The sequence below is a fragment of the Streptomyces katrae genome (assembly GCF_000717655.1).
Taxonomy (GTDB): Bacteria; Actinomycetota; Actinomycetes; order Streptomycetales; family Streptomycetaceae; genus Streptomyces; species Streptomyces katrae_B.
In genome coordinates, this window is the sequence record NZ_JNZY01000013.1 from 115,344 (window position 1) to 167,818 (window position 52,475).

At 72.1% G+C, this 52,475-nt stretch carries 43 protein-coding genes, 1 tRNA gene and 2 pseudogenes (1 of these 46 only partly in view); 17 read left to right on the forward strand and 29 right to left on the reverse strand.

The features are described from left to right. Together IF09_RS0118400 and IF09_RS0118405 are read left to right on the forward strand one after the other, a co-directional pair. On the forward strand, positions 1–495 hold the 3' portion of the coding sequence (locus IF09_RS0118400) for a YwqJ-related putative deaminase (protein WP_030297006.1). The gene continues 78 nt to the left of window position 1, outside the view; 495 of the gene's 573 nt are visible here — the last part of the coding sequence; its start codon lies beyond the left edge, outside the window; the stop codon is at positions 493–495. An 11-nt stretch (positions 496–506) separates the two neighbouring features. Further along, on the forward strand, positions 507–1,019 hold the full coding sequence (locus IF09_RS0118405; protein WP_030297009.1) for an SUKH-3 domain-containing protein: 513 nt from the start codon (positions 507–509) through the stop codon (positions 1,017–1,019). Between the two features lie 280 nt (positions 1,020–1,299). Here IF09_RS0118405 and IF09_RS0118410 read toward each other — a convergent pair whose 3' ends face one another. After that, positions 1,300–2,589, reverse strand: a complete 1,290-nt coding sequence (locus tag IF09_RS0118410) for a sensor histidine kinase (protein ID WP_030297016.1) — start codon at positions 2,587–2,589, stop codon at positions 1,300–1,302. A 131-nt stretch (positions 2,590–2,720) separates the two neighbouring features. On the opposite strand from IF09_RS0118410, the pseudogene IF09_RS40355 reads away from it, so the two are divergent. From IF09_RS40355 to pth, 6 genes and pseudogenes are all read left to right on the forward strand, one after another. After that, positions 2,721–3,390, forward strand: a pseudogene (locus tag IF09_RS40355) (hypothetical protein). A gap of 11 nt (positions 3,391–3,401) precedes the next feature. Further along, positions 3,402–3,472, forward strand: a tRNA-Gln gene (locus tag IF09_RS0118420). A gap of 109 nt (positions 3,473–3,581) precedes the next feature. Next, entirely contained in the window at positions 3,582–5,027 is a 1,446-nt protein-coding gene (gene glmU, locus IF09_RS0118425) for a bifunctional UDP-N-acetylglucosamine diphosphorylase/glucosamine-1-phosphate N-acetyltransferase GlmU (RefSeq protein WP_030297023.1), read from the forward strand. A gap of 145 nt (positions 5,028–5,172) precedes the next feature. Beyond that, positions 5,173–6,150: a ribose-phosphate diphosphokinase gene (locus tag IF09_RS0118430; protein WP_030297029.1), complete on the forward strand. Its 978-nt coding sequence runs from the start codon at positions 5,173–5,175 to the stop codon at positions 6,148–6,150. Positions 6,151–6,326: 176 nt separating this feature from the next. Beyond that, positions 6,327–6,914, forward strand: a complete 588-nt coding sequence (locus IF09_RS0118435; RefSeq protein ID WP_030297031.1) for a 50S ribosomal protein L25/general stress protein Ctc — start codon at positions 6,327–6,329, stop codon at positions 6,912–6,914. A gap of 90 nt (positions 6,915–7,004) precedes the next feature. After that, a complete protein-coding gene (gene pth / locus IF09_RS0118440) occupies positions 7,005–7,595 on the forward strand; it encodes an aminoacyl-tRNA hydrolase (RefSeq protein WP_030297032.1) in 591 nt (196 codons plus the stop codon). A 6-nt stretch (positions 7,596–7,601) separates the two neighbouring features. Here the strand turns inward: pth and IF09_RS0118445 are convergent, their stop codons facing one another. Together IF09_RS0118445 and ppc are read right to left on the reverse strand one after the other, a co-directional pair. Beyond that, positions 7,602–8,189 carry a Uma2 family endonuclease gene (locus IF09_RS0118445; protein WP_030297034.1) on the reverse strand — a complete coding sequence of 196 codons (588 nt, stop codon included), beginning with the start codon at positions 8,187–8,189 and terminating at the stop codon, positions 7,602–7,604. A 105-nt stretch (positions 8,190–8,294) separates the two neighbouring features. Continuing rightward, positions 8,295–11,060 carry a phosphoenolpyruvate carboxylase gene (gene ppc, locus IF09_RS0118450; protein WP_030297036.1) on the reverse strand — a complete coding sequence of 922 codons (2,766 nt, stop codon included), beginning with the start codon at positions 11,058–11,060 and terminating at the stop codon, positions 8,295–8,297. Positions 11,061–11,457: 397 nt separating this feature from the next. Here ppc and IF09_RS0118455 point away from each other — a divergent pair, with 397 nt between their 5' ends. Beyond that, positions 11,458–12,444 carry an acyl-CoA desaturase gene (locus IF09_RS0118455; protein WP_030297037.1) on the forward strand — a complete coding sequence of 329 codons (987 nt, stop codon included), beginning with the start codon at positions 11,458–11,460 and terminating at the stop codon, positions 12,442–12,444. Next, positions 12,441–13,115: a TetR/AcrR family transcriptional regulator gene (locus IF09_RS0118460; protein WP_030297040.1), complete on the forward strand. Its 675-nt coding sequence runs from the start codon at positions 12,441–12,443 to the stop codon at positions 13,113–13,115. The genes IF09_RS0118455 and IF09_RS0118460 overlap by 4 nt, the downstream gene beginning before the upstream one ends. A 94-nt stretch (positions 13,116–13,209) precedes the next feature. Here IF09_RS0118460 and IF09_RS0118465 read toward each other — a convergent pair whose 3' ends face one another. Together IF09_RS0118465 and IF09_RS0118470 are read right to left on the reverse strand one after the other, a co-directional pair. Further along, positions 13,210–13,587 (reverse strand): VOC family protein, encoded by a 378-nt coding sequence (locus IF09_RS0118465; protein WP_030297042.1) that lies wholly within the window; start codon positions 13,585–13,587, stop codon positions 13,210–13,212. Positions 13,588–13,589: 2 nt separating this feature from the next. Next, positions 13,590–14,447, reverse strand: coding sequence for a trans-aconitate 2-methyltransferase (locus IF09_RS0118470; RefSeq protein WP_030297043.1), 858 nt, complete (start codon positions 14,445–14,447; stop codon positions 13,590–13,592). Between the two features lie 175 nt (positions 14,448–14,622). On the opposite strand from IF09_RS0118470, the gene IF09_RS0118475 reads away from it, so the two are divergent. After that, on the forward strand, positions 14,623–15,120 hold the full coding sequence (locus IF09_RS0118475; RefSeq protein WP_030297045.1) for a MarR family winged helix-turn-helix transcriptional regulator: 498 nt from the start codon (positions 14,623–14,625) through the stop codon (positions 15,118–15,120). On the opposite strand, the gene IF09_RS0118480 is transcribed toward IF09_RS0118475, so the two are convergent. The 13 genes from IF09_RS0118480 to rsmI form a co-directional block, all read right to left on the reverse strand. After that, positions 15,079–15,843 carry a LuxR C-terminal-related transcriptional regulator gene (locus tag IF09_RS0118480; protein ID WP_030297047.1) on the reverse strand — a complete coding sequence of 255 codons (765 nt, stop codon included), beginning with the start codon at positions 15,841–15,843 and terminating at the stop codon, positions 15,079–15,081. The two genes, IF09_RS0118475 and IF09_RS0118480, sit on opposite strands and share 42 nt — an antisense overlap. Positions 15,844–16,337: 494 nt before the next feature. Continuing rightward, positions 16,338–17,285 carry a UDP-glucose 4-epimerase GalE gene (gene galE / locus IF09_RS0118485; protein WP_030297049.1) on the reverse strand — a complete coding sequence of 316 codons (948 nt, stop codon included), beginning with the start codon at positions 17,283–17,285 and terminating at the stop codon, positions 16,338–16,340. Between the two features lie 95 nt (positions 17,286–17,380). Beyond that, positions 17,381–18,079 carry a response regulator transcription factor gene (locus IF09_RS0118490; protein WP_037635305.1) on the reverse strand — a complete coding sequence of 233 codons (699 nt, stop codon included), beginning with the start codon at positions 18,077–18,079 and terminating at the stop codon, positions 17,381–17,383. 144 nt (positions 18,080–18,223) lie between these two features. Further along, positions 18,224–20,005, reverse strand: coding sequence for a PQQ-binding-like beta-propeller repeat protein (locus IF09_RS0118495; protein WP_030297052.1), 1,782 nt, complete (start codon positions 20,003–20,005; stop codon positions 18,224–18,226). 41 nt (positions 20,006–20,046) lie between these two features. Beyond that, the gene (locus tag IF09_RS0118500) at positions 20,047–21,702 is read right to left on the reverse strand and encodes a PQQ-binding-like beta-propeller repeat protein (RefSeq protein ID WP_030297053.1); all 1,656 of its coding nucleotides are present in this window, start codon (positions 21,700–21,702) and stop codon (positions 20,047–20,049) included. A 154-nt stretch (positions 21,703–21,856) separates the two neighbouring features. Then, complete coding sequence (locus IF09_RS0118505) at positions 21,857–23,653, reverse strand: ABC-F family ATP-binding cassette domain-containing protein (RefSeq protein ID WP_030297054.1); 1,797 nt, start codon at positions 23,651–23,653, stop codon at positions 21,857–21,859. 54 nt (positions 23,654–23,707) lie between these two features. Further along, positions 23,708–25,030 (reverse strand): acyltransferase family protein, encoded by a 1,323-nt coding sequence (locus IF09_RS0118510; protein ID WP_030297055.1) that lies wholly within the window; start codon positions 25,028–25,030, stop codon positions 23,708–23,710. A gap of 98 nt (positions 25,031–25,128) precedes the next feature. Continuing rightward, positions 25,129–26,037 (reverse strand): 4-(cytidine 5'-diphospho)-2-C-methyl-D-erythritol kinase, encoded by a 909-nt coding sequence (locus IF09_RS0118515; protein WP_030297057.1) that lies wholly within the window; start codon positions 26,035–26,037, stop codon positions 25,129–25,131. Beyond that, complete coding sequence (gene rsmA / locus IF09_RS0118520; protein ID WP_030297059.1) at positions 26,034–26,945, reverse strand: 16S rRNA (adenine(1518)-N(6)/adenine(1519)-N(6))-dimethyltransferase RsmA; 912 nt, start codon at positions 26,943–26,945, stop codon at positions 26,034–26,036. The genes IF09_RS0118515 and rsmA overlap by 4 nt, the downstream gene beginning before the upstream one ends. Positions 26,946–27,223: 278 nt before the next feature. Further along, entirely contained in the window at positions 27,224–28,684 is a 1,461-nt protein-coding gene (locus IF09_RS0118525) for a ubiquitin-like domain-containing protein (protein WP_324606854.1), read from the reverse strand. Between the two features lie 107 nt (positions 28,685–28,791). Further along, positions 28,792–29,679, reverse strand: a complete 888-nt coding sequence (locus tag IF09_RS0118530) for a TatD family hydrolase (RefSeq protein ID WP_030297062.1) — start codon at positions 29,677–29,679, stop codon at positions 28,792–28,794. A gap of 62 nt (positions 29,680–29,741) precedes the next feature. After that, positions 29,742–30,236: a hypothetical protein gene (locus tag IF09_RS0118535; RefSeq protein WP_030297064.1), complete on the reverse strand. Its 495-nt coding sequence runs from the start codon at positions 30,234–30,236 to the stop codon at positions 29,742–29,744. 161 nt (positions 30,237–30,397) lie between these two features. After that, positions 30,398–31,306, reverse strand: a complete 909-nt coding sequence (gene rsmI / locus IF09_RS0118540; protein ID WP_418953057.1) for a 16S rRNA (cytidine(1402)-2'-O)-methyltransferase — start codon at positions 31,304–31,306, stop codon at positions 30,398–30,400. 183 nt (positions 31,307–31,489) lie between these two features. On the opposite strand from rsmI, the gene IF09_RS0118545 reads away from it, so the two are divergent. Together IF09_RS0118545 and IF09_RS0118550 are read left to right on the forward strand one after the other, a co-directional pair. Beyond that, positions 31,490–33,259 carry a phospholipid carrier-dependent glycosyltransferase gene (locus tag IF09_RS0118545; protein ID WP_030297068.1) on the forward strand — a complete coding sequence of 590 codons (1,770 nt, stop codon included), beginning with the start codon at positions 31,490–31,492 and terminating at the stop codon, positions 33,257–33,259. Between the two features lie 137 nt (positions 33,260–33,396). After that, positions 33,397–35,040 carry a penicillin-binding transpeptidase domain-containing protein gene (locus IF09_RS0118550; protein ID WP_030297070.1) on the forward strand — a complete coding sequence of 548 codons (1,644 nt, stop codon included), beginning with the start codon at positions 33,397–33,399 and terminating at the stop codon, positions 35,038–35,040. Between the two features lie 47 nt (positions 35,041–35,087). Here the strand turns inward: IF09_RS0118550 and IF09_RS0118555 are convergent, their stop codons facing one another. The 4 genes from IF09_RS0118555 to IF09_RS0118570 all read right to left on the reverse strand — a co-directional run bounded on the left by IF09_RS0118555 (position 35,088) and on the right by IF09_RS0118570 (position 39,025). After that, positions 35,088–36,263 carry a serine hydrolase domain-containing protein gene (locus tag IF09_RS0118555; RefSeq protein ID WP_030297072.1) on the reverse strand — a complete coding sequence of 392 codons (1,176 nt, stop codon included), beginning with the start codon at positions 36,261–36,263 and terminating at the stop codon, positions 35,088–35,090. Positions 36,264–36,430: 167 nt separating this feature from the next. Continuing rightward, a complete protein-coding gene (locus IF09_RS0118560; protein WP_030297073.1) occupies positions 36,431–37,216 on the reverse strand; it encodes an energy-coupling factor ABC transporter ATP-binding protein in 786 nt (261 codons plus the stop codon). Continuing rightward, a complete protein-coding gene (gene cbiQ, locus IF09_RS0118565) occupies positions 37,204–37,965 on the reverse strand; it encodes a cobalt ECF transporter T component CbiQ (RefSeq protein ID WP_030297075.1) in 762 nt (253 codons plus the stop codon). The genes IF09_RS0118560 and cbiQ overlap by 13 nt, the downstream gene beginning before the upstream one ends. A gap of 1 nt (position 37,966) precedes the next feature. Further along, the gene (locus IF09_RS0118570; protein ID WP_030297076.1) at positions 37,967–39,025 is read right to left on the reverse strand and encodes an energy-coupling factor ABC transporter permease; all 1,059 of its coding nucleotides are present in this window, start codon (positions 39,023–39,025) and stop codon (positions 37,967–37,969) included. Between the two features lie 181 nt (positions 39,026–39,206). On the opposite strand from IF09_RS0118570, the gene IF09_RS0118575 reads away from it, so the two are divergent. After that, positions 39,207–39,626: an SsgA family sporulation/cell division regulator gene (locus IF09_RS0118575; protein WP_030297078.1), complete on the forward strand. Its 420-nt coding sequence runs from the start codon at positions 39,207–39,209 to the stop codon at positions 39,624–39,626. A gap of 117 nt (positions 39,627–39,743) precedes the next feature. Here the strand turns inward: IF09_RS0118575 and IF09_RS0118580 are convergent, their stop codons facing one another. Together IF09_RS0118580 and IF09_RS0118585 are read right to left on the reverse strand one after the other, a co-directional pair. Then, positions 39,744–41,951: an MMPL family transporter gene (locus IF09_RS0118580; RefSeq protein WP_030297080.1), complete on the reverse strand. Its 2,208-nt coding sequence runs from the start codon at positions 41,949–41,951 to the stop codon at positions 39,744–39,746. 116 nt (positions 41,952–42,067) lie between these two features. Continuing rightward, on the reverse strand, positions 42,068–42,658 hold the full coding sequence (locus IF09_RS0118585) for a TetR/AcrR family transcriptional regulator (RefSeq protein ID WP_030297082.1): 591 nt from the start codon (positions 42,656–42,658) through the stop codon (positions 42,068–42,070). A gap of 152 nt (positions 42,659–42,810) precedes the next feature. Here IF09_RS0118585 and IF09_RS0118590 point away from each other — a divergent pair, with 152 nt between their 5' ends. After that, the gene (locus IF09_RS0118590; protein ID WP_030297084.1) at positions 42,811–46,101 is read left to right on the forward strand and encodes a S41 family peptidase; all 3,291 of its coding nucleotides are present in this window, start codon (positions 42,811–42,813) and stop codon (positions 46,099–46,101) included. Between the two features lie 220 nt (positions 46,102–46,321). Here the strand turns inward: IF09_RS0118590 and IF09_RS0118595 are convergent, their stop codons facing one another. From IF09_RS0118595 to IF09_RS0118605, 3 genes are read right to left on the reverse strand one after another with little or no spacing between them, the layout of a single operon-like run. After that, entirely contained in the window at positions 46,322–47,215 is an 894-nt protein-coding gene (locus tag IF09_RS0118595) for an SDR family oxidoreductase (RefSeq protein WP_030297086.1), read from the reverse strand. After that, positions 47,212–48,126, reverse strand: coding sequence for an alpha/beta fold hydrolase (locus IF09_RS0118600; RefSeq protein WP_030297087.1), 915 nt, complete (start codon positions 48,124–48,126; stop codon positions 47,212–47,214). Before IF09_RS0118600 ends, IF09_RS0118595 begins: the two co-directional genes overlap by 4 nt. Then, a complete protein-coding gene (locus tag IF09_RS0118605) occupies positions 48,123–49,658 on the reverse strand; it encodes a flavin-containing monooxygenase (protein ID WP_051832625.1) in 1,536 nt (511 codons plus the stop codon). Before IF09_RS0118605 ends, IF09_RS0118600 begins: the two co-directional genes overlap by 4 nt. A gap of 186 nt (positions 49,659–49,844) precedes the next feature. Between IF09_RS0118605 and IF09_RS0118610 the strand changes: the two genes are divergently transcribed. After that, a complete protein-coding gene (locus tag IF09_RS0118610; RefSeq protein WP_030297091.1) occupies positions 49,845–50,528 on the forward strand; it encodes a MerR family transcriptional regulator in 684 nt (227 codons plus the stop codon). Here the strand turns inward: IF09_RS0118610 and IF09_RS0118615 are convergent. After that, positions 50,510–51,313, reverse strand: a complete 804-nt coding sequence (locus tag IF09_RS0118615) for an exodeoxyribonuclease III (RefSeq protein WP_030297093.1) — start codon at positions 51,311–51,313, stop codon at positions 50,510–50,512. The genes IF09_RS0118610 and IF09_RS0118615 overlap by 19 nt on opposite strands. A 38-nt stretch (positions 51,314–51,351) precedes the next feature. Between IF09_RS0118615 and IF09_RS0118620 the strand changes: the two genes are divergently transcribed. Further along, positions 51,352–51,846 carry a GNAT family N-acetyltransferase gene (locus IF09_RS0118620; RefSeq protein ID WP_030297095.1) on the forward strand — a complete coding sequence of 165 codons (495 nt, stop codon included), beginning with the start codon at positions 51,352–51,354 and terminating at the stop codon, positions 51,844–51,846. A 230-nt stretch (positions 51,847–52,076) separates the two neighbouring features. Here the strand turns inward: IF09_RS0118620 and IF09_RS0118625 are convergent. Beyond that, a pseudogene (locus IF09_RS0118625) lies at positions 52,077–52,475 on the reverse strand (carnitine dehydratase); the annotation flags it as partial.

The window sequence follows — 52,475 nt, forward strand, 5'->3', positions numbered from 1 at the left end:
CGGCCCGCCGGAGACCCACGCCTGCGCTGGAGCAGCACCGACAGCCGGCCCACAGCCCCCGTCCTGCGCTTCCGCCGCGACGGCATCCTCCCCACCGTCGCCGCAGCCCTCTCCGTACGCGGCGAAACCCTCACCGGCACCGCCGGCAAAGCCGACCACCCACCCGCACTCCACCCCCTCGTCCAGGACTTCCTCGACACCCTCACCAGCGGCCAGCGGGAACGCTTCACCGGCCGCTGCCCCGAAGCCATCCTGCTCTCCCGCCACCTCACCGCCGCCGAAGGCGCCCGCAGCCGCCGCGCCTCCCGCAAACCCCTCACCGCGAACGAAGCCCGCCGCTCCCTCAAACACGCCAAGATCACCGCCCGCCGCATCCGCGAGGACGGCGACCCGCTCCACGGCAGCTACGCACCCCCCTGCCGCTCCTGCGAAGCCCTCCTCGCCCACTTCGGCGTACGCGCCGTCGACCTCACCCCCGCCTCAGAGAAGGCCTGACCCCCACGACCATGACCACCTCCTCCGCCTCCTACGACCGCTCCTCGGCCACCCGTTTCCCCGCCGCCGTGGACACCGCCCTGCGCACCGCCGGCTGGGAGCCCGGCCGCTGGGACATCAAGCAGGCCGAGTTCTGGGCCGACGCCCTCCGGGACCACACCACCCCCGCCGGACACCGGCACACCGTCTTCCCCGCCGCCGTCGAGGCATGGGCCGAATTCGGCGGGCTCACCGTCACCGCCCCCGGCCCGGGCCGCCAGATAGCGCCGGTCCCCGTGCGCCTGGACCCCCTCACCGGACTCCACCTCGCACGCACCTTCGCCGACCTCGGCCGCGCCCTGTCCACCGAGCTCTGCCCCCTCGGCGTCGACGCCGACGCCGGCTCGCACCTCGCCATCGACCGCGAAGGCCGCGTCTACGGCATCGACCACACCGGCGACTGGTACCTCGGCGGCGCCCTGGACGAAGCCCTGACCCTCCTCCTGACCGGCCTCCAACCCACCCGCCTCACGACGGCCCCCTGACCCCCACCCCGGCCGCAGCCCCGGGCGACGACCGCCCAGGGCGCACCCCGGCCGGGCCCCCGGCCACGCAACGGCCGGGACACAGCCGAGCCCAGCGGCCGGAAGCAGCGGCCGTCCCGCCCCGCCCGCGGCGGCGGCCGCCATCGGCGCGGCACGGAACGGCCGGGCATCGGCCATCGGGCACCGGCACCGGCACCGGCACCAAGGCCAGCACGGGTCAGCCCATCGGCCAGAGCATCGAGCCGCGACCAGCGGCTCGGGCTCCAGGCCCCGGTTCCCCCTACGCCCGCCTCGGGCCGCCCGGCAGCACCGCCGAGACCTTGAAGCCACCCTCATCCGTCGGACCGGACACGAACACCCCGCCCAGCCCGAGCACCCGCTCCCGCATCCCGACCAGCCCGTTCCCGCCACTCGGCAGCCCCGGCTGCACCACATCCGCCCCGCACGGCCCGTTCTCCACCTGCATGGCCACCTCACCCTCCCGATGAGCCAGCCGCACCACGACCGTCGCCCCCGGCGCATGCTTGTGGCAGTTGGTCAGCGCCTCCTGCACCACCCGGTACGCCGTCTGCTCCACCTCCGCCGGATACCCCTCCCCCACACCCCGCACATCCAGCTCCACGACCATCCCGGCCGCCCGAGACTGCCCCACCAGCGCCTCCAGCTCACCCAGCGAAGGCCCCGGCCCGTCCTCGAAACTCCCCACCAACGCAGCCACCGGCACCACCGCAGCAGAAGCAGTCGCAGGAGCCCGCTTCGGCGACTCGGCCGCCCGCAGCACCCCCAACATCTCCCGCAGCTCCGTCAACGCCTGCCGCCCCATGTCACCCACCAGCGCCGCATTCTTCGCCGCCCGCGCCGGATCCCTCGCCGCCACCGCCTCCAGCGCCGCCGCATGCACCACCATCAGCGACACCCGGTGCGCCACCACGTCGTGCATCTCCCGCGCGATCCGCGTCCGCTCCTCCGTACGAGCCCACTCGGCCCGCTCCTCCGCCCGGTCCGCGAGCAGCGACAGCTCCCGCTCCAGCGAATCCGCCCGCTCCTGCAGGCTCTCCATCAGCCGGCGCCGCGCCCCTATGTACAGACCCAGCAGCACCGGCGGCACGGTCAGCGCCACCGCCACGAACACCGACAGCACGATGACGAGCGAACGCGAGGCCCCCTGGTCCCCGCTGGTCCGCACGTACATCACCACGAACGTCGCGACCAGCGACATCGACGTCAGCGTCGCCGTGATCCGCCGAGGCACCTCGCAGGCGGCCAGCGTGTACAGCCCCACCACCCCGAGCAGGAACCCCATCGCGGCCGGCGACACGGCGATCCCCACCAGCACCACCGCGATCGGCCAGCGCCGCCGCAGTACGAGCGTGGACCCCACCAGCAGCCCGAACAGCACCCCGACCGCCACCGGCACCCCGGCCTCGCGCGCGAACGGCACCCCCTCGACGGCGCACTCGACGGCGGACACCACCGCCAGCCCCACATCGAGCACGGCCCCCCGCCGCCGCTCCCACCACAAGGGCCCGTCGCGCCCGGCCCCACCCTGCTCTTCCCCCGAAACGGTCATGCCGTCCAGCGTACGCAGGGCCCCCAGCACAGAAGCGAACGGAATTCCGGGAAACCGGAGGCAATCGCACGTACGGCTGAATCGTCCGCTGAGCGAGACCTGAAGCCCGCATTCCGGACGACATTGGCGACATGACCGAAATCCGACGTCGCCCCGGCGACGGCACAGGCGGCCTCCGCACCGGCGCCGCAACCTTCGAGCAGCTCCGCGAGCAGGCTGTGGCCCTGCGCCGCGAGGGCCTCAGCCGCCGCCAGATCCGCGACCGCCTGAGCGTCCACAACAACGACATCCTGGGCCGCCTGCTGGACGGCGAACCCGCCCCGGAATGGACGAAGCGCCCGAACGCGAAGGACGACCTCCGCGACCGCGCCCGCGAACTCCGCCTCCAGGGCATGACCTACGACCAGATCCAGGTCGAGCTGGGCTGCTCGAAGAGCTCGATCTCCCTCTGGGTCCGCGACCCTCCGAGGCAGGAGAGGCATCGCGCCCCGGAAGAAGCCTCGGCCATTGCGCGGCGGGGGTGGGATCGCACCCTCGAAGTCCGCGAGCAGGCCCGTCGCGAGACCAAACGGGCTGCGACCGCAGAGATCGGCGCCATGTCGGAGCATGAACTCTTCCTCGTGGGCGTCGGCCTCTACTGGTCCGAGGGCGAAAACCACCCGGGAGAACACCGGTGAGAGCTACTACGGCTGCCTGGCCGTTCGCGTACTCCAAAGCGCCGGTCTGTACCGTCGCATTGAAGGCTGGTGGTGCGGCATAGTAGGGGCTGCATCGCAGTTCGATCAGCCAAATCGGACATAAATAGCGAACTATCCCGAGTCGTCTAATGGCAGGACAAATGGTTTTGGTCCATTGAATGAGGGTTCGATTCCTTCCTCGGGAGCGTCGCAAGCTCGGGTCCTGACCGGTCGGTCGGGACCCGGCTTCGTTTCCGGGGTGCGGCCCCCCGGTATCCTTCACGGGTCCACCACCCGAAGCCGAAGGGCATCCCCGTGAGCGCCAACCGCCCGGCAGCCGTCGTCGTACTCGCAGCGGGTGAAGGCACCCGCATGAAGTCGGCCACTCCCAAGGTTCTGCACGAGATCTGCGGGCGCTCGCTCGTGGGCCACGTCGTCGCCGCCTCGCGCGAGCTGGACCCCGCACACCTCGTGGTCGTCGTCGGCCACGCCCGCGAGCAGGTCACCGCACACCTCGCCGAGATCGACGCCGGCGTCCGAACCGCCGTCCAGTACGAGCAGAACGGCACCGGGCACGCGGTCCGCATGGCCCTCGAAGAGCTCGGCGGCACCGTCGACGGGACCGTCATCGTCGTCTGCGGCGACACGCCCCTGCTCACCGGGGAGACGCTGCAGCAGCTCGCGGCCACGCACGAGGCCGACGGCAACGCCGTCACCGTGCTCACCGCCGAGGTCCCGGACTCCACCGGATACGGCCGCATCGTCCGTGACGGCGCCGGCGCCGTCACGGCCATCGTCGAGCACAAGGACGCCACCGACTCCCAGCGGGCGATCCGGGAGATCAACTCCGGGGTCTTCGCCTTCGACGGCGCCCTGCTCGCCGACGCGCTCGGCAAGGTGCGTACGGACAACAGCCAGGGCGAGGAGTACCTCACCGACGTGCTCGGCATCCTGCGCGAGGCGGGGCACCGTGTCGGTGCGGCGGTCGGCGCCGACCACCGCCAGATCCTGGGGATCAACAACCGCGTGCAGCTGGCCGAGGCCCGCGCGCTGCTCAACGCCCGTCTCCTCGAGCAGGCGATGCTGGCGGGCGTGACGGTGGTCGACCCGGCGAGCACGTTCGTGGACGTGACGGTGACGTTCGGGCAGGACGCGCTGATCCACCCGGGTACGCAGCTGCTCGGTGCGACGCACGTCGCCGAGGGGGCCGAGGTCGGTCCGAACACGCGGCTCAAGGACACGCAGGTCGGTCCGCGGGCGCGGGTGGACAACACGGTGGCGGACACGGCGGTCATCGGCGAGTCGGCGTCGGTCGGCCCGTACGCGTACCTGCGTCCGGGTACGAACCTGGGCCTGAAGGCGAAGGCCGGCACGTACGTGGAGATGAAGAACGCGACGATCGGTGAGGGCACGAAGGTGCCGCACCTGTCCTACGTGGGTGACGCGACGATCGGCGAGTACACGAACATCGGCGCGGCGAGCGTGTTCGTGAACTACGACGGTGAGCACAAGCACCACACCACGATCGGCTCGCATTGCAAGACGGGCTCGGACAACATGTTTGTGGCGCCCATCACGATCGGGGACGGCGCGTACACGGCTGCCGGATCGGTGATCACGAAGGATGTGCCGCCGGGTGCGCTGGCGGTGGCCCGTGGTCAGCAGCGGAATATCGAGGGCTGGGTGGCTCGTAAGCGTCCGGGAAGTGCTGCGGCGACGGCGGCTCAGTCGGCGGTCCAGGAGGACTCCGACCCCCGTTGAGGCCTCGTTGAGGTGAACTGACCGGAAACAGGTACGCCCTGGACGGCGTACCGTGATAGGTGCACGCAATTCGGCTGGCTCACCGTGTGCGGGACGGACGCACACGGGGGCGAGCAGCTTTCAACACGTCTGAGGAGACTGTGCTGTGACCGGGATCAAGACGACCGGCGAGAAGAAGCTGATGCTCTTCTCCGGCCGCGCCCACCCCGAGCTGGCCGAGGAGGTTGCGCATCAGCTGGGCGTTGCCCTCGTGCCGACCAAGGCTTTCGACTTCGCGAACGGTGAGATCTACGTTCGTTTCCAGGAGTCGGCTCGTGGCGCGGACTGCTTCCTGATCCAGAGCCACACGGCTCCGATCAACAAGTGGATCATGGAGCAGCTGATCATGATCGACGCGCTGAAGCGCGCGTCGGCCCGCTCCATCACGGTGATCATCCCGTCCTACGGGTACGCCCGTCAGGACAAGAAGCACAAGGGCCGTGAGCCGATCTCGGCGCGTCTGGTCGCCGATCTGCTGAAGACCGCGGGTGCGGACCGCATCCTGACGGTCGACCTGCACACGGACCAGATCCAGGGCTTCTTCGACGGTCCGGTGGACCACCTTTCGGCGCTGCCGGTCCTCGCGGACTACGTGGGCGCGAAGGTGGACCGGACCAAGCTGACGATCGTGTCCCCGGACGCCGGCCGTGTGCGCGTTGCGGACCGGTGGTGCGACCGTCTGGACGCTCCGCTGGCGATCGTGCACAAGCGCCGAGACAAGGACGTCGCGAACCAGGTGACGGTCCACGAGGTCGTGGGTGAGGTCCGGGGCCGTGTCTGTGTCCTGGTCGACGACATGATCGACACGGGTGGCACCATCTGCGCCGCTGCCGATGCACTGTTCGCGCACGGTGCGGAGGACGTGATCGTGACGGCGACGCACGGCATCCTGTCGGGGCCGGCGGCGGACCGTCTGAAGAACTCGAAGGTCAGCGAGTTCATCTTCACGAACACGCTGCCGGACCCGTCGGACCTGGAGCTCGACAAGATCACGGTGCTGTCGATCGCTCCGATGGTCGCGCGTGCGGTGCGTGAGGTCTTCGAGGACGGTTCGGTCACGAGCCTGTTCGAAGAGCAGCAGTAACCGGTAGTAGAGAGATCCTTTTGGGTGCGGCCTCCGCGCCGGGTAGACTCGACGAGTTGCTCGGCGAGGGAGGCCGCACCTTTGGTGTCGGCGCTCCGTTATCGACGCGCTCTTCGTAGCAGGCCGTTCAGGCCGGGTGACCGTTGTCCTTTTCCGTCACCCCACGAGGAGTGAGCATGTCCGAGGTCAAGCTTTCCGCCGAGCTCCGCACCACCTTCGGCAAGGGCTCTGCCCGCCAGGCCCGTCGCGACGCCATGGTTCCCGGTGTCATCTACGGTCACGGCAACGAGCCGAAGCACGTCAACGTCGAGGGCCACGGCCTGGCGCTGGCGCTGCGTACCCCGAACGTCCTGATCTCCCTGGACATCGCGGGTGACAGCACCGAGCTGGTCATCCCGAAGGCCGTGCAGAAGCACCCGCTGAAGCGTTCGGTCTCCCACGTCGACTTCCTGATCGTCAAGAAGGGCGAGAAGGTCACGGTCGAGGTTCCGGTCGTCACCGAGGGCGAGCTGGCCGCCGGCGCCAACATGCTGGAGACCCTTCTGAACACCATCTCGGTCGAGGCCGAGGCGACCCACATCCCGACCGAGGTCACCGTCTCCATCGAGGGCCTCGAGGCCGGCGCCACCATCCACGCGTCCGACCTGGTCCTGCCGGCCGGCACCACGCTGGCCGTCGACGGCGAGACCGCCGTTCTGCAGGTCGTCGCCCCGCAGGCCGAGGAGCCGGCTGCCGAGGCCGCCACCGAGGGCGCAGAGGCCTGAGCCTCGCTTTCCCACCTCAGCACTTGCTGAACGACCGCCGTCCGGCTCCACTGGGAGCGGGACGGCGGTCGTCCTCGTTAAGGAGCATGGATGTCGGACGATGCGGCGCCGTGGCTGATCGTCGGCCTCGGTAACCCGGGGGCGGAGTACGCGGGCAACCGCCACAACATCGGGTTCATGGTGGTGGACCTGCTGGCCGAGCGGATGCGCGGGAAGTTCAAGGCGCACAAGGCGCGGGCGCAGGTGGTGGAGGGCCGGATGGGTCCGCCGGGGCCGGCGAACCGGCGGGTGGTGCTGGCGAAGCCCATGTCGTTCATGAACCTGTCGGGCGGGCCGGTGACGGCGCTGCGCGATTTCTACAAGGTTCCTGTGGACCGGATCGTGGCGGTTCATGACGAGCTGGACATCGACTATCCGACGCTGCGGTTGAAGCTGGGCGGCGGGGACAACGGGCACAACGGCCTGAAGTCGATGACGAAGTCGATGGGGCCGGAGTACCACCGGGTGCGGTGCGGTATCGGCCGTCCGCCGGGTCGTATGCAGGTGGCGGACTTCGTGCTGAAGGACTTCTCGTCGACGGAGCGCAAGGAGCTGGACTGGTTCGTGGACCGGGCGGCGGACTCGGTGGAGTGCCTGATCGCGGAGGGCCTTGAGCGGGCCCAGTCCGCGTACAACTCCTGACCGCCGCTACATCTCGTCGAGCCCGTCGAAGTCGATTTCGGCGGCGAAGGGCCGGGAGACGCTGAACGGCTTGGTGTGGATCCCCTGGCAGACGTAGGCACGTGTGTGGGGGTCCAGCTCGTAGAGGTACACGACGGGTTCGATCGATTCGTCGCCCTCGATTTTGACGATCCAGTAGTTCGGGATACCGGCAGCCGCGTACTTGTGCAGCTTCGTTTTGGTGTCCCGGGCTTCGGACTCGGGCGAGACGACCTCAACTGCGAGCAGCACGTCGGCGGCGTAGAAGTGAGTCTGCATGGGGCTCGTGCAGGCTTCTCGCCGCACGACCGAGATATCCGGTTCGGGCCCGTTGCGCTTGTCGATCACCACAGTCATCTCTCGCGCGACCCTCGTGTGCCGGGGGGCGGTCAGCCGCAGCCGGGTGACAAGGAAGTCGATCAGGTCGGAGTGGATGAAGCGTTGCGGACTCACGAAGACCAGGCTCCCGTCGATCAGCTCGGTGTGTCGCGGGAGGTCCGGCAGCGTCAGCAGGTCGTCCACCGTGTACCCGTCCAACGGAGGCCTCGACCAGTCGTGTACGGGCTCGGCAGTCATGGTTGCTCCCATGGACGGGATTGTGGTCCTGGACGCCCACGGTAGCGCTCGGTATCCGTGTCCGTCATCACAAAGGGTGACGGACACGGATACCGGGGTGCGGCGTCAGCCGGTGTTGCGCAGGCCTGCCGCAACGCCGTTCACCGTGAGCAGCAGGGCTCGGCCCAGCAGCGGGTCGGGGTTTTCGCCGCGGGCTGCGGCGGCGCGCTGGCGGGCCAGCAGGGAGACCTGGAGGTAGGAGATCGGGTCCAGGTAGGCGTCGCGGACGGCGAACGTCTGCTGGAGGACCGGGTTGGAGTCCAGGAGCTTCTGGCCGCCGGTGATGCGCAGGACTTCGCGGACGGTGAGCTCGTGTTCGGCTTCGATGCGGGCGAAGACGTGCTTGAGCTCGTCGGGGACGAGGGTGTCGACGTAGTGGCGGGCGATCCGCAGGTCCGTCTTGGCCAGCGTCATCTCGACGTTGGAGAGGAAGTTGCGGAAGAAGTGCCAGCGCTCGCCCATCTCGGCGAGGGCGGCTTCGCCGCCGGCTTCGCGCAGGGCCTTGAGGCCGGAGCCGACGCCGTACCAGCCGGGGACGATCTGGCGGGACTGGGTCCAGCCGAAGACCCAGGGGATGGCGCGCAGGCCGTCGAGGCCAGCGCCGGAGTCGGGGCGGCGGGAGGGCCGGGAGCCGAGGTGGAGGTCGGCGAGCTGGTCGACGGGGGTGGCGGCGAAGAAGTACGACGGCAGGTCGGGGTCTTCGACGAGCTCGCGGTACGCGGTGTGTGCGGCGTCGGAGACGGTGTCCATGGCCGCGTCCCAGCGGGCGAGGTCGTCCTCGGACTGGCGGGGTGCGGTGTGCAGGGCGGAGGCCTGCAGGGTCGCCGCGACGGTCAGTTCGAGGTTCTCGCGGGCGAGGGACGGTACGAGGTACTTGTCGGAGATGACCTCGCCCTGCTCGGTGACCTTGATCTCGCCTTCGAGGGTGCCCCAGGGCTGCGCGAGGATCGCGTCGTGGGAGGGGCCGCCGCCGCGGCCGACGGTGCCGCCGCGGCCGTGGAAGAGGCGCAGGCGCACTCCGTAGCGGTGGGCGACGTCGCGCAGGCGGCGCTGGGCGCGGTGGATCTCCCACTGGCTGGTGGTGATGCCGCCGAACTTGCTGGAGTCGGAGTAGCCGAGCATGACCTCCTGGACGTCGCCGCGCAGGGAGACGAGGCGCCGGTAGGAGGGGTCGGCGAGCATGGCGTCGAGGATGACGTCGGCGGCCTTGAGCTCGTCGGTGGTTTCGAGGAGCGGGACGATGCCGATCTTGGCCCAGCCGGCGTGGAGGTCGATGAGGCCGGCTTCGCGGGCGAGGACGGCGGCGGCGAAGACGTCGTCGGCGCCCTGGCACATCGAGATGATGTAGGACTCGATGACTTCGGGGCCGAACTTCTCGAAGGCGTCCTTGATGGCGGAGAAGACGCCGAGGGTCTTGTGGCCGGCGGCGTCGAGCGGTGCGGGGGTGGGTGCGAGGGGGCGGCGGGAGCGCAGTTCCTTGGCGAGGAGCTTCTGCCGGTAGTCGCGGGGCATGTCGGCGTAGCGCCAGGATTCCTCGCCGAGGCGGTCGAAGAGCTGGCCGAGGGCGTGGTGGTGGGCGTCGGCGTGTTCGCGGACGTCCATGGTGGCGAGCTGGAGGCCGAAGGCGGCCAGCGTGCGGATGGTGCGGTCCATGCGGCCGTCGGCGAAGAGGGCTCCGCGGTGTTCGCGCAGGGAGGTCTGGATGAGGGTGAGGTCGGTGAGGAGCTCGGCGGTGCCGAGGTAGTCGCGGCCTTCCTCGTGGGGGGTGCCCTTGGCGAGGCGCTCGCGGGTATTGACGAGCTTCTGGCGGATGCAGGTGGCCTTGAGGCGGTACGGCTCCTCGGCGTTCAGCCGCTTGTAGCGCGGGCTGATCTCGGGGAGGCGTTCGAGGTCGGCCTGGAGGGAGGAGAGGAGTTCCTCGGTGGCGCCGGTGTAGCGGATGGAGTTCGACAGCAGTCCGCGCAGGTAGTCGACGAGTTCGAGGGCGTCGGTGATGCCGTGTTCGTGCTGGAGGATCAGTACGTCGCGGGTGACGTCGGGGGTGACGTTGGGGTTGCCGTCGCGGTCGCCGCCGATCCAGGTGCCGAAGGTGAGGGGGCGGGTGCCTGCGGGCAGCTCGACGCCGACGCGCTGGAGTTCCGCGGCGAGGTCCTCGAGTACGTCGCCGACGGCGCCGGCGTGGAGCTCGTCGAGGTAGTAGATGGCGTTGCGGGCCTCGTCGGCGGGCTCGGGGCGCACGACGCGGAGCTCGTCGGTCTGCCAGACGAGGTCGATGTTCTCGGCGAGGCGCAGGTCGTGGCGGCGGCGTTCGCCGGCGCCGGCGACGGGCTCTTCGAGGAGGGCGGCGATGCGGCGCAGCTTGTTGAGGACGCTGCGGCGGGCCGCCTCGGTGGGGTGTGCGGTGAAGACGGGCCGGACGTTGAGGTTCCGGACCGTTTCGCGCAGGTGTTCGGGGTCGGCGTCCTTGAGCATGTCGGCGGTGCGCGCGAGCAGCCCGCCTTCGGCGGCCCGGTGGGCGCGCAGTTCCTTGCCCCGGTGTACCTGTTCGGTGACGTTCGCCAGGTGGAAGTAGGTGGAGAAGGCCCGTACGAGCTTGGCGGCGGTCTCCAGGTCGGTCTCGCCGAGCAGTGCGGCGGCGGCTTCGCCGTCGGTGCGCGTCAGGGCGCGCACGCGTTCGACGAGGTCGAGGAGGTCTTGGCCTTCCTGGCGGACGAGGGTCTCGCCGAGGAGGTCGCCGAGGCGGCGGATGTCCGCACGCAGCTCTGCGTTGGCGGCTACGGCGGTGGCCCGGGCCGTGGCCGGGGTGGAGGAGGCCTGGTCAGCACTGCTCACAGGTGCGGCTCCTTGCAGTGTTCGAGCGCTACTGGGAGGTGGGCTCCGGGGTGCGCGGGGGTGTGCGTCCCGGATTTCCTTGCCCAGCCACGGCTGGGAGGAGTCCCGGGGGGTGTCCCCACCTGATGCGCAGCTCGGCTGCCCGTGCGGACCGCGCTGTCCGACGACACCAGGATAGGTGTCGTTCGCTCGCGCCCCGCTAAACGTCTCACCAGGCGGCCTCTCAGCAGGCGGCGCGCGGCCGGCGGCGGGCGCCGTTTCGAGCGCCCCGGGCCCGGCCGTGCTCCTCTTGCCCCGGGCTGTGGCTTTGCCATACTTACGATGCCGTAGGTTACGCGTCCGTAGCCGGGGCAGACGCCAGGGCGCCTGCCGATTCCTCACCCCCCAGGGGATCCCCATGACCACCAGTCCCGAGCTGATCGAGGACGCCTCGGCGACCTCCGATTCCGATACCACCGCGCCCTCCGCGACCCTCGGAGGCGAGAGCAAGCGGTCCGTCGAGCAGATCGCGCTGCTGCTGTTCATCGTCGTTCCTTTCCTGGCGCTGCTGGCGGCGATCCCGCTGGCCTGGGGCTGGGGGGTGAGCTGGCTGGATGTCGGCCTGATGGTGTTCATGTACTTCCTGGCCTGCCATGGGATCACCATCGGCTTCCACCGCTACTTCACGCACGGTTCCTTCAAGGCGAAGCGGCCGCTGCGGATCGTGCTGGCCGTGATGGGTTCGATGGCGGTGGAGGGGCCGCTGGTGCGCTGGGTGGCCGACCACCGCAAGCACCACAAGTTCTCCGACCACGAGGGCGACCCGCATTCGCCGTGGCGGTTCGGGGAGAGCGTCCCGGCGCTGATGAAGGGCCTGGCGTGGGCGCACATCGGGTGGCTGTTCGACGAGGAGCAGACCAATCAGCAGAAGTACGCCCCGGACCTGATCAAGGATCCGGCGATCCGGCGGATCTCCCGTGACTTCGTCCTGTGGACGATCGTGTCGCTGGCGATCCCGCCGCTGGTCGGCGGTCTGGTGACGATGTCGTGGTGGGGCGCGTTCACGGCGTTCTTCTGGGGCTCCCTCGTGCGCGTGGCGCTGCTGCACCACGTGACGTGGTCGATCAATTCGATCTGCCACGCGGTGGGCAAGCGCCCGTTCAGGTCGCGGGACCGCTCGGGCAACGTGTGGTGGCTGGCGGTGCTCTCGTGCGGGGAGTCCTGGCACAACCTGCACCACGCGGACCCGACGTCGGCCCGGCACGGCGTGCTGCGCGGCCAGGTCGACTCCAGTGCCCGGCTGATCCGCTGGTTCGAGCTGGCGGGCTGGGCGACGGACGTGCGCTGGCCGTCCAAGGACCGCATCGATGCCCGGCGCAGGGAAAACGCGTCGAACGCGGCATGATGGGGGACGTGGCGATCGACGGCAGCAGTTCCAGCAGCGACAAGCCCCGGCGCGGCCGCCGGGTCCGGATGACGGGCGCCGAACGGCGTCAGCAACTGCTGGACATCGGCCGCGCCTTGTTCGCCGAGAAGGGCTTCGAGGGCACGTCGGTGGAGGAGATCGCGGCGAAGGCCGGGGTGTCCAAGCCGGTGGTGTACGAGCACTTCGGGGGCAAGGAGGGCCTGTACGCGGTCGTCGTGGACCGGGAGATGCGCCAGCTGCTGGACGGGGTGACGGGCGCGCTGACGGCCGGGCATCCGCGGGAGCTGCTGGAGCAGGCCGCGTTCGCACTGCTGGACTACATCGAGTCGTACACGGACGGCTTCCGGATCCTCGTCCGGGACTCCCCGGTCGCCCAGTCGACGGGTACGTTCGCCTCGCTGATCAGCGACATCGCCACGCAGGTCGAGGACATCCTGGGGCTGGAGTTCAAGGCGCGCGGGTTCGACCCGAAGCTGGCCCCGCTGTACGCGCAGGCGCTGGTCGGGATGGTCGCCCTGACCGGGCAGTGGTGGCTGGACGTGCGCCGGCCGAAGAAGGCGGAGGTCGCGGCGCACCTGGTCAACCTGGCCTGGCACGGGCTGGACGGGCTGGAGTCGAAGCCGCGGCTGGTGGGCCACCGCAAGAGCTGAGCGCCGCGGCGGCGGTGGGTACGACGCGCGACGGCGCCCCGTCACCGCAGATCGGTGGCGGGGCGCCGTCGCGTCGCACCGGGCCCGGGGGAGGTCAGGCCGGGGGCTCCAGGCCGTGCTCTTCCAGGAACTCGATCCGGTTGCCGACGGGGTCCTCGGAGTAGAAGCGGCGGTACCCCGGCAGGTTGTCGTCCCAGACGACCTCGGCGCCGCGTTCCTCCAGTCGGGCGGCGTACGCCTCGATCCCGGTGACCCGCAGCCCCGGGTGTGCCTTGCGGGCGGGCCGGAAGTCCTCCTCGACGCCCAAGTGCAGCTGCACCGGCCCGGCGGCGAACCAGCAGCCGCCGCGGGCGGCGAGGACGGGCGGTTTGGGGACCTCGGTCATGCCGAGGACGTGGGTGTAGTACGCGCGGAGCCGGTCCTCCGAGCCGGGCGGCGCGGCGAGTTGGACGTGGTCGACTGCGGTCAGCACGGTCAGAGTTCCTTGCGGGCGACGGCGAAGATGCGGCGGAACGGGAAGACCGTGCCGCGCGGGCCGGGCGGGTAGGCCTCGCGCAGCAGGTCGCGGTACTCGGCGAGGAAGGCGTCCACGGCGTCCCGGTCGCCCCCGAGGGCGGTCAGGACGGGCCTCAGGGCGGTTCCCTTGACCCAGTCGAGCACCGGGTCGGGGCCGGACAGCAGCTGGTGGTACGTCGTCTCCCAGGTGTCGACGGCGCAGCCCAGCTCGGTGAACCGGGCCAGGTACTCGGCGGGTTCGAGGAGGTGGGTGTAGCGGGCGCCGTGGCCGGCGAGCCGGCCCCGCCAGCGCGGGGTGTCGCACAGCTCGGCGAGGAGCGCGTGGCTGGGGGCGGTGAAGTTGCCGGGGATCTGGAAGGCGAAGGTGCCGCCGGGGCGCAGTCCGTTGATCCAGGCGGCGAAGGAGCCGGGGTGGCTCGGCACCCACTGGAGGGCCGCGTTGGAGACGATCAGGTCGTACGGCTCCTCGGGGAGCCAGCTCGCGAGGTCGCCGTGGTGGAAGTCCAGGCTGCCGCCGCCGGTGGTCCTGCCCGCGTACTCGTCGGTGGCGCGCCGGAGCATTTCGGGGGAGAGGTCGAAGCCGGTGATGCGGGCCTCGGGCCAGCGTTCGGCGAGCAGCGCGGTGACGTTGCCGGGGCCGCAGCCGAGGTCGGCGATCCGGGCGGGGCGGGTGGGGAGTTCGGGTATGCGGTTCAGGAGGTCGAGAAAGGGACGGGTTCGGTGTCCGGCGTGCCGGAGGTATTGCTGGGGATCCCAGGTGGGCGCGGCGTGGGTGGTGGCCGTGGGGATCCTTGCCGACGCGGTATCGGAATGCATGTTCGAGCCTCCCTACTGGCGGGGCGGGCGGAAGCGGAAGCTGTTCCGGCCCCCTCCATGCCCATCGTCGCCCAAAATATATCTTGATGTCAAGATTCCCGATCTCAAGATATCTATGCCCGAGATCCTCGATTTGAAGAGACTTCACGTCGACAGACCCCTTACACTGATCGGCATGGAGGACGAGGTCGACCGATTGGTCGCGGCATGGCGGCGGGAGCGCCCTGACCTCGACGTGGAACCGCTCGAAGTGCTGAGCCGCGTCAGCAGGCTCGCCCGTCACCTCGACCGTGCCCGCAGGCTGGCCTTCTCCGAGCACGGCCTGGAACCTTGGGAGTTCGACGTCCTGACGTCGCTGCGCCGCGCCGGCGCGCCCTACCAGCTCTCCCCCGGCCAACTGCTGACGCAGACGCTGGTCACCTCCGGCACCATGACCAACCGCATCGACCGGCTCGCCAAGAAGGGCCTCGTCGAGCGGCTGCCCGACCCCAACGACCGGCGGGGGGTGCTGGTCCGCCTCACGCCGGAGGGCCGCGACCGCGCCGACCAGGCCCTGGCCGGCCTGCTGGCCCAGGAGCGGGCGATCCTCGCCCAGCTCTCCCAGGCCCAGCGCGGCGACCTCGCGGCGCTGCTACGCCAGTTGACCGCTCCGTTCGACAACATCCCCGGCTAGGTCGGCCGGCCGCACCCCGGCCCGCCGGGCCAGTGCCACCGCCGCGAGCGTGGAGTGCACCCCGAGCTTGCCCAGCACGTTCTGCATGTGCGTGCGGACGGTGTGCGGGGACAGGAACAGCCGCGCCGCGACGTCCTTGCGGCCCAGCCCCGCCACCATGCAGCGCAGCACCTCGTGCTCCCGCGGCGTGAGGGACTCGACGAGCCGCTCGCTGTCCGTACGGTGCTTGCGCGCAGCGGTCAGTTCGCGGAGCACTCCGGTGAGCAGCGCGGGCGGGAGGTGGGTCTCCTCGCGCAGGACCCCGCGGATGACGGCCAGCAGCCGCGAGAGCGAGCAGTCCTTCGCCACCCAGCCGGAAGCCCCTGCCTGCAGGGCGTGTGCGGCCCGGCGGGGGTCGTCGCGCTCGGCGAGCACGACGGTGCGGACCCCGGGGTGGGACACCCGGACCCCGGCGACCAGAGCGATCCCGTCAGCGCCGGGCGGCGGCCCGGAGCCCTGCTCGCGCTGGGCGGGCACGGCCCCGGCGGCACCGCCGAGATCGGCGTCGACCAGCAGGACGTCGAAGCGGCGGCCCTCGGCCACCGCCCGTTCGAGGCAGCGCAGCGCGGCGGGGCCGCTGCCGGCCGCGGACACGTCCACGTCGGGCTCGGCCGCGAGCGCGGCTGCGAGCGATTCGGCGAAGATGCGGTGATCGTCGACCACGAGAACCCGGATGCGAACCACAAAACCCCCAAGGGTCGGGGAACGGACGACTGCGGGTACGGCGCCCGGACCGGGTGATCCGCAGCCGCCGCGGCCGCCGCCGAGACATCTCTGCACTACCCCGGACCGGACGCCGTACCCGGCGTGTCTCGACCCCTGAATCAACGCCGGCCCCCACCGGTGTCACGCCTCAGCGTAGAACGGGTCGCGGCCCGCGGTTGGCCGAATAGCAGAAGTTTTCCGAGCGATTTTCCGGCTGGGCAGTGACGACCGCGGTGCGAGGTGGCTTGAATTCACCGGCAGGGAAGGTCTGGAAGGCGGTTTCCGGCGCGCGCGTGCCACGGGCAGTTGCACGGAGGGCATTTCACCCGGCGCGTGCACGCCGTGCGCCCGCGCACCGCGCCCGCCCACGGCGCCGGACCGCTCGCACGCGCTCCCTGCGCACGCACCGCGCACGCACCGCGCCCCCCGCACCGTCGGGTGCGGGGGGCGCGGTGAACGGGCGGGGCAGGGAGTCAGGAACGGTGCTTGCGCGTGAAGTTCCAGGCGTCCGTGATGATGCCGGTGAGGTCCGAGCGGGCCGGGGTCCAGCCGAGCTTCTCGTGGGCGGCGCGCGCGGAGGCGACGAGCACCGCCGGGTCGCCGGCCCGGCGCGGGGCGACGACCTCGGGGATCTCCGCGCCCGTGACCTTGCGGACCGTCTCGACGACCTCGCGGACCGAGAAGCCGTTGCCGTTGCCGAGGTTGCAGATCAGGTGCTCGCCCTCGGTGGCGGCCTCCAGGGCGGCCAGGTGGGCCTCCGCCAGGTCGGCGACGTGGATGTAGTCGCGGACGCAGGTGCCGTCCGGGGTCGGATAGTCCTCGCCGAACACCGAGATCGACTCCCGCTCGCCCAGCGCGACCTGGAGCACCAGCGGGATCAGGTGGGTCTCGGGGTCGTGCCGCTCGCCGAACTCGCCGTACGCGCCGGCCACGTTGAAGTAGCGCAGCGAGACCGCCGCGACGCCGTGCGCCGCGCACTCCCCCGCGATCATGTGGTCGACGGCCAGCTTCGAGGCGCCGTACGGGTTGGTGGGCTTGGTGACCGACTCCTCGGTGAGCAGGCCCTCGGTGGGCTCGCCGTAGGTGGCGGCGGTGGAGGAGAACACCAGCTTGCGCACCCCGGCCCCGCGCATCGCGGCGAGCAGGGCGAGCGTGCCGCCGACGTTGTTCTCCCAGTACTTGCCCGGGTTGACGACGGACTCGCCGACCTGCGAAGACGCCGCGAAGTGCAGCACCGCGTCGTAGGAGGGGTCCAGGTACCTTGCGGCGTCCTGGATCCGGCCCTCGATGAAGGCCGCGCCCGCCGGGACGCCCTCGCGGAAGCCGGTGGAGAGGTCGTCGAGGACCGTGACCTCGTGCCCGGCCTCCAGGAGGTGCGCCGCGACGACGCTGCCGACGTATCCGGCGCCGCCGGTGACCATGAACTTAGATGACGCCGTCTTGCTCACTCGCCTACTGCCTCTCGCAGGGGACTGCACGCGGGGTGCGTGCACATGCCGGTCACTGGCTTACCGGATTACGCGCCTCCGGGGAAATCGGCGGCCACCGGCACCGGCCCCGCCCGGTCCAGCAGACCGGTCCGGGCGGCCAGCGCGGCCGCCTCCAGCCGGGAGCCCACGCCCAGTTTCATCAGCACCCGCTGGACGTGCGTACGGGCGGTGCTCGGTGCGATCTCCATGCCCGCGGCGATGAGCCGGGTGTCCTCGCCCTCGGCGACCCGGACCAGTACCTCCACCTCGCGCGGGGTCAGCAGCCGCAGCAGCCGGCTGCCCTCGTCGTCGGGCTGGGCGGCGGGGTTGAGGAGCTCCGCGAAGGCCCCCTGGAGCAGCTGCGGGGCGATCGCGACCTCTCCGGCGCGCGCCTTGGCCAGCGCCCGCTCCACGCCTTCGATCCGCTCGTCGTGGCGTACGTACCCCGAGGCGCCGGCGGCGAAGGCGGCCGCGATCCCGCGCGGGCTCGGCACCGGGCCGAGGACGACCACGGCGATCTGCGGCCGCTCCCGCTTGATGCGCACGACCGGCTCGAAGACGCCGGGCTCGGCGGGCGTGGCGGTGCCCAGCAGGCAGACCTCCGGCGCCCGGCTGATGACCAGTTCGGCGGCGCCCGCGGCCGGCGCGGCCGCGGCCAGCACCCGGTGCCCGCGCAGCTTGAGGGCCGAGGCCAGCGCCTCGGCCAACAGCCGGTGCTCGTCGAGCACCATGACCCGTACGCCCATCGCGCACCCACCCCCGACCCTTCTGCCCCGGCAAGCTACACGCTTGTTCGACGGTGCGCGGCGGTTACCGCGCAGAAGCCCCCGGAAGGCGGACCTTCCGGGGGCTCGAGCCGTCTGCGGGGACCGGCCGGGATCGGCCGGGGATCAGCTGGCGCTGAAGGAGACGAACAGGTACTCGGGGTCGCCCTTGTCCGAGTACGGCTTCCTGGCCGTGGTCCGGGAGATGAAGAGCTTGCCGTTGTGGTAGCGGTATTCGGAGAAGTCGGGCGAGAAGCCGGTCTCGGCGGTCCGGCTGGCCTTCTCGGCCGGGTTCTCCATGAGGACGGTCTCCTTCATCGTCGCGCCGTCGATGCTGACGATCTGGCCGCCCTTGTCGTACGGGGGCTCCTTGTACGCGATGATGTGCGACCCGTCCATGCGGAGCGGGAACATGGTGTACCGCTCGCCCGCGTCGGCGCGGTCGGTGGTCTGCTTGCCGGTCTCCAGGTCGAAGGAGAGCAGCTCGTTGGTGCGGCCGGCCTCCGCCTGGCCCTGGTGCTCGGTCGAGGGCAGGTAGAGCTTGCCGTTGCCGACCACGAAGCCGTTGCACTTCTCGACCTCGGTGCCGCCGCACTTGCCGCCGAAGTTGCCGGAGGCGAGCGAGATGCGCGCCTTCAGCTCGCCCTTGGGGTCGACGACGAAGAGGTCGCTGACGCCCGAGGCGTTCTTGGCGGTCTTGCCGACGTCGGCGGCGACGATGAGGGGCTTCGTGGAGACGATGGACGCCCACTCGATGCCCGGGGAGAGCTTGTACGAGGCCGTCTGCGCGCCGGTGGCCGGATCCAGGGTCTGGGCGTACAGGGTCTGGTTGTCGCCGCGGCCGCACTTGCGGATCACGCCGAGGGCCTCGCCGCCGGCGTAGCCGCTGTCGTAGCAGCCCTCGCCGTCGACCTTGGGCGTCCACAGGGACTTGCCGTCGGCGAGGTTCCAGGCGGCGCCGCCGCTGGTGCCGCCGGCGGCGACGGTCTGGCCGCTGAGCGTGACCTCGTAGTAGGAGGCGGGCCTGTCACCGGTGGTGGCGCCCTTGGCGTTGCCGGACCACAGGAGCTTGCCGGCGTTCAGGTCGATGACGCCGACCTCGGTGCACGCCGGGTACTTGGCCTCGGGCGTGGGCTGCGTCGGGCGGAAGAGGATCGCCGTCTTGTTGTCGCTGACGTGCTTGGTCGCGCCGCACAGCTCGCCCGGGAGGGGGATCTCCCACTTCTTGGCGCCGTCGACGGTGTTGTAGCCGACGACCTTCGACACGTCGGACTTGACGTAGGTGGTGTCGGTGAGCCAGGAGCCCGCGACGGTGACGACCTCTTCGGGAGTCGGGTTCGGCTGGTTGAACAGCGGCTTCGACTTGACGTTGGCGGGCACCTTCTCCGAACCGGGAGTGCCGGCCGCGGGCTTGCCGCTGGGGCTGCCGTCCGCAGTGGGCTGCTTGTCGTCGCCGCCGCCGTCGCCGGAGACGTACCAGAAGCCGCCCGCGATGATCAGGACGATGGCCAGCAGGGCCGCGCCGACGATCATCAGCTGGGTGCGCTTGTCGTTGCCGCCGCGCGGGCCTCCCGCGGCCGGCGGCTGGGCCGCCTGCATCGGGGTCGTGGGCGCCCCGAACTGCGGCGGGGCGCCGGCTCCGGGGGCGGGCTGCTGCTGCGGGTAGCCGTAGCCCTGCTGCGGATAGCCGTACGCCGGCTGCCCCTGCGGGGGGCCGGGCGGCACGGCCGGCGCGGCCGGCGGTACAGCCGGCTGCTGCGGGGCCGTCGGCGGTACGGGTGGCACCGGCGGTGCGCCGAACCCTCCGGGCTGCGGGGCCTGCGGCGCTCCGAAGCCCTGCGGCGGGGGATCCTGCGGCGCTCCGAAGCCGCCGGCGGGCGGCTGGTTGGGGGGCGGCGGGGTACTCATCGCTTGCTACTGCCTCTCGGTGGGCGGCTCGGTGGACTCGTTCACTTGCCGAAGACCATCAGGAGCTTCTCGTCCTTGCCCTTGGCGAGAAGGCGGGTTTGGGAGATGAAGAGCCGGCCGTCCACGTAGTCGACCTTCGGGGTGTAGAAGGTGCTCTCGATGGGAGCGGAGGGTCCGGACGGGTTGCGCAGCAGCGCGGTGGGCGTGCCGCCGGCGGCGGGGATCGAGACGACCTCGCCGCCCTGGTCGGAGGTGGCCTTGCGGTAGGCGAGCAGCTGGCCGTTCGCGGCCCCGATCGGGGTGAAGGTGCGGCCGTCGCCGGCGGGCGTGCGCCACTTGACCTTGCCGGTGCCCAGGTCGAAGGCGACGATCTCGTTGGCCTTGCCGGACTCGGCGACGGTCGGCATGTAGAGGGTGTCCGCGTCGACGGCGGTGGAGGAGCAGACCTCGACGGAGCGGAAGAGGCCGCCGTCGCACTCGGTGGCGAAGCTGCCCTCGCCGCTGACGGTGGCGCGCTGCTTGCCGTCGGGTCCGATGACCACGATGGCGCGTTCCTTCTTGTCCTGGTTGCCGATGCCGAGGACGACGGGTTCCAGCGAGTAGACGGCGCCAACCTTGTACTTCGCGGGCAGCTTGAACGTCCAGCTCTTCTTGCCGGTGACCGGGTCGGCGGCCGAGACCTCGCCGGAGAGGTCCTCGTCGTAGCAGGTGGAGAGGGCGATCATCTTGCCGTTGTTCACGACGTACGAGTCGGGCTTGCAGCCCTCGGCGGTGGCGCTGCCGAAGAGCTTGTCGCCGGTGCTGACCTTGAAGGCGCTGGCGGTGCCGCTGCGGCTGACGGCGACGGTGTCGCCGGTGATGCCCAGGCTGGGGCTGGTCATGATGTCGAAGAGGCCCTCCTTGGGGACCTCCTTCGTCCAGCCTTCCTTGCCCGCCTTGAGGTCGACCTGCTTCATCTGGTTGCAGGTGGCGCTGTCGCCGTCGCCGTCCTTGAACATGACGACGGTCTTGCCCTCGGCGGTGGTCTGCCGGGTGACGGAGCAGATGGGAGTGGGGAACGCGAGCGTCCACTTCTCCTTGCCGTCGGTGACCCCGTAGGCGGTGAGGTTCTTCCAGACGCTCTTGACGACGGTGTCGCCGACGATCCACTGGCCGGTGGACTCCACGCCCATGCCGGGGCCGTCGATCTTGGAGGTCCTGAGCCAGAGGGTCTTGTCCTCGCCCTGCTTGCGGCCGGCGTTGAGGTCCTCGCCCGCCGTGGAGCCGTTGCCGCTGCCGTCGCCCTTGTCCACGCCGGCGGACGGCTTCGCGTCGGCCGGGGCGGAGCTCTGCGCGACCGGCTTCTTCGGGTCGTCGTCGCTGCCGCCCGCGAAGGCGAAGTAGCCGCCGGTGCCGAGGACGAGGACGCCGGCGACGCCGGCGGCGATGAACACGGCCGTCTTCTTCTGCGGCGGCATGCCCCCGGCCTGCTGCATCGCGGCGGTCGGCGCGCCGGGCGGCGGGAAGTAGCCCTGCTGCGGCATCGGCGGCGCGGGCTGCATCGGGTGCATCGGCTGGGTCGGAGGCTGCTGGGGCTGCTGGGCGTACGGGTTCTCGCCCTGCTGCGGGTATCCGTAACCGGGCTGCGGCGGGCCGGGCAGGTGGCCGTAACCGGAAGGCGTGGGCGGCTGGTTCGGCGGCTGGGGCGGCTCGGTCATCAGCGCATACCTTCGGCTTCGGGTGGCGTAGGGGATCACCTTTCTATCACTGACAGCGCTCTTACATCGGGCCGGTCGGACCCCTGTTCCCAAGGGAGGACCGGCCCGTGACAACGCCGTTATCAGGTCAGCTGACGCCTTCAGGTGACGGAATCTAGGCGTCCTCGGCCAGCTCGAGCCAGCGCATCTCCAACTCGTCCCGGTCCGAGATGAGTTCGCGCAGCTCCGCGTCGAGCTTCGCGACCTTGTCGAAGTCGGTGGCGTTCTCGGCGATCTGGGCGTGCAGGTTCGCCTCGCGGTCCGCCATCTTGTTGAGCTGGCGCTCGATCTTCTGGAGCTCCTTCTTCGCCGCGCGCGAGTCTCCGGAGGCCGTCGACTTGGCGGCGGCCGGGGCGGGCGCCGGGGCGGCCGCCTCGATCATCTTCTGCCGGCGCTCCAGGTACTCGTCGAGACCGCGCGGCAGCATCCGCAGGCTGGCGTCGCCCAGCAGCGCCATCACCGTGTCGGTGGTGCGCTCGATGAAGAACCGGTCGTGGGAGATCACGATCATCGAGCCCGGCCATCCGTCGAGGAGGTCCTCGAGCTGGGTGAGGGTCTCGATGTCGAGGTCGTTGGTGGGCTCGTCGAGGAACAGCACGTTGGGCTCGTCCATCAGCAGCCGCAGGATCTGCAGCCGGCGCCGCTCACCGCCGGAGAGGTCGCCGACGGGCGTCCACTGCTTCTCCTTGGTGAAACCGAACTGCTCGCACAGCTGACCGGCCGTCATCTCGCGGCCCTTGCCGAGGTCGACGCGGTCGCGTACGCGCTGCACCGCCTCCAGGACCCGCAGGGACGGGTCGAGTTCGCCGACCTCCTGGGAGAGGTAGGCCAGCTTGACCGTCTTGCCCACGGTGACGCTGCCGGCGGCCGGCTGGACGTCGCCCTGGGTGCGGGCCGCCTCCGCGAGCGCGCGCAGCAGCGAGGTCTTGCCCGCCCCGTTGACGCCGACGAGGCCGACGCGGTCGCCGGGGCCGAGGTGCCAGGTGAGGTGCTTGAGCAGGGTCTTCGGGCCGGCCTGGACGGTGACGTTCTCCAGGTCGAAGACGGTCTTGCCGAGGCGGGCGTTGGCGAACTTCATCAGCTCGGACTTGTCGCGCGGCGGCGGCACGTCGGCGATGAGCTCGTTGGCGGCCTCGATGCGGTAGCGCGGCTTGGAGGTCCGGGCGGGGGCGCCGCGGCGCAGCCAGGCCAGCTCCTTGCGCATCAGGTTCTGCCGCTTGGACTCCTCCGTGGCGGCGATGCGGTCACGCTCGGCGCGGGCGAAGACGTAGTCGCTGTAGCCGCCTTCGTACTCGAAGACGGAGCCGCGCTGCACGTCCCACATGCGGGTGCACACCTGGTCGAGGAACCAGCGGTCGTGGGTGACGCAGACGAGCGCGGAGCGGCGCTCCTGGAGGTGCTTGGCCAGCCAGGAGATGCCCTCGACGTCGAGGTGGTTGGTGGGCTCGTCGAGGACGAGCAGGTCTTGGTCGGCGATGAGCAGCTTGGCGAGCGCGATGCGGCGGCGCTCACCGCCGGAGAGCGGGCCGATGACGGTGTCGAGGCCCTGGCCGAAGCCGGGGAGGTCGAGGCCGCCGAAGAGTCCGGTCAGCACGTCGCGGATCTTGGCGTTGCCGGCCCACTCGTGGTCGGCCATGTCCCGGATGATCTCGTGGCGGATGGTCGCCGTGGGGTCGAGGGAGTCGTGCTGGGTGAGCACGCCCATGCGCAGGCCGCCGCTCTGGGTGACCCGGCCGGTGTCGGGCTCCTCGAGCTTGGCGAGCATGCGGATGAGGGTGGTCTTGCCGTCGCCGTTGCGGCCCACGACACCGATCCGGTCCCCCTCGGACACGCCGAGGGAGATGCCGTCGAGCAGGGTACGGGTGCCGTACACCTTGCTGACTGCCTCGACATTGACCAGATTGACGGCCATCAGGAGCGCTCCAGGTGGGGGTCCCCCCGGGCGGGGCCCGGGGGAGGGTGTGGATCAGCCCCCCAGCCTAACGCTCCGGGCCGCTCCGGAACGTTCCACCAGGAGCCAGCCGCCCAGCGCCATGGCGATCGCGGCGGGCGCGGTGACCGGAAGGGCGATCAGGGTGGCGCTGTGGCCTTCGAGGAGGCCGCCGAGCCCCGTGCTGGACAGGCCGAGGATGCCGAGCAGGCAGAGGGTGATGCCGAGGGCGGCCAGCGGCCCGCTGCCGGGCTCGGCGGCCCCTCGCACAGGGGCTTCGAACCTGCGGAACAGGGCGACCAGTACGGCCGTCAGGCCGGCGGCGGCGAGCAGCCGCAGCGGCACCTGCGCCCACCAGGCGGGGGAGGCGGGTTCGGGGAGCGCGATGCCGAGCGCGAGCTGGGCCGCGTACACGGCGAGCATGGCGGTGAGGTGCCAGAGGAAGGCGGTCATGGCGACCCCGTTGGCGGCGACGACCCCGCGCCAGACCCGGGGCCGGGCCAGCCAGGCGGTGGCGGGGCGGGCGAGGAGCTGCACGGCGCCGACGAGCCACATCCCGTGCGCCAGCAGGGCGAGGGTGGGCGGGGCCATGTTGGAGACCTTCTCGCCCGGCATCCCGACCATGGAGAGCGGGTACGGCCCGTACGCGACGAGCAGCACCGCGCCGGTGAGCCCGGCGGCGGCGAGCAGGCCGGGGCGGGTGATCCGCCCGTCGGCGCGCAGGAAGCCCAGCTGGTGCACGGCGAGCCAGACGAAGGCGAAGTTCAGGAACTCGACGTACGGGACGGCGAGCGCGAAGCGGAGTACGTCGACGGCTGCGGCGGCCCCCGCGAGGAGGGCGAACGCCCCCCAGCCCCACCGCTGGTGGAGCTTCAGCAGGGCCGGGGTGAAGGCGACCATGGCGAGGTAGATCCCGATGAACCACAGCGGCTGGGTGACCAGCCGCAGGGCGGCCCCGGTCAGCCGCCCGTCCCCGCCGCCGGCGAGCTGCACGGCCAGCGCCCCGGCGGTCCAGACGAGGACGAAGACGAGGGTGGGGCGCAGCAGCCGCTGGAGCCGGGCCCGCAGGAAAGCGGCGTAGAGGGGCCGCCCTCCGGCCTTCCTGGCGAGGGACCGGTACGACAGGGCGTGCGAGAACCCGCCGACGAAGAAGAACACCGGCATGATCTGCAGGCCCCAGGTGAGCACCTGCAGCGCGGGGACGAGGGCGAGCAGGTTCCCTATGCCGTCGCTGCTGACGGCGGCCATGAGCCAGTGCCCGAGGAGCACGGTCCCGAGCGAGGCGACCCGCAGCAGGTCGACGTACCGGTCGCGGTCGGCGGGGGTGGCGTCGGCCATGGCCCGTGCGGTGGCTGTCATGGAGCTACGGTCGCCCTCGCGGGCCGTCTCGGGACAGGGCGCGGGTACTCAACTCCGGTATGAGTACCCGGGCACGGGCCGCCCGGCCGGCCGTGGGGTCAGGACGGCAGGACCGTGGCTCCCGGGGCCGGGCCGGACGCCACGCGCGTGGCACGGCACGTGCCGGACGCGGACAGGGCGGCCGCCACCTTCTCGGCGGACTCCGCGTTCCGGCACAGGAAGGCCGTGGTGGGCCCCGAGCCGGAGACCAGCGCGGCGAGCGCACCGCCGTCGGTGCCCGCCGCCAGGGTCGCGGCGAGCTGCGGGCGCAGCGAGAGCGCCGCGGGCTGGAGGTCGTTGGCCAGGGTCGCGGCGAGGGCGTCCGCGTCGCCGGAGGCGAGGGCCGCCAGGAGCGCCGGGGAGGCGTCGGGCTCCGGGATCTCCGTACCCTCCGCGAGGCGGTCGAACTCGCGGAACACCGCGGGCGTCGACAGCCCGCCGTCGGCCACCGCGAACACCCAGTGGAAGCTGCCCGCCTCGACCGGGGTGAGCAGCTCACCGCGGCCGGTGCCGAGCGCTGCGCCGCCGACCAGGCTGAAGGGGACGTCGCTGCCGAGCTCCGCGCAGATGTCGAGGAGCTGCGCCCGCGGAGTGTTCAGACCCCACAGGGTGTCGCAGGCCAGCAGGGCCGCCGCGCCGTCCGCGCTGCCGCCCGCCATGCCGCCCGCGACCGGGATGTTCTTCGCGATGTGGAGGTGGACGGCGGGTTCGATCCCGGCCCGGGCCGCGAGGATCTCGGCGGCCCGCGCCGCCAGGTTCGTCCGGTCCAGCGGGACCTGGTCCGCGTCCGGTCCGGCGCAGGTGACCGTCAGCTCGTCGGCCGGGGTGGCCGTCACCTCGTCGTACAGCGACACGGCGAGGAAGACGTTGGCCAGGTCGTGGAAGCCGTCCGGCCGCGCCGCGCCCACCGCCAGCTGGACGTTGACCTTCGCGGGGACCCGTACGGTCACGCTCGTCGTCCCGGTCACAGCGCGGGCCTCTCCTGCGCGGGCTTGTGCTCGGCGATCGCCGCGAACTCCTCCACCGTCAGCGACTCGCCGCGCGCCTGCGGGGAGACCCCGGCGGCGACCAGCGCCGCCTCGGCGCCCGCCGCCGAGCCGGCCCAGCCGGCCAGCGCGGCGCGCAGCGTCTTGCGGCGCTGCGCGAAGGCCGCGTCCACGACGGCGAAGACCTCCGCCTTCGTGGCGGTCGTCTTGATCGGCTCGGTCCGCCGCACCAGCGACACCAGGCCCGAGTCCACGTTCGGCGCGGGCCAGAAGACCTTGCGGCCGATGGATCCGGCGCGCTTGACGTGCGCGTACCAGTTCGCCTTGACGGAAGGCACCCCGTAGACCTTGTTGCCCGGCTCGGCGGCGAGCCGGTCGGCGACCTCCGCCTGCACCATCACCAGCGTGCGCTCGATGGTCGGGAAGCGGTCCAGCATGGTCAGCAGCACCGGCACGGCCACGTTGTACGGCAGGTTCGCGACGAGCGCGGTCGGCGGCGGACCCGGCAGCTCCTCCACGAGCATCGCGTCGGAGTGCACCAGCGCGAAGCGGTCCTTGCGCGCGGGCATCCGCGCCTCGATGGTGGCGGGCAGCGCGGCGGCCAGGACGTCGTCGATCTCGACGGCGGTGACCCGGTCGGCGGCCTCCAGCAGCGCGAGCGTCAGCGACCCCAGCCCCGGCCCGACCTCGACGACCACGTCGTCGGGCCGCACCTCGGCGGTACGCACGATCCGGCGCACCGTGTTGGCGTCGATGACGAAGTTCTGCCCCTTCTGCTTCGTCGGCCGTACGCCGAGTACGGCGGCCAGCTCCCGGATCTCTGCCGGCCCGAGAAGGGCGTCGGGGGGCGTGCTGGTCGAAGGCTCGGGCTGCTGCTCTGCGGTGCTCACCGGTAAAGCGTCTCAGATCGGCTTGGGTTTCCTGCATGCGATCCTCGCGTTGCGAGATCGCCCGGGAAGCGGCTCGTCCTCCTCCTGGCTCTCCGAGCCGTGGAGGCGCCCCGGGTAGGGGTGCGGTGGCGGTTGGTCCCGGCGTACGGTCGCCCGCTCCACCGGCACCTGCTCCGCCAGACCTCTCCGGTGACCGGGTCGACACCCCGAAACGCGCGAGCGCAGGTGACGGCGACCTGCTGCGCCTCCCCCCGCGCCCAGGCCGCTCTTGCGCCGCATCAGCCGCGGTAGAGGCGGCGGCCGCAGTGGGGCCAGGGGGCCGCGCCCCTTTGTACGTAGAGCTTCTTCGCCCGGTACGTCTGTTCCGCGCCCGGGGCGTCCTGGGGGCGGCCGGAGCCGCCGAGGCTCTGCCAGGTGCGGACGTCGAACTGGTACAGGCCGCCGTAGGTGCCCGAGGCGTCGGTGGCTGCGGGGCGGCCGCCGGATTCGCACCGGGCCAGGGCCTCCCAGTCGAGGCCGTCCGCCCCGGCGACCGAGGTCGGCAGTGGCTTCGTGCCGACCTTGACCAGCTGGGTGACGGGCTCGCGGACGATCTCCTCGGCGATCTTGCGGGGCTTCTGCCGGACCCCGTTGACGATGCGCAGCGCGTAGGTGACCCGGCGCGCTCCGGGGCGGCCCGCCCGCTCGACGACCTCGGTGCCGGCGAACAGGCCGTCGTCCTCCGTCTTCTCGGTCTCGTACGGGATGCGCTCCTCGCGGACCTCGCGGGTGCCGGTGATGCGGAGCACGGTGACGGTCTGGCCGTCGCGCGGGAAGGAGGCGGGCGGGACGGAGGTGGTGTCCTGGCCCTGGAGGGTGATCCCGGCCTGGCCGAGGGCCTCCTGGACGGTGGCGGCGTTGGTGCGGATGGTGCTTTCGCGGCCGTCCGCCATGAAGGTGACGCTGCGTTCGGTGCGGACGGCGAGGGTGAGGCCGGCGCGGGGCACGGGGGCGGTGCGCAGGGCGGAGAGGTACGCGCCCTCGACGCGGATGCCGAACTGGCGCAGCGCGCCCTCGACGGTGCCGGCGGTGGTCCACACCTGGCGGCTCTGTCCGTCGAGGGTCAGGCGCAGGGGGCGGCCGTAGCGGACGACGATCTCGTCGCCGTCGTCGAGTGCCTGGCCGCGGGCGGGGGCGACGAGGTCGTGGGGGCCGACGCCGACCCCTTCGGCGGCGAGGAGTTCGTCGACGTCGTCGGCGAAGGTGTGCAGCGTCCTGGGCTTCCCGTCCACGGTGAGGCGTACCGACTTGTCGGCGGCGACGAAGCCCGTGGTGCCGCCAGCCAGGAAGGCGACGACGAGTGCCTGGGGGACGATCCGCCGCCAGCCGTCCCGGCCCGCGGCCGTCCCGGCGGGGGCGGTGCGGCGCCGCCGGCCGGTCCCGGGGGGGACGGCCAGGATGCCGGTGCCGGCGCCGGCGCCTCGTCCGGTGGCTGCGCCCGTGCCCGCGGCGGCGGGGTCCGGGCTGCGGCGGCGCCCGGTGCCGGGGCCGGCGGGCGCCGCGAGGTCCGCGCCGGCGGCGGGCGCCGCCCGGCGCCGCCCGGTGGGGGCGGCGAGTGCGGCGGGTACGGGGCCGGCCTCGGCGTTCCTGCGGCGCCGGGCGGCCCGCCCGTCGCCGGTGCGCGGGACGGGTACCACGGCCGGTTCCGGGTCCGGGGCGGCCTCGTCGCCGTACACCCCGGTGAAAGGACTCTCGCTCACGACGCTCGCTCCACTGGTCCGGCCCCATCGGTTCGGGCACGGCACCCTAGCGGACGTCCGTCACTCACCAAAGTCGGGCGACTACCCAGCGTGTCGCGGAGTCGGGGCTAGTAGCCGAAGGCCCGCGCCGTGTTCGCCGCCAGGGCGGTGGCCATCGCGTCCTCGTGGATCCCCCGTACCGCCGCCATCGCCCGTACGGTCAGCGGAATGAGGTACGGCGCGTTGGGCCGTCCGCGGTACGGCGCCGGGGTGAGGTACGGGGCGTCCGTCTCGACGAGCACCAGCTCCGGCGGGGCCGCGGCGAGGGCCTCGCGAAGCGGCCGGGCGTTCTTGAACGTCACGGTCCCGGCGAAGGACATGTAGTACCCGGCGGCGGCGCACTCGCGGGCCATGTCGGCGTCCCCGGAGTAGCAGTGGAAGACGGTGCGCTCGGGTGCGCCCTCCTCGCGCAGGATGCGCAGGACGTCCGCGTGGGCCTCGCGGTCGTGGATGACCAGCGCCTTGCCCTGCCGCTTCGCGATCTCGATGTGCGCGCGGAAGGAACGCTCCTGCGCGGCCATCCCCTCGGGCCCGGTGCGGAAGTGGTCGAGCCCGGTCTCGCCGACGGCCTTCACGTGGGCGAGCTTCGCGAGCTCCTCGATCTCGGCCAGCGCATCGTCGAGCGCGGCCTCGCCGCCCCCGGCGCGCGCGCCCTGCCGGGACCAGCCGTCGGGGTCCCCGTGCACGATGCGGGGGGCTTCGTTCGGGTGTAGGGCCACGGCCGCGTGGACGTTCTCGTACGCGGCGGCGGTCTCGGCCGCCCAGCGGGAGCCCTTCACGTCGCAGCCCACCTGGACGACGGTGGTCACGCCGACCGAGGCGGCCTTGGCGAGGCCCTCCTCGACGGTTCCGCCCTGCATGTCGAGGTGGGTGTGGGAGTCCGCGACCGCCACCCGCAGGGGTTCGGGCAGCGGCGGCGGGGTGTCCTTCGAGGCGTCCTTGGCGGCAGTGCTCATACGGCCGATCTTATGACCGGTGTGCTGACCACGGCCCGGCCCTCATGGCCGCGGCCGGTTGCTCACGACCGGCGGAAGATCCTCATCAGGCGGGAGAGCAGGCCCCCGCGCTCCGCGGCGTCGTCCACCGGGACGGGCCCCGGGGCGTCGTGCAGCGGGGTCCTGCGCTGCTTCGGGGCCCGCGGGACGTTCGCGCCGGCCGGCACCGGGCCGGCGATCCCGGGCGAGATGCGGTGGTGGTAGAGCCTGTCGATCGTGCCGAGCACCGACGACACCTGGCCTTCCCGCATGATCCGGACCACGTGCCCGCCGCAGTTGTGGCAGGTCGGGTTCGACAGCGGGGAGGGGACCCGTTCGCCCTTGACGGTGTAGATGATGAAGGGCTGGCCCTGCCCGTCGACGTGGTGCTCGATCTCGTAGCCCTGCTCCCAGGCGTACCCGCACTTCATGCACGCGAACGAGTACGCCTCGTGCACGACGTGCACACCGGGCCTCGACACGGAGACGGGTGCTGCGGGCGCGGGTACGGGTACCGAGGTGTCTGCGATCTCACTCATGCCAGCTCCTCTTGTTCCACTGGTGCCATTGCCAGTGGACGCCTCTTCGGGCGGGAGCGCATCAGGCCCTGTCGACTGTTGGACGGTCTTTGGGCGACTCATGCCCCAAAGCGCCCGGTGCGCGGTCTGAGCTTTGCTTTTCAGGTTAGCTCTTTACCGTCCTACAGCACCTTTTGAGCCGCATTCTTTGCCGCGACCACAGCGTCGAAGACCTCCCGCTTGGGTACTCCGGCCTCGGCCGCGACCGCCGCGATGGCCTCCTTCCGCCGCTCCCCGGCCTCCTCGCGCACCCGCACCCTGCGCACCAGCTCCTCGGCGTCCACGTCTCCGGGCCCGGCCGCCGGGGCGCCCTCCACGACGACGGTGATCTCCCCGCGCACCCCCTCGGCGGCCCAGGCCGCCAGCTCGCCGAGCCCGCCGCGCTTGACCTCCTCGTACGTCTTGGTCAGCTCGCGGCACACGGCGGCCCGCCGGTCGGCGCCGAAGACCTCGGCCATGGCGGCCAGGGTGTCGTCGAGCCGGTGCGGGGCCTCGAAGTAGACGAGCGTACGGCGCTCGCCCTCGACCTCGCGGAGCCGGCCGAGGCGCTCGCCCGCCTTGCGCGGCAGGAACCCCTCGAAGCAGAAGCGGTCCACCGGCAGCCCCGACAGGGCGAGCGCGGTGAGCACGGCGGACGGCCCGGGCACGGCGGTGACCTTGATGTCCTTCTCCACCGCGGCGGCGACCAGCCGGTAGCCGGGGTCGGAGACGGACGGCATGCCGGCGTCGGTCACCAGCAGCACCCGCTTGCCGTCCTCCAGCGCCTCGACCAGCTCCGGGGTGCGCGCCGACTCGTTGCCCTCGAAGTACGAGACGACGCGCCCGGTGGTGTGCACGCCGAGCCCCTGGGTCAGCCGGCGCAGCCGCCGGGTGTCCTCGGCGGCGACCACGTCGGCCCGTTCGAGCTCGGACGCGAGCCGGGGCGGGGCGTCGGCGAGATCGCCGATCGGGGTGCCGGCGAGCACGAGCACGCCTGCGGAGGAGGAGGTCGAGGAGGCGGTTCCGGAGCCGGAGGGCTGGTCAGTCGTCACCGGTCCATCCTCTCAGCCGTCCCACCCGGCACACGCCGGCCGTCCCACCGTCCCACGTCGGCCGTTTCACCCCTCGACGTCGGCCGTTCCACCCGGCGCGGGCCGGCCGTTCCACCCGGCACACGCCGCCCCTACGGTCCCCGGCGCTGGGGTTCGCACAGGTGCGTTCCCTACGATGACCCGGTGACCAGTACCGCGACGCCGCCGCCCAGCCCCGCGGGGGCTCCGCCCGCCCCTCCGGCGGGGCGCGAAGAACAGCCGTCCACCTGGCTGCGCCGGCTGCGCAGCTTCGGCTACGCGCCGCCCGCCGACGCCCGGCGGCGCCCGGACGTCCGCACCCGCCTGGTGCCCCCGTACGCCCGGCCCTCGGAACAGCTGTGGACGGCGCTCGGGGTCCCCCCCTCCGCGGTGGGCGCGTGGCAGCGCGTGCTGGCGTGGGCGGGGCCGGTGCTGGTGGCGCTGGTGGCCGGCGTGCTGCGCTTCGCGCACCTGGGCAGCCCGAAGGCGGTGATATTCGACGAGACGTACTACGCCAAGGACGCCTGGGCCACGATCCGGCAGGGCTACGAGGCGAGCTGGCCCAAGGACATCGACAAGTCGATCCTCGCCAACCCCGACGGGATCTCCCTCCCGCTGGACCCCGGCTACGTCGTTCACCCGCCGGTCGGCAAGTGGGTCATCGGGCTCGGCGAGTGGATGTTCGGCTTCACGCCGTTCGGCTGGCGGTTCATGACGGCCGTGCTCGGCACCCTGTCGGTGCTGATGCTGTGCCGGATCGGCCGCCGCCTGTTCCGCTCCACCTTCCTGGGCTGCCTGGCGGGCGCTCTGCTGGCGGTGGACGGCCTGCACCTGGTGATGAGCCGGACCGCGCTGCTCGACCTGGTGCTGATGTTCTTCGTGCTCGCCGCGTTCGGGGCGCTGCTCGTCGACCGGGACCGGACCCGGGCCAGACTCGCCGACGCGCTCCCGGTGGACGAGGAGGGGCGCACCCTCCCGGACGTCGCCGTCGCCGAGACGCTGCGCCTGGGCTGGCGCCCGTACCGGATCCTGGCGGGCGTGTGCCTGGGCCTGGCCTTCGGCACGAAGTGGAACGGCCTGATCGTGCTGGCCTTCTTCGGCGTGCTGACCGTCCTATGGGACGCGGCCGCGCGCCGCACCGCGGGCGCGGGCGCCCCGTACGCGTCGATGCTGCGCCGCGACGCGCTGCCGGGCTTCCTGTCGACGGTGCCGGTGGCGATCGCGGTGTACGCGGCCTCCTGGACCGGCTGGATCCTGTCCCCCGACAACGGCAAGGGCGGTTACTTCCGGGACTGGGCGGCGAAGAACGACCAGGGCAGTTCGCTGTCGTTCCTGCCGGAGTGGCTGCGCAGCCTGTGGCATTACGAGACCGAGGTCTACAAGTTCCACGTGGGTCTGACCTCGGGTCACACGTACGAGTCGAACCCGTGGAGCTGGCTGGTCCTGGGCCGTCCCGTCTCCTACTTCTACGAGTCCCCCGACCCCGGGGCGGACGGCTGCCCGGCGACGGAGGCGGGCAAGTGCGCGCGCGAGGTACTGGCCCTGGGCACTCCGATGCTGTGGTGGGCCGGCTGCTTCGCGCTGCTGTACGTGCTGTGGCGGTGGTTCTTCCGGCGCGACTGGCGGGCGGGCGCGATCGCGTGCGCGCTGGCTGCGGGCCTGCTGCCCTGGTTCAACTACCAGGAGCGGACCATCTTCTTCTTCTACGCGGTGGTCTTCGTCCCGTACCTGTGCCTGGCGGTGGCGATGATGATCGGCGCCCTGCTGGGCCCGTCGGGCTCGACGGAACGCAGACGCGCACTGGGCGCGATCGCGGCGGGCGTGCTGGTCCTCCTCATCATCTGGAACTTCATCTATTTCTGGCCGATCTACACGGGCCAGACGCTCCCGATGGACTCGTGGCGCGGTCGGATGTGGCTGGACAGCTGGGTCTGAGAGGGGGGCCGGGGCAGGATCCGAGGTGTTCCGGTCCGGTAACAAGCTGTACTACAACCGCTCGCACAGCGTAAGGTCCACACCAGAGGTTCTTTGAACATGTTCAGAGAACGGGGGAAACCGGGGAGGGGACGTACGTGAACGGGGCGGCGAAAGGTGCCATCGTCGGCGGGGTGTTTCTCGCGATGGTCGGCGGGGCCGGGTACGGGGTGTACTCGCTGGTCGGGGAAGGCGACGACGGCGGCGACGGCAAGGACCGCGGCTCCGCCGTCCGGGCCGAGAAGGGCAGCGGGCCGGTCACCGACAAGGAGGCCGCGCAGACCGCGAAGGCCTTCTTCGCCGCCTGGGCGGCCGGGGACGCGCACGCGGCCGCGGAGCTGACGAACAACGTGCAGGCCGCGCAGACCGCCGTGGCCGACTACCGGGCGAAGGCCTACGTGTCCAAGGCCGTGATCACTCCGGGGGTGCAGACGGGTACGACCATCCCGTTCAGCGTCGCCGCGGAGGTCACGTACGAGGGCGCCACCAAGCCGCTCGCGTACGAGTCGAAGCTGACCGTCGTGCGGGGCGTGACCAGCGGGAAGCCGCTCGTCGACTGGCAGGCGTCGGTGATCCACCCGCAGCTGCAGAAGGACGAGAAGCTGCGCGCGGGCGCCCCGGCGGCTCCGCCGGTCAAGGCCGTGGACCGCAACGGCGAGGAGCTGAGCGCCGAGAAGTACCCCTCGCTGCGGCCGGTCCTCGACCAGCTGCGCCAGACGTACGGCGGCAAGGCGGGCGGCAAGGCCGGGGCCGAGCTGTGGATCGAGCCGGCCGCGCAGGACGCGCCGAAGCGGACCCTGCTGACGCTGGTGGAGGGCGAGCCGAGCACGCTGAAGACCTACCTGGACGCCAAGGTCCAGGCGGCGGCCGAGAAGGCCGTCGCCAAGTACCCGGAGTCCTCGGTGGTCGCCGTCCAGCCGAGCAACGGGCACATCCTGGCCGTGGCCAACCACCGCAAGGACGGCTTCAACGCGGCGATGGAGGGGCGGCGGGCGCCCGGCTCGACGTGGAAGGTCGTGACGGCGGCGATGCTGATCGACCGGGGCAAGGCGGCGGCCGACCGGCCGGCGGAGTGCACGAAGGACGCCGTCTGGGGCGGCCGCACCTTCCACAACCTGAACAACTTCGAACTGCCGGGCGCGAACTTCGCGACCAGCTTCGCCAAGTCCTGCAACACCGCCTTCATCAAGCAGATCAACGACGTCGACGACGACTCGGCTCTGGCGAAGGAGGCCCGTGAGGTCTTCGGCCTCGGGCTGGACAACTGGAAGACGGGCATCCGCTCGGCCGACGGCCAGGTGCCGGAGGCGAAGGGCGCGGAGGCGGCCGCCGAGTACATCGGGCAGGGCCGGATCACCATGAACCCGCTGAACGTGGCCTCGTTCACGGCCACCGCGCGCAGCGGGGTCTTCCGCCAGCCGCTGCTCGTCTCGCCGGAGCTCGACGGGCGGCCGATCGCGCAGGCGGCGCGGCAGATGAAGCCTTCGGTCCAGCAGCAGCTGGTCCGGATGATGAAGCTGACGGCAACCAGCGGCACGGCGGCCCAGGCGATGAGCTCGGTGGGCGGCTCCGACAAGGGGGCGAAGACCGGCTCGGCGGAGGTCGACGGCGCGGGCAGCCCGGACAGCTGGTTCACGGGCTTCAGCCGGGACGTGGCCGCGGCGGCGATGGTCGAGGCCGGCGGCCACGGCGGCGACGCCGCGGGCCCGATCGTGGCGACGGTCCTGAACGCCGGTTCCTGACCTGCTCGCCGTCGCGGGGGCCGGGAGCCCCCAGCCCTCGCGACGGGTCAGAGTGAGGACCGGACCGCTCGGAGCAGGGACTGGGCCCGGGGGTCGGCGGTGACCGACTTGGCGTGGGCGTTCGTCACGTAGCCGAAGCCGATCCCCGCCTCCGGATCCGCGAAGCCCAGCGAGCCGCCCCGCCCCGGGTGCCCGAACGACGCCGGGGACAGCAGCGGCGAGGCCGGGCTGTGCAGCATGTAGCCGGGGCCGAAGCGCGTGTTGACCACCAGCACCCGGTCCGGCCCGGACGAGAGCTCCGTCCCCGCCAGCCGGGCCGTCTCCGGGGTGAACAGCCGCGTGCCGTCCTCCGTGTCGCCCAGCAGGGCCGCGTACAGGCCGGCCAGGCCACGTGCCGTGCCGATGCCCGCCGACGCCGGGAGTTCGGCCGCCCGGAAAGCCGGGTCGTTCTCGTCCGGCAGCGGGGTGATCGCTGCGAACGCCCTCCGGGTCAGCGAGGACGGGTCCGCCCAGGCCTCCGAAACGTTTCTCCGGGGGCGCGTACGAAGACCCCCAGCCGTCTGCGGCGGGTCCACCGGGCCGACCCGGCCGACGCGCGCGGTCTCCGCCTCCGGCAGGCCGGTCCAGAACTCCAGCCCCCGGGGCCCCGTGACCTCCTGCGCCAGCCACTGCCCGAGCGACGCCCCGGTCACCCGCAGCACCAGCTCCGACAGCAGCCAGCTGTACGTCTGCGCGTGGTAGCCGTGCGCGGAGCCCGGCTCCCAGAAGGCCTGCTGCTCGGCGACCGCACGCGCCCCGGAGAGCCCGTCCACCGCCTCGGCGGGGGTCAGCGCAGCGTCCAGCGCAGGCACCCCGGCCCGGTGCGCGAGCAGGTCCCGGACCAGCGTCCGCTCCTTGCCGCCCGCCTTGAACTCCGGCCAGTACGCCGCCACGGGTGCATCCAGGTCCAGCAGCCCGCGCTGGTGCAGCAGCAGCGGTACGACGGCGGCCACGCCCTTGGTGGCCGAGCGCACCACCTGAGCGGTCCCGGCAACCCACGGCTCGCCGCCGCCGTCGCCGTCACCGGCCTCGACGTCCTTCGGGCCCGCCCACAGGTCCACGACCTTCCGGCCGTCCCGGTACACGGCCACCGCCGCGCCCCGGTCCCCGAGCACCTCGAAGTTGCGTACGAACGCGTCCCGGACGGCCTCGAAGCCCTCCGTCACGGTTCCGTTGACGTCCACGTCCCTGCTCCTCGTTCACCGCGGGTGCCGCCGGTCGGTCCGCCTGGAAGAGTGCAACACGGACCGGAGCCGCGTCCTTCCCCGGGGCGGGCAGGAACTGCGACCGGCTGACCGGCGGACGGAGTCCGACGCAGCAGGCCGAAGCCCGGGAGGCGCCCCGGCGCCGATCAGTGCGAGGGCCGCGTCAAGGAGGGCGTGCGCGGATCGAAGCCGAACGGGAGCTCCAGCCGGTGGGCACGCATCAGCTCCTCGTCGCACAGCAGGTCCTGCGTGCGCCCGTCGGCCGCGATGACGCCCTCGCTGAGGATCACCGCGCGCGAGCACAGCTCCAGCGCGTACGGCAGGTCGTGGGTGACCATCAGCACCGTCACGTCCAGCGAGCGCAGGATGTCCGCGAGCTCGCGCCGCGACGCCGGGTCCAGGTTGGACGAGGGCTCGTCCAGGACCAGGATCTCCGGCCGCATCGCCAGTACGGTCGCCACCGCGACCCGGCGGCGCTGCCCGAACGACAGGTGGTGCGGCGGCCGGTCCGCGAAGGCCTGCATGCCCACCTGCTCCAGCGCCTCGCGGACCCGCGTCTCCAGCTCCGCGCCCCGCATCCCGGCGGCCGCCGGACCGAAGGCCACGTCCTCGCGCACGGTCGGCATGAACAGCTGGTCGTCCGGGTCCTGGAAGACGATGCCGACCCGGCGCCGGATCTCGGCGAAGTTCCGCTTCTCGACCGGCAGGCCGGCCACCGCCACCGTGCCGACGCCGCCGCCGCCGAGGATGCCGTTGAGGTGCAGCACCAGCGTGGTCTTGCCGGCGCCGTTCGGGCCGAGCAGCGCCACCCGCTCGCCCTGTCCGACGGTCAGGTCCACCCCGAAGAGGGCCTGGTGCCCGTCCGGGTAGGCGTACGCGAGGCCGGAGACCTCGAGGGAAGGCGTGGGAGTCACAGCAGTCACAGGGTCCATCCCATCAGACAGACGGCGAGCGCCGCCGCCGGGAGTACGGCCGCGTACGCCCACTGGGCGCGGGTGGCCACGACTTCGTCGATCACCGGCATCGAGCCGGCGTAGCCGCGGCTGACCATCGCGAGGTGGACCCGCTCACCGCGTTCGTAGGAGCGGATGAACAGGGCTCCGGCGGTCTTGGCCAGCACCCCCCAGTGCCGGATGCCGCGGGCCTCGAACCCGCGCGAGCGCCGGGCGATCGACATCCGCCGCAGCTCGTCGGTGATCACGTCGCCGTACCGGATCATGAAGGAGGCGATCTGCACCAGCAGCGGCGGCAGCTTCAGCTGCTGGAGCCCGAGCAGCAGCGCCCGCAGTTCGGTGGTCGAGGCGAGCAGGACGGACGTGGCCACCCCGAGCGTGCCCTTGGCCAGCACGTTCCAGGCGCCCCACAGTCCGGAGACGCTGAGCGACATCCCGAGCACCTCCACCCGCTCGCCCTGTGCCACGAACGGCATGAGCACGGCGAAGGCCACGAACGGGACCTCGATCAGCAGCCGCCGCAGCAGGAACCCGGCCGGGATACGGGCCGCGGCGGCGACCGCCGCGATGAGGACGGCGTACAGCCCGAAGGCCCACACCGCCTCGCGCGGGGTGGACACGACGACCACGACGAAGGCGAAGGCCGCGGCCAGCTTGCAGTGCGGCGGCAGCGCGTGGACCGGCGAGTGCCCGTGCCGGTAGAGCTTGTGGGCGTGGCCCGCGCCCATCTCAGACCGCCGTGGCCGAGGCGGCCGTCAGGTCCTCCGCGCGGCGGCGGCGCACGGTCCAGAAGATCCCGGTGCCGACGGCGACGGTCGCTCCGACACCGATGACACCGGCGAGGCCGCCGGAGAGGCGGGCGTCGTCGACGTCCTTGACGCTGTAGTCGGCGAGCGGGGAGCCGGCGGCGGCGTGCTCCTGCACGTTCTGGTCGATGCCCTTGTCGGCGGCGACCTTCTCGAGGCCGTCCGGGCTGGCGGAGGCGTAGAAGGAGACGAAGCCGGCCAGTACGAGGGCGGTGACCAGGCCGGTGATCCACACGGGCTTCGTCGACCGGGCGGCCACGGCCGCGGGCACCGCGGCCGGAGCAGCAGCCGGGGCGTCGACCAGCTTGCCGCCGACGCGGAGCTTCAGCGGCGCGGCCAGCCCGCGCGCGCCGTGCACCAGGTCGGGCCGTACGGCCAGTACGGCGCCCACGGTCGCGGCGGTGATGACGGCCTCGCCGATGCCGATCAGCACGTGCACGCCGACCATGGCGGTGAACACCTTGCCGAGCGGGACGTCGGTGGTCCCGCCGAGGGCGTACAGGAGGGTGAACATGACGGCCGCACCGGGCACCGAGAGCAGTGCTCCGGCGAAGGCGGCGACGGTGACCGAGCGGCGGGTGTCCGGCAGGAGCTTCAGCAGCCCGCGGAAGACGGCGTAGGCGACGACCACGGTCACGACGCCCATGGTCACGACGTTGACGCCGAGGGCGGTCAGCCCGCCGTCGGCGAACAGGACGCCCTGCATGAGCAGCACCACGGACACGCACAGCACACCCGTCCAGGGGCCGACGAGGATCGCGGCGAGCGCCCCTCCCAGCAGGTGTCCGCTGGTACCGGCGGCGACCGGGAAGTTCAGCATCTGGACGGCGAAGATGAACGCGGCGACGAGCCCGGCGAGCGGCGCCGCCCGCTCGTCGAGTTCCCGGCGGGCGCCGCGGAGGCTGACGGCCACGGCGCCTGCGGCGGCGACACCTGCGGAGAGGGAGACGGGGGCGTCGATGAAGCCGTCGGGCACATGCATGGGGCTGCTCCGCTTCCTGCGGTCTTTGAGCTGACAAAGTCTTTAACCGCTCAAGAATAGGGCCTAATTGCAAACCCTTGGCAAGAGCGTCCGCAGCACAAATACGGCCGCGCAGATTCGTGGGAATGTGCGAGGCTGGGGGCAATACGGACTCATATGCTCCGATTAGAGGAGTCTTGTCGTGTCAGCCACCGCCGAGAATCCCCCCACGGCCTCAGCCGCCACCGCCGTCGCCACCGCCGTAGCCGCCGCCGTCGAGGAGCGCGTCACCGCCCGCGTGATCAGCGACGACCCGCTCTACCGGAAGATCCCCGTCGCCCTGCGCTTCGCCCCCGCCGAGCCGCTCGCCGTACGGATCGTCTTCCCCTCCGGGCTCTCCCCCGAGGGCACCGACAACGAGTGGGTCTTCCCCCGGGCCCTCCTCGAGGCGGGCCTCCAGGCCCCGACCGGCACCGGCGACGTACGCGTCTGGCCCTGCGGCCGCGTCCAGGCGGTCGTCGAGTTCCACTCCCCCGAGGGCGTCGCGGTGATCCAGTTCGACATCGCCGCGCTGCGCCGCTTCCTGCGCCGCACGAACGCCCCCGTCACCCGGCAGGCGTAACGGGACCACGCGAATCGCGGCGGGCGTGACACGACGAAACGAGACGAGACGAAACGGGCCCGGCCCCGCACCTGGTGATCAGGTGCGGGGCCGGGCCGACACGTACGGCGGGACGGGTCAGGCGTTGACCAGCTCGCGGTCGTTGTCCGGACCGTCCGCCTTCGGGGACCCCTGCGCACCCTCGAGGTGCTTGCGCAGGCTCTCGCCCTCCACGTCGACGTTGGGCAGCAGCCGGTCCAGCCAGCGCGGCAGCCACCAGGCCTTGTGGCCGAGCAGTGCGAGCACCGCCGGGACGATCGTCATGCGGACGACGAAGGCGTCGAAGAGGACGGCGATCGCCAGACCGAAGCCGATCATCTTGATCATCTGCTCGCTGGCGCCGATGAAGCCCGCGAACACCGCGATCATGATGACGGCGGCCGCCACGACCACCCGGGCGCTGTACTGGAAGCCGGTCACCACGGCCTGGCCCGGGCGCTCGCCGTGGACGTACGCCTCACGCATGCGGGTGACGAGGAAGACCTCGTAGTCCATGGCCAGGCCGAAGACGACACCCACCATGAAGATCGGCATCATCGACATGATCGGGCCGGTCTGCTCCACCCCGAAGACCGAACCGAGCCAGCCCCACTGGAAGACCGCGACGACCGCGCCGAGTGCGGCGACCACCGAGAGCAGGAAGCCGAGGGCCGCCTTGAGCGGAACCAGGATGGAGCGGAAGACCAGCATCAGCAGCAGGAAGGCGAGGCCGACCACGAGCGCCAGGTAGGGCAGCAGCGCGTCGTTCATCTTCTGCGAGAAGTCGATGTTCATCGCGGTGGCGCCGGTGACCAGGACGTCGTCCCCACTGCCGTCGCGGATCGTGTGGACCAGGTTCTCGGTCTCCACGGAGGACGGACGGTCCTTCGGGATCACGGTGATGACCGAGGCGTCGCCCGCCTCGTTCGGGGCCGGCGGGGTGACCGCGGCCACGCCCTCCAGGCCCTTGATCCGGGCCTGCGTGTCGTCGGCGAGCTTCTTGTCGCCGTCGACGACCACCATCAGCGGGCCGTTGAAGCCCGGGCCGAAGCCCTCCGACAGCAGGTCGTACGCCTTGCGCTGGGTGGTGGAGACCGGCTGGGCGCCGTCGTCCGGCAGGCCCATCTCCAGCTTGCCCGCCGGGATCGCGATGGCGCCGAGGCCGATCACGGCGACGAGGAGCACCATCACCGGGCGGCGCAGCACGAACCTGGCCCAGCGGGTGCCGCCGTTGGCCTTCGGCTCGGCTCCGGCGGGCTTGCCCTTGCCGAACAGCCTGCTCTTCTTGCCCGCCGGCAGGACCTTCTTGCCCGCGAAGCCCAGGATGGCCGGGACCAGCGTCAGGGCGACGAGCACGGCGATGACCACGGTGCCCGCGGCCGCGAAGCCCATCTTGGTCAGCATCGGGATGTTGACCACGGCCAGGCCCACGAGGGCGATGACCACGGTGAGACCGGCGAAGACGACGGCGGAGCCTGCGGTTCCGGCGGCGCGGCCCGCGGCCTCGTCCCGCTCACGGCCCTCGGCGAGCTCCACGCGGTAGCGGGAGACGATGAAGAGCGCGTAGTCGATGCCGACCGCGAGGCCGATCATCATCGCGAGGGTGGAGGTGGTGGAGCCGAGGTCCAGCACGTTGGCGAGCGCGGTGATGGAGGAGACGCCGATGCCCACGCCGATCAGCGCGGTCAGCAGCGGCAGCCCGGCCGCGATGAGCGAACCGAAGGTGATGACCAGCACGATCGCCGCGATCATGATGCCGACGATCTCGCCGGAGCCCGTCTCGGGAGCCGTCATCAGGGCGTCGCCGCCGATCTCGACGGTGAGCCCGGCGGCCTGGGCCGCGGTGCCGGAGTCCTTGAGCGCGTCGCGCGTCTCGTCCTTCAGCTCCATGCCGCTGACGGTGTACTTGACGCTCACGTACGCGGTGGAGCCGTCCTGGCTCACCGCCTGGGCCTGGTACGGATCGGCGACCGAGGCGACCTCGGCCTTGCCCGGGCCGTCCTTCAGACCGGAGACGATCTTCTCGACCTCGGTCTTGTACTGCGGGTCGTTGACCGAGGCGCCCGCGGGCGCCTTGACGACGATTCGGGCGGTGGCGCCGTCGGCGGCCATGCCCGGGAACTTCTCATCCAGCACGTCGAAGGCCTTCTGGGCCTCCGTGCCGGGTATGGAGAACGATCCGGAGGTGGGTGCGGACGCCGTCGCCGCGCCGAAGCCGGCGGCGAACAGCAGTGCCACCCAGACGAGGGCGACGAGGCCGCGGCGCCGGAAGGCGCCCCTGCCGAGTCGGTAGAGGAAGGTAGCCACGGAGGCGGTTCTCCCGTTCAGGTCGTGGGATGGATCCGGGATGGATCAGGGCGTGGAAAGCCGGCCCGACGACGAGAGCGGCGTGTCAGGAGCAGCAGGAAGGTGCGCGGGCGGACTCAGACTCCGAGGGCGGGGAAGACCACGGAGTCGATGAAGTCGGCGAGGAACGCCTGGTCCACCGATCGGTCCTCCATCAGCGGCAACGCGATGAAGGCGCCGATCAGCATGTGCGGCACGAAACGGATCGCGGGGCGGTCCGGGGCGACCTCGCCCCGGTCCACGGCCCGCTGCAGGATCTCGTCGAGGCCGGAGATCTCCGGCTCCATGAGCAGCCTGCGCAACGCCTGGTGGAGTTCGGGACTCGTGTGGACGGCGTGGGCGAGCCCCCGCAGGAGCGCGGTGTCCTTCGCCATCTGCGCGTTGTCGGAGAGCTCGACCATGCGGTGGAAGTCGCCGCGCAGCGAGCCCGTGTCGATCTCCCGGAGGGAGGCCGGCTGGGTGCAGCGCAACGCCTTGGCGACCAGCTCGGGCTTGCTCCCCCACTGGCGGTAGAGGGTGGCCTTGCTGGACTTCGTACGGGCGGCGACCGCATCCATGGTCAGCGCCTCGTAGCCGACCTCGCGGAGGAGGTCGAGGACCGCCTCGTGGAGTTCGGCTTCCCGCTCGGGGGTGATCCGGCTGCGCCGCGACGAGACTTCTTCGGACATCTCCGGCACCTCCCTTCCGAACGAAACTGTTTCGTACACCGATGACGATACCCCGCCCGCGAACGAAACGAAACCGTTCCGTTTCGCTGGGCGAGTGGCATGGATCACCTGTACGAGTTGCCAGGCCCCCCTGGCACGGAAAGCATTGTGGGGTGAGTCACGACGGCGCGTACCTCCGCTTCCCGCACCTCCACGACGATCTGCTGTGCTTCGCCACCGAGGACGATCTCTGGGTCGCCCCGCTGGTCCCAGAAGGCGGAGCCCCGGCCCGGGCCTGGCGGATCACCGTCGACCGGACCAGGGTCGGCCACCCCCGATTCTCCCCCGACGGACGCCACATCGCCTTCACCACGTGGCGCAGCCTCGACCCCGAGGTCCACCTCGCCCCGGTGGACGGCGGCCCGGCCCGCCGGCTCAGCTACTGGGGCGCCACCGACACGCGCGTCTGCGGCTGGACCCCGCCCGACAAGGACGGCCACAGCGACATCCTCGCCGTGTCCTCGCACGGCCAGCCCTTCTCCTACTACGCCTGGGCCTACAGCCTGCCGACCGACGGCTCGCCCGGCGGCAGGCTCCCCTGGGGTCCCGTCTCCGACATCGCCGTCCACGACGAGCCGGGAGGAGAGCGGCGCACCCTGCTGCTGACCGGCAAGCCCCCGCACGAGCCCGCCGCCTGGAAGCGCTACCGCGGCGGAGCCACCGGCCGGCTGTGGCTGCACGGCAAACAGCTCCTGGAGGACATCGAGGGCCACCTCGACGCCCCGATGTTCGTGGACGGCCGGATCGCCTTCCTCTCCGACCACGAGGGCATCGGCAACCTGTACTCCTGCCTGCCCGACGGCACCGACCTGCGCCGGCACACCGACCACGAGGAGTTCTACGCCCGGCACGCCTCCAGCGACGGCTCCCGGGTCGTCTACCAGTGCGCCGGGGACCTCTGGCTCGTCGACTCGCTGTCCCCCGACGCCGCCCCGCGCAGGCTCGACGTCCGCCTCGGCGGGCCCCGCGCGGGCCGCCGCACGTACCAGGTCCCGGCCGCCAGCCACGTCGACTCGCTCTCCGTCGACGCCACCGGCCGGGCCAGTGCGGTCGTCATCCGCGGAAGCCTGTACTGGCTCACCCACCGCGACGGACCCGCCCGGACCATCGCCGACACCCCGGGCGTGCGCGTGCGGCTCCCGGAGATGCTCGGCAGCAGCGGGCAGGTCGCGTACGTGACGGACGCGGAGGGCGAGGACGCGATCGAGATCGCCTACCTCCCGCGGGCCTCCGGGGACCGTGAGCCGCGCCGGCTGGCCTCCGGCGAGCTGGGCCGCGTACTGGAACTGCTCTCCGATCCGGACGGGGAGCGGCTCGCCGTCTCCTCCAACGACGGGCGGCTGCTGCTCCTCGACGCGAGCGAGGGGTCCGACGGGGAGGTCACCGAGCTGATCCGGTCCGTCAACGGGCCCGTCACCGACCTGGCGTTCTCGCCCGACGGCGCCTGGCTGACCTGGTCGCACCCGGGCATCGGGCGCTCGCTGCGCCAGATCAAGATGGCCCGGATCTCCGGCCCGGGCCCGCGCGCGATCGTGGACGTCACCAACGGCCGCTTCGAGGACGACCATCCGGTCTTCACCCGCGACGGCCGCTACCTGGCCTTCCTGTCCTGGCGCGGTTTCGACCCGGTGTACGACGTGCACACCGGCGACCTGTCCTTCCCGCTGGGCTGCCGTCCGTACCTGGTGCCGCTGTCCTCGGCGACCCCCTCGCCGTTCGCGTTCACCCCCGACGGGCGCCCCGCGGCGGGCGGACTCGACCCGGGCGAGGGCGAGGCCGCCGAGGCCGCCGAGGGCGACGGCGCGGTCATGGTGGAGGTGGAGGGGCTGGAGAGCCGCGTCACCCCGTTCCCGGTGACGGCGTCGAAGTACTCGGCCCTCTACCCCGTGCACGGCGGCGGACTGGTGTGGCTGCGCTGGCCGATCTCGGGCGCGCTCGGCGAGACGTTCGCCAACCCGGCCGACGTCAGCGGCAAGCCGACGCTGGAGTACTTCGACATCACGAAGGCGCGGAAGTCCGAACTGGCCTCCGGGCTGGACTGGTTCGCGATCAGCGGCGACGGCACCCGGCTCGTGATCAACGAGGACGGGGACCTGCGCGCGGTCCCGGCGACCGAGTCCGGCGACAGCGACTCCACCGTCTACCTGGACCTGCGGCGCATCCTGCACGAGGTGGACCCGGCCGCCGAGTGGCGCCAGGCCTTCGAGGAGGCCGGGCGGCTGATCCGCGCGTACTTCTGGGAGCCGGGCATGTGCAACATCGACTGGGAGGGGGTGCTGCGCCAGTACCGCCCCCTGGTCGAACGGGTCGCCTCCCCGGACGAGTTCGCGGACCTGCTGCGCGAGGTGCTCGGCGAGCTCGGCACCTCGCACGCGTACGTCTCCCCGGCGCGCCGCAACGAAGGCCCGCCGCACTACCAGCGGCCCATCGGGCTGCTCGGCGCCAACCTCGTGCCCCGCGAGGAGGGCTGGGTGCTCGCTCGGGTCCTGCCGGGCGAGTCCTCCGACTCCAAGGCCCGCTCCCCGCTCGCCGGCACCGGCATCCGGGAGGGTGCCGTCCTCACCCATGTCGACGGCCGGCCGGTGGACCCGGTGACCGGGCCCTATCCGCTGCTCTCGGCGGCCGGGGGCACCACGGTCGAGCTGACCTTCAAGCCCGCCGAAGGCGAGGGCCGGGCCCGGCGGGTGGCGATCGTGCCGCTGATCGACGAGCGGCCGCTGCGTTACCAGGACTGGGTCTCCAAGCGGCGCGCGGTGGTCCGCGAGGTCAGCGGCGGCAAGTGCGGCTACCTGCACATCCCCGACATGGGCGGCTCCGGCTGGGCGCAGTTCAACCGGGACCTGCGGATGGAGATGTCCCGGCCCGCGCTGATCGTGGACGTACGCGGCAACGCGGGCGGGCACATCAGCGAGCTGGTGGTGGAGAAGCTGACCCGCTCGATCCTCGGCTGGGACCTCACGCGGGGCGCCCAGCCGGTGTCGTACGCCTCCAACGCGCCCCGCGGTCCGATCGTGGCGCTGGCCGACGAGGCGACCTCCTCGGACGGCGACATGATCACGGCGGCCTTCAAACTGCTCGGGCTCGGCCCGGTGGTCGGCCAGCGCACCTGGGGCGGGGTGGTCGGCATGACCGGCCGGCACACCCTGGGCGACGGCACGGTCATCACGGTGCCGATGAACGCCGCCTGGTTCCCGGAGTACGGGTGGTCGGTGGAGAACCACGGCGTGGAGCCGGACCTCGCGATCCTGCGCACCCCGCTCGACTGGGCGGAGGGGCGGCACGCGCAGCTGGACGACGCCGTGTACCTGGCGCTGGAGCTGCTGGAGCAGGAGCCGGCGGCGGTGCCGCCCGGCTACGCGGACGTACCGGACCTGCGGCGTCCGAAGCTCCCGCCCAGGCCGTAGGCACGGGGAAGGGGCGCGGCCCGTGCACTGCACGGGGCGCGCCCCCTCCCCCCCCCACACCCCGCGTCACAAAACCAGGTTTTGTTGAGCTCGCTTGTCCTGGAGCTCTTTCGCCTTGTCCTGGAACTGGTCCTTGATGCCCATGCTGTTCACTCCTGGTGGGGTGTAGGGGACTGGGCCTCGACCAGATTTGCACGAGCGGACAAAGCTCGCATTTCGATCAATGCCGCCCGGTGCCCTGCGCGCGCTCCTTCTCGTCGGCGGCCCCTCCGGCCCCCACAAGTCCCCTGGAGACACTCGTCAGCCTGGGCTCGAAGCGCTTCATCTCCCGCTGCCCGACGGTCGCGATGATCCCGGGCAGGTAGCCGCGCACGCCCTGCATCCCCCGCAGCCACCACTGCGCGTACACGTGCGGCGAGCGCCGCTCGATGCCGGCCACGATCCGGTCCACGGCCGGGCCCAGCGGGTAGGTGCGGTTCGACGGCCAGGGCAGCCGCCGGCGCAGTTCCCGCATGACCTCGTCCTGGTCGGCGCCGCGCACCATGTCGGTGTCGGTCCAGGAGAGGTAGCCGACGCCCACCTTGACGCCCTTGTGGCCGACTTCGGCGCGCAGGCAGTGCGCGAAGGCCTCGACGCCGGACTTGGAGGCGCAGTACGCCGTCATCATCGGCGCCGGCGTGATCGCGGCGAGCGAGGCGATCTGCAGGAAGTAGCCGCGGCTCTCGGTGAGTACGGGGAGGAAGGCGCGGGCGGTGACGGCCCCGCCGATCAGGTTGACCTCGATCACCCGGCGCCAGGCCCCGGGGTCGGAGTCGGCGAACGGCCCGCCGGAGGCCACGCCCGCGTTGGCGACGACGAGGTCGACCTTGCCGAAGCGCTCCTTGACCTCCTGCGCGACCCGGGCCATGGCCTCGTGGTCGGTGACGTCGGCGTGCCAGTGGTCGCTGTCGGTGTGCAGCCGTTCGGAGACCTCCTTGAGGGCCTCCGGCTCCAGGCCCACCAGCGCCACCTTCGCGCCGCGGGCGGACAGCTTGCGGGCGAGCAGCTCGCCGACCCCGCGTGCGGCCCCGGTGACGACGGCGACCTGGCCTTCCAGACTCCTGCGCGCACTCACTGCGTGACCTCCTTCAAGAAGTGCGCGCTCAGCTCGCGCACGGCGTTCGTGACGGCCTCGGGGGCCTCGATCGGGGTCATGTGCCCCGTGCCGGTCAGCTCGGTCAGCCCCACGCAGTGCGGCAGCGCGGCGGCGAGCCCCCGGGCGTGCACGATCGGGGTGAGCCGGTCGTTCTTGCCGCCGAGGACGGCGGTGGGCACGGTGAGCGCCGCCAGGTTCGCCTCGAGGTCCAGCCCGGCCAGCACCTCCGACCAGGCGTACCGGACCCCCGTGGGGCAGCCGTGCACGATACGGGCGCAGGCCTCGACCCTGTCCGGCGCGGATCCGGGGCCCATGGTGGCGTACTTCAGCACCCGCTTGGCGACCGGCGTGACGGGCCCGAGCGGGGCCCGCGCGCCGAGTACCGCACCGGTGAGACGGGTCCGCACGCGCCCGGGACGCAGGGGTACGACCAGCGCCTGCGCGACCAGCCGGGCGCTGCCGGTGCTGCACAGCAGCGCGGCCGCGGTGTGCTCGGCGAACTCCGGCCGGCCGGCAGCGGCCATGATCGTCATGCCGCCCATGGAGTGTCCGGCCACGACCGCCCGCTCGCCCGGGACCAGGGCGGCCCCCATGACGGCGACCAGGTCGTCGGCGAGGGCTGTGGTGTCGTAGCGGGTGGCGGCGGGGCTGCGCCCGTGGCCGCGCTGGTCGTACGCGATGACCCGGTGGTCCCGGGAGAGCTCCCGGATCTGCGCGGCCCAGAAGGCGGTCGAGCAGGTCCAGCCGTGCGCCAGCACCACGGCCGGCGCGCCCTCGCCCCCGTGCTCCTCCACGTGCAGCCGGGACCCGTCGGCGGAGACCGCGACCAGTTCCCGCCGGGCCGCGGGGGGTGCGTACGGCCCGGAGGTGACGTACGGCGGGCGGCTCATGCGGCGCCCTCCTCGGCGGTGGCCTGCGCCGCCCGGGCCGGGACCCGCTCGCGCTCGGCCTCCCGGAGGCGCACGACCTCGTACTCGGAGAGGTCCACGCTCCGCGTCTCCTTGCGGAACTCGCCGGTGGTGCCCGGCCAGACCGTCGTGTTGCGCCCCTGTGCGTCCAGGTACCAGCTGGTGCAGCCGCCGGTGTTCCAGACCGTGCGCTGCATCCGGGCCTGGACCTGCCGGTTCCACTGGTTCACGGCGGAGGGCCGGGCCGCGAGCGCGACCTGCCCGCCCAGGACGTCGAGCTGGCGCAGGTAGTCCGCCATGTAGTTCAGCTGCGACTCGATCATCAGGATCATCGAGCTGTTCCCGAGCCCGGTGTTCGGCCCGATGATCGTCATCCAGTTCGGGAAGCCGGCCGCCGTCGCCCCGCGCAGCGACTGCATCCCGTCCTTCCAGTGGTCCGCGAGGGTCCGCCCGTCCGCGCCCACCACCCGGTCGGCGATCGGCATGTCCGTGACGTGGAAGCCGGTGCCGAAGACGATCGCGTCGGCCTCGGTCCCGGTCCCGTCGGCCGCGATCAGGGTGTTGCCGCGGATCTCCTTCAGCCCGGAGGCGACCAGGTCCACGTTCGGCCGGGCGAGCGCCGGGTAGTACTCGCTGGAGAGCAGGATCCGCTTGCAGCCGATCCGGTACGAGGGCGTCAGCTTGGCCAGCAGCGCCGGGTCCTTGATCGAGCGCGCCATGTTGGCCTTGGCCAGCGACTCGATGAGCCCGAGCTGGTTCGGCCGCTTGGTGAACGCGCTGACCTGGAGCTCCCGGAGCCCCCACAGCAGCCCGCGGCGGGCCGCCCGGGTGAACGGCAGCTGGCGGTGGAGCCAGCGCTCCACGCTGCTGATGGCCCGGTCGGTGCGCGGCATCACCCACGGCGGGGTCCGCTGGAACAGCGTGAGCCGCTCCACGTCGGGCGCGATGGCCGGCACGATCTGGATGGCCGAGGCGCCGGTGCCGATCATGGCGACGCGCTTGCCGCGCAGGTCGTAGTCGTGGTCCCAGCGGGCGGAGTGGAAGACCTTGCCGGGGAACTCGGCGAGCCCGGGGACCTCGGGCATCTTCGGGTCGGACAGCGGTCCGGTGGCGGAGACGACCACATCGGCGGTGAGCTCCCCGGCCGCGGTCTCGATCTCCCACCTCAGCCCGTCGGCGTCCCAGCGCATCATCCGGACCTCGGCGTTCAGCCGGATGTGGGGGCGCAGCCCGAAGGTGTCGGCGACGTGCTCGAGGTACGCCCGGATGGCCGGCTGCCCGGAGAAGGTCCGCGGCCAGTCGGGGTTGGGGGCGAAGGAGAACGAGTACAGGTGGGAGGGGACGTCGCAGGCGCACCCGGGATAGCTGTTGTCGCGCCAGGTCCCGCCGACGGAGTCGGCCCGTTCCAGTACGACGAAGTCCGTGATGCCCTCGCGCCGCAGCCGTACGGCCGCACCCAGCCCGCCGAACCCGGACCCGATCACCGCCACTCGTACGTGTTTGCGCTCGCCCATGCCACCCCTGTCGCCCATGCCCGCCGCCTTCCGCTTCCGCAGTCCCAGCCCAGCCCAGCCCAGTCACAACCATCAGCGCCACACTGCCAGCAATCACTGGCACAATCGGGAGAGTAGAGCAGCTCCGTACTCATGGGTAGAGGTCGCGCCCGGAAAGTTACTGCCGGTACGCCATAGGCTTCGCCTGTGGAACAGACGGAAGCGGGGACGACAGTGCGTGAATACCGTACGGAGGAACTGGCCGAGGCGGCCGGCATCCCCGTCCGCACCCTGCGCTTCTACCGCGAGCGCAAGCTCCTCCCGCCGCCGCGCCGCGAGGGCAGGATCGCCTGGTACGACGACCACCACCTGGCCCGGCTGCGCACCATCGCCGCCCTGCTGGAGCGCGGCCACACCCTCGGCGGCATCGCCGAGCTGACCGCCGCCTTCGAGAACGGCCGCGACGTCGGCCAGCTGGGCGAACTGCTCGGCATCGGCTGGTCCGAGGAGACCCCCGTACGCCTGACCCCGGAGGCCCTCGCCGACTACTTCGAGGGCGAGGTCACCCCGGAGAACCTGGCGGCCTCCCTGGACCTCGGCTACCTCGCCACCGACGGCGACGCGATCGTCCACGTCAGCCGCCGCCTGCTGGACGTCTCCTCGGCGCTGGTCCGCGAGGGGGTGCCGCTCTCGGCGGTCCTGGAGACGGGCCGCCGGGTCCGGGAGCACGCGGACGCCATGGCGGCCCTGTTCACCGAGCTGATCTCCACGCACCTCACGGAGGAGGCCCTGCCGCGCATGCGGCCCCTCGCCAAGAGCGTGGTCGAGGCGGAGCTCACCATGGCGATGGACCGCCTGCTGGCCTCAGGGGCTCAGGACCCCAGCTCGTAGACCACGCTCACGGGCGCGTGGTCCGACCAGCGCTCCGGATGCGTCCCGGCCCGCTCGACGAACGCCTTCACGGCCCGGGCGGCCAGCCCCGGGGTCGCGACCTGGAGGTCGATGCGCCACCCGGCGTCGTTGTCGAAGGCCCGCCCACGGTAGGACCACCAGGAGTACGGCCCCTCGGTGTCGGGGTGCAGGCTCCGTACGACGTCCACGTACCCGGCGGTGCCGTACACCTCCCCGAGCCACTCCCGCTCCTCGGGCAGGAAGCCGGCGTTCTTCCGGTTGGTCTTCCAGTTCTTGAGGTCGGCCTCCTGGTGACAGATGTTCCAGTCACCACAGACGACGACCTCGCGCCCGCCCTCGGCGGCCCGCGTCCTCAGGGCGCTCAGATAGGGGAGGAACTCCCCCATGAACCGGTACTTCTCGTCCTGCTTCGCTGTCCCGGCCTCGCCGGAGGGCAGGTACAGGCTGGCGACGGTCACACCCGGAAGATCCACCTCCAGGTAACGCCCGCTCGCGTCGAACTCGTCGCTCCCGAAACCCACCTGCACCCGCTCGGCCTCACGGCGCGTGTACAGCGCGACGCCGGCCCGCCCCTTGGCGGCGGCCGGCGCGAACACGGTGTGCCAGCCGTCGGGCTTGCGGACCTCGTCCGGAATCTGCCCCTCCTCGGCCCGCACCTCCTGGAGGCAGACCACATCGGCATCCGACCCGGCCAGCCACGGGGAGAACCCCTTCTTGGCGGCGGCGCGGATCCCATTCACATTCACGGAGGTCACGGTGAGCATCCCCGCACCCTAACGGGAGCGTTCCGTACGATGTTCGGATGTCTCACGGGATCCAGCTCCGCGCAGTGCCGTACGACCACCCGGACGCGGTCGAACTCAACGACCGGGTCCAGCTCGAGTACCAGGTGCTCTACGGCGGTGAGGGGGATGTCACACCCCTCGACCCGGCGATGTTCGCCCCGCCGAACGGCCTGTACCTGCTGGCGTACGACGCCTCGGGCACGCCGGTGGCCAGCGGCGGCTGGCGCTGCCAGGACGAGAACGACGAGGGCTACTCGGACGGCGACGCCGAGGTCAAGCGCATGTACGTCGTCCCCGGGGCCCGCGGCCTGGGCCTGGCCCGCCGCATCCTGGCCGAACTGGAGGCCGACGCCCGTGCGGCGGGCCGCACCCGCATGGCCCTGGAAACGGGCGACCGGCAGCCGGAGGCGATAGCCCTCTACCTCTCGTCGGGCTACACCCTCTCGGCGAAGTTCGGCCACTACCGCCACTACGACTCGAGCCGCTGCATGGCGAAGCCGCTCATCTCTTGACTCGCCCCTCGCACCGCTCCGCGGGCTTCGGGCCGCTGGGGCGAACTCCGTCCGCCGGCCCGTCCCACTCCCGCCGGCGTTCGAGGCGCCGCGGCCCCCGGGGTGGGGGGCGTACCCCCGGATCCTTCCGGCCCGTCCGGCGTTTGAGGACGGGGGGCCCGGGGCGGAGCCCCCGGGACACGGAGAAAGGGCGGGCGGGGAGAAGAGCCCCGTAAAGCGGCCCGGCAGGGCTACCGCGGGAGCCACTGCGCCCGGTCCGTCCCCCACCGGGACGGCCCCCGCCCCCACCCCCCGAACGGCAGCGGCGACCCCGCGTACCGCAGCACCCCGTACCCGGACTCCACCTCCCGCAGCCACGGCTCCGCCGCATACGCCTTCCCGGAGAGCCCGGCGGAGCCGCCGGCCGGGACCTCCCGCACGAGCCACGACGCCGTCCCCGCCAGCGAGAACCGCAGCGACCGCCCACCCCCCGCGGCCAGCGCCCTCAGCACGCCCGCCGCCACCAGATACCCGGTCCCGTGATCCAGCGCCTGCGCCGGCAGCGCCCCCGGCACCCCCGCCACCCCGTACGCCGCAGCCACCCCGTACCCCGCCTGCACCAGCGAGTCGAACCCCCGCCGCCCCCCCCC

Excerpts from the sequence above, each read along its gene's own strand:
- IF09_RS0118560 (WP_030297073.1), bottom strand. The coding sequence starts at position 37,216 with ATGGACCCTGTGACTGCTGTGACTCCCACGCCTTCCCTCGAGGTCTCC.
- IF09_RS0118460 (WP_030297040.1), top strand. The coding sequence starts at position 12,441 with ATGATGGGGGACGTGGCGATCGACGGCAGCAGTTCCAGCAGCGACAAG.
- IF09_RS0118435 (WP_030297031.1), top strand. The coding sequence starts at position 6,327 with ATGTCCGAGGTCAAGCTTTCCGCCGAGCTCCGCACCACCTTCGGCAAG.
- IF09_RS0118620 (WP_030297095.1), top strand. The coding sequence starts at position 51,352 with ATGTCTCACGGGATCCAGCTCCGCGCAGTGCCGTACGACCACCCGGAC.
- IF09_RS0118455 (WP_030297037.1), top strand. The coding sequence starts at position 11,458 with ATGACCACCAGTCCCGAGCTGATCGAGGACGCCTCGGCGACCTCCGAT.
- IF09_RS0118505 (WP_030297054.1), bottom strand. The coding sequence starts at position 23,653 with ATGGCCGTCAATCTGGTCAATGTCGAGGCAGTCAGCAAGGTGTACGGC.
- IF09_RS0118475 (WP_030297045.1), top strand. The coding sequence starts at position 14,623 with ATGGAGGACGAGGTCGACCGATTGGTCGCGGCATGGCGGCGGGAGCGC.
- IF09_RS0118535 (WP_030297064.1), bottom strand. The coding sequence starts at position 30,236 with ATGAGTGAGATCGCAGACACCTCGGTACCCGTACCCGCGCCCGCAGCA.
- IF09_RS0118605 (WP_051832625.1), bottom strand. The coding sequence starts at position 49,658 with ATGGGCGAGCGCAAACACGTACGAGTGGCGGTGATCGGGTCCGGGTTC.
- IF09_RS0118600 (WP_030297087.1), bottom strand. The coding sequence starts at position 48,126 with ATGAGCCGCCCGCCGTACGTCACCTCCGGGCCGTACGCACCCCCCGCG.
- IF09_RS0118585 (WP_030297082.1), bottom strand. The coding sequence starts at position 42,658 with ATGTCCGAAGAAGTCTCGTCGCGGCGCAGCCGGATCACCCCCGAGCGG.
- IF09_RS0118510 (WP_030297055.1), bottom strand. The coding sequence starts at position 25,030 with ATGACAGCCACCGCACGGGCCATGGCCGACGCCACCCCCGCCGACCGC.
- IF09_RS0118570 (WP_030297076.1), bottom strand. The coding sequence starts at position 39,025 with ATGCATGTGCCCGACGGCTTCATCGACGCCCCCGTCTCCCTCTCCGCA.
- galE (WP_030297049.1), bottom strand. The coding sequence starts at position 17,285 with ATGGTCACCGGCGGCGCCGGATACGTCGGCAGCGTCGTCGCGGCGCAC.
- IF09_RS0118445 (WP_030297034.1), bottom strand. The coding sequence starts at position 8,189 with ATGACTGCCGAGCCCGTACACGACTGGTCGAGGCCTCCGTTGGACGGG.
- cbiQ (WP_030297075.1), bottom strand. The coding sequence starts at position 37,965 with ATGGGCGCGGGCCACGCCCACAAGCTCTACCGGCACGGGCACTCGCCG.
- IF09_RS0118495 (WP_030297052.1), bottom strand. The coding sequence starts at position 20,005 with ATGAGTACCCCGCCGCCCCCCAACCAGCCGCCCGCCGGCGGCTTCGGA.
- IF09_RS0118405 (WP_030297009.1), top strand. The coding sequence starts at position 507 with ATGACCACCTCCTCCGCCTCCTACGACCGCTCCTCGGCCACCCGTTTC.
- IF09_RS0118470 (WP_030297043.1), bottom strand. The coding sequence starts at position 14,447 with ATGCATTCCGATACCGCGTCGGCAAGGATCCCCACGGCCACCACCCAC.
- pth (WP_030297032.1), top strand. The coding sequence starts at position 7,005 with ATGTCGGACGATGCGGCGCCGTGGCTGATCGTCGGCCTCGGTAACCCG.
- IF09_RS0118530 (WP_030297062.1), bottom strand. The coding sequence starts at position 29,679 with ATGAGCACTGCCGCCAAGGACGCCTCGAAGGACACCCCGCCGCCGCTG.
- IF09_RS0118490 (WP_037635305.1), bottom strand. The coding sequence starts at position 18,079 with ATGGGCGTACGGGTCATGGTGCTCGACGAGCACCGGCTGTTGGCCGAG.
- IF09_RS0118410 (WP_030297016.1), bottom strand. The coding sequence starts at position 2,589 with ATGACCGTTTCGGGGGAAGAGCAGGGTGGGGCCGGGCGCGACGGGCCC.
- IF09_RS0118615 (WP_030297093.1), bottom strand. The coding sequence starts at position 51,313 with ATGCTCACCGTGACCTCCGTGAATGTGAATGGGATCCGCGCCGCCGCC.
- IF09_RS0118500 (WP_030297053.1), bottom strand. The coding sequence starts at position 21,702 with ATGACCGAGCCGCCCCAGCCGCCGAACCAGCCGCCCACGCCTTCCGGT.